51 protein-coding genes and 3 tRNA genes (2 of these 54 cut by a window edge) are annotated in these 57,671 nt (G+C 45.8%); 35 read left to right on the forward strand and 19 right to left on the reverse strand.

Annotated features, from left to right (window positions below):
- Positions 1-535, reverse strand: the 5' portion of a protein-coding gene (locus tag CD05_RS0100335) for a hypothetical protein (RefSeq protein ID WP_028508822.1). It extends 398 nt beyond the left edge of the window; 535 of the gene's 933 nt are visible here — the first part of the coding sequence; its start codon is at positions 533-535; its stop codon lies beyond the left edge, outside the window.
- Positions 528-1,055 (reverse strand): sigma-70 family RNA polymerase sigma factor, encoded by a 528-nt coding sequence (locus CD05_RS0100340; protein WP_028508823.1) that lies wholly within the window; start codon positions 1,053-1,055, stop codon positions 528-530. Before CD05_RS0100340 ends, CD05_RS0100335 begins: the two co-directional genes overlap by 8 nt.
- A 273-nt stretch (positions 1,056-1,328) precedes the next feature.
- Between CD05_RS0100340 and CD05_RS0100345 the strand changes: the two genes are divergently transcribed.
- From CD05_RS0100345 to CD05_RS0100395, 10 genes are all read left to right on the forward strand, one after another.
- Positions 1,329-1,404: transfer RNA gene (locus tag CD05_RS0100345), tRNA-Thr, on the forward strand.
- 19 nt (positions 1,405-1,423) lie between these two features.
- A tRNA-Tyr gene (locus tag CD05_RS0100350) sits at positions 1,424-1,508 on the forward strand.
- Positions 1,509-1,657: 149 nt separating this feature from the next.
- Positions 1,658-2,008, forward strand: coding sequence for a four helix bundle protein (locus CD05_RS0100355; RefSeq protein ID WP_028508824.1), 351 nt, complete (start codon positions 1,658-1,660; stop codon positions 2,006-2,008).
- 342 nt (positions 2,009-2,350) lie between these two features.
- Positions 2,351-2,662 (forward strand): hypothetical protein, encoded by a 312-nt coding sequence (locus CD05_RS16775; RefSeq protein WP_037322700.1) that lies wholly within the window; start codon positions 2,351-2,353, stop codon positions 2,660-2,662.
- Positions 2,663-2,690: 28 nt separating this feature from the next.
- Positions 2,691-3,923: an FAD-dependent oxidoreductase gene (locus CD05_RS0100370; RefSeq protein ID WP_028508825.1), complete on the forward strand. Its 1,233-nt coding sequence runs from the start codon at positions 2,691-2,693 to the stop codon at positions 3,921-3,923.
- A gap of 208 nt (positions 3,924-4,131) precedes the next feature.
- Positions 4,132-4,341, forward strand: a complete 210-nt coding sequence (locus tag CD05_RS0100375; protein WP_028508826.1) for a hypothetical protein — start codon at positions 4,132-4,134, stop codon at positions 4,339-4,341.
- An 86-nt stretch (positions 4,342-4,427) separates the two neighbouring features.
- Positions 4,428-4,610 (forward strand): HTH domain-containing protein, encoded by a 183-nt coding sequence (locus tag CD05_RS0100380; RefSeq protein ID WP_028508827.1) that lies wholly within the window; start codon positions 4,428-4,430, stop codon positions 4,608-4,610.
- A 254-nt stretch (positions 4,611-4,864) separates the two neighbouring features.
- On the forward strand, positions 4,865-5,359 hold the full coding sequence (locus CD05_RS19285; protein WP_051588730.1) for a MarR family transcriptional regulator: 495 nt from the start codon (positions 4,865-4,867) through the stop codon (positions 5,357-5,359).
- Complete coding sequence (locus CD05_RS0100390) at positions 5,356-7,086, forward strand: ABC transporter ATP-binding protein (RefSeq protein ID WP_028508828.1); 1,731 nt, start codon at positions 5,356-5,358, stop codon at positions 7,084-7,086. Before CD05_RS19285 ends, CD05_RS0100390 begins: the two co-directional genes overlap by 4 nt.
- Complete coding sequence (locus CD05_RS0100395) at positions 7,086-9,017, forward strand: ABC transporter ATP-binding protein (RefSeq protein WP_028508829.1); 1,932 nt, start codon at positions 7,086-7,088, stop codon at positions 9,015-9,017. The genes CD05_RS0100390 and CD05_RS0100395 overlap by 1 nt, the downstream gene beginning before the upstream one ends.
- A gap of 64 nt (positions 9,018-9,081) precedes the next feature.
- On the opposite strand, the gene CD05_RS0100400 is transcribed toward CD05_RS0100395, so the two are convergent.
- The gene (locus CD05_RS0100400) at positions 9,082-10,140 is read right to left on the reverse strand and encodes an endo-1,4-beta-xylanase (protein WP_028508830.1); all 1,059 of its coding nucleotides are present in this window, start codon (positions 10,138-10,140) and stop codon (positions 9,082-9,084) included.
- A gap of 418 nt (positions 10,141-10,558) precedes the next feature.
- Here CD05_RS0100400 and CD05_RS0100405 point away from each other — a divergent pair, with 418 nt between their 5' ends.
- Genes CD05_RS0100405 through CD05_RS19295 form a run of 3 tightly spaced genes read left to right on the forward strand, consistent with a single transcriptional unit; the run spans position 10,559 to position 14,379 of the window.
- Positions 10,559-11,572 carry a GGDEF domain-containing protein gene (locus CD05_RS0100405; protein ID WP_028508831.1) on the forward strand — a complete coding sequence of 338 codons (1,014 nt, stop codon included), beginning with the start codon at positions 10,559-10,561 and terminating at the stop codon, positions 11,570-11,572.
- A gap of 10 nt (positions 11,573-11,582) precedes the next feature.
- Positions 11,583-13,541 carry an AAA family ATPase gene (locus CD05_RS19290; protein WP_051588731.1) on the forward strand — a complete coding sequence of 653 codons (1,959 nt, stop codon included), beginning with the start codon at positions 11,583-11,585 and terminating at the stop codon, positions 13,539-13,541.
- A gap of 43 nt (positions 13,542-13,584) precedes the next feature.
- Positions 13,585-14,379, forward strand: a complete 795-nt coding sequence (locus CD05_RS19295; RefSeq protein WP_028508832.1) for a hypothetical protein — start codon at positions 13,585-13,587, stop codon at positions 14,377-14,379.
- Positions 14,380-14,429: 50 nt separating this feature from the next.
- On the opposite strand, the gene CD05_RS0100420 is transcribed toward CD05_RS19295, so the two are convergent.
- The 4 genes from CD05_RS0100420 to CD05_RS0100435 all read right to left on the reverse strand — a co-directional run bounded on the left by CD05_RS0100420 (position 14,430) and on the right by CD05_RS0100435 (position 24,834).
- Positions 14,430-17,765, reverse strand: a complete 3,336-nt coding sequence (locus tag CD05_RS0100420) for a CotH kinase family protein (protein WP_028508833.1) — start codon at positions 17,763-17,765, stop codon at positions 14,430-14,432.
- 172 nt (positions 17,766-17,937) lie between these two features.
- A complete protein-coding gene (locus CD05_RS0100425) occupies positions 17,938-20,595 on the reverse strand; it encodes a right-handed parallel beta-helix repeat-containing protein (RefSeq protein ID WP_028508834.1) in 2,658 nt (885 codons plus the stop codon).
- Between the two features lie 269 nt (positions 20,596-20,864).
- Positions 20,865-22,943: an EAL domain-containing protein gene (locus CD05_RS16795; RefSeq protein WP_051588732.1), complete on the reverse strand. Its 2,079-nt coding sequence runs from the start codon at positions 22,941-22,943 to the stop codon at positions 20,865-20,867.
- A gap of 169 nt (positions 22,944-23,112) precedes the next feature.
- Positions 23,113-24,834, reverse strand: coding sequence for a phospho-sugar mutase (locus CD05_RS0100435; protein WP_028508835.1), 1,722 nt, complete (start codon positions 24,832-24,834; stop codon positions 23,113-23,115).
- 292 nt (positions 24,835-25,126) lie between these two features.
- Here CD05_RS0100435 and CD05_RS16800 point away from each other — a divergent pair, with 292 nt between their 5' ends.
- From CD05_RS16800 to CD05_RS0100450, 3 genes are read left to right on the forward strand one after another with little or no spacing between them, the layout of a single operon-like run.
- Complete coding sequence (locus CD05_RS16800) at positions 25,127-25,966, forward strand: YwqG family protein (RefSeq protein ID WP_051588733.1); 840 nt, start codon at positions 25,127-25,129, stop codon at positions 25,964-25,966.
- Positions 25,967-26,000: 34 nt separating this feature from the next.
- A complete protein-coding gene (locus CD05_RS16805) occupies positions 26,001-27,008 on the forward strand; it encodes an alpha/beta hydrolase (protein WP_051588734.1) in 1,008 nt (335 codons plus the stop codon).
- 9 nt (positions 27,009-27,017) lie between these two features.
- The gene (locus CD05_RS0100450; RefSeq protein WP_028508836.1) at positions 27,018-28,547 is read left to right on the forward strand and encodes a YifB family Mg chelatase-like AAA ATPase; all 1,530 of its coding nucleotides are present in this window, start codon (positions 27,018-27,020) and stop codon (positions 28,545-28,547) included.
- A gap of 111 nt (positions 28,548-28,658) precedes the next feature.
- Here CD05_RS0100450 and CD05_RS0100455 read toward each other — a convergent pair whose 3' ends face one another.
- The 4 genes from CD05_RS0100455 to CD05_RS0100470 form a co-directional block, all read right to left on the reverse strand.
- A complete protein-coding gene (locus CD05_RS0100455; RefSeq protein ID WP_028508837.1) occupies positions 28,659-29,489 on the reverse strand; it encodes a DUF3592 domain-containing protein in 831 nt (276 codons plus the stop codon).
- 7 nt (positions 29,490-29,496) lie between these two features.
- The gene (locus CD05_RS0100460) at positions 29,497-29,943 is read right to left on the reverse strand and encodes a hypothetical protein (protein ID WP_028508838.1); all 447 of its coding nucleotides are present in this window, start codon (positions 29,941-29,943) and stop codon (positions 29,497-29,499) included.
- A gap of 37 nt (positions 29,944-29,980) precedes the next feature.
- The gene (locus CD05_RS16810; protein WP_051588735.1) at positions 29,981-30,292 is read right to left on the reverse strand and encodes a hypothetical protein; all 312 of its coding nucleotides are present in this window, start codon (positions 30,290-30,292) and stop codon (positions 29,981-29,983) included.
- 87 nt (positions 30,293-30,379) lie between these two features.
- Positions 30,380-30,775: a hypothetical protein gene (locus CD05_RS0100470; protein ID WP_028508839.1), complete on the reverse strand. Its 396-nt coding sequence runs from the start codon at positions 30,773-30,775 to the stop codon at positions 30,380-30,382.
- 174 nt (positions 30,776-30,949) lie between these two features.
- On the opposite strand from CD05_RS0100470, the gene CD05_RS0100475 reads away from it, so the two are divergent.
- Positions 30,950-31,025, forward strand: a tRNA-Pro gene (locus tag CD05_RS0100475).
- Between the two features lie 76 nt (positions 31,026-31,101).
- Here CD05_RS0100475 and CD05_RS16815 read toward each other — a convergent pair.
- The 4 genes from CD05_RS16815 to CD05_RS0100495 form a co-directional block, all read right to left on the reverse strand.
- Positions 31,102-32,358, reverse strand: a complete 1,257-nt coding sequence (locus CD05_RS16815; RefSeq protein ID WP_084262056.1) for a site-specific integrase — start codon at positions 32,356-32,358, stop codon at positions 31,102-31,104.
- Positions 32,359-32,511: 153 nt separating this feature from the next.
- A complete protein-coding gene (mobC, locus tag CD05_RS0100485; protein ID WP_028508840.1) occupies positions 32,512-32,853 on the reverse strand; it encodes a plasmid mobilization relaxosome protein MobC in 342 nt (113 codons plus the stop codon).
- A 240-nt stretch (positions 32,854-33,093) separates the two neighbouring features.
- Positions 33,094-33,381, reverse strand: coding sequence for a helix-turn-helix domain-containing protein (locus CD05_RS16820; RefSeq protein WP_037322704.1), 288 nt, complete (start codon positions 33,379-33,381; stop codon positions 33,094-33,096).
- Complete coding sequence (locus CD05_RS0100495; protein WP_028508841.1) at positions 33,359-33,565, reverse strand: hypothetical protein; 207 nt, start codon at positions 33,563-33,565, stop codon at positions 33,359-33,361. The genes CD05_RS16820 and CD05_RS0100495 overlap by 23 nt, the downstream gene beginning before the upstream one ends.
- A 323-nt stretch (positions 33,566-33,888) precedes the next feature.
- On the opposite strand from CD05_RS0100495, the gene CD05_RS19300 reads away from it, so the two are divergent.
- The 10 genes from CD05_RS19300 to CD05_RS0100545 all read left to right on the forward strand — a co-directional run bounded on the left by CD05_RS19300 (position 33,889) and on the right by CD05_RS0100545 (position 47,057).
- Positions 33,889-34,671, forward strand: a complete 783-nt coding sequence (locus CD05_RS19300) for a helix-turn-helix transcriptional regulator (protein WP_051588736.1) — start codon at positions 33,889-33,891, stop codon at positions 34,669-34,671.
- Between the two features lie 105 nt (positions 34,672-34,776).
- Positions 34,777-36,264: an ATP-binding protein gene (locus CD05_RS16830; RefSeq protein WP_051588737.1), complete on the forward strand. Its 1,488-nt coding sequence runs from the start codon at positions 34,777-34,779 to the stop codon at positions 36,262-36,264.
- Positions 36,251-39,019, forward strand: a complete 2,769-nt coding sequence (locus CD05_RS0100510) for a Z1 domain-containing protein (RefSeq protein WP_037322705.1) — start codon at positions 36,251-36,253, stop codon at positions 39,017-39,019. The genes CD05_RS16830 and CD05_RS0100510 overlap by 14 nt, the downstream gene beginning before the upstream one ends.
- Positions 39,016-40,050: a PD-(D/E)XK motif protein gene (locus tag CD05_RS0100515; protein ID WP_028508843.1), complete on the forward strand. Its 1,035-nt coding sequence runs from the start codon at positions 39,016-39,018 to the stop codon at positions 40,048-40,050. The genes CD05_RS0100510 and CD05_RS0100515 overlap by 4 nt, the downstream gene beginning before the upstream one ends.
- Positions 40,037-41,803, forward strand: a complete 1,767-nt coding sequence (locus tag CD05_RS0100520; protein ID WP_028508844.1) for an AIPR family protein — start codon at positions 40,037-40,039, stop codon at positions 41,801-41,803. The genes CD05_RS0100515 and CD05_RS0100520 overlap by 14 nt, the downstream gene beginning before the upstream one ends.
- Before the next feature lie 29 nt (positions 41,804-41,832).
- Positions 41,833-43,416 (forward strand): DNA cytosine methyltransferase, encoded by a 1,584-nt coding sequence (locus CD05_RS0100525; protein ID WP_028508845.1) that lies wholly within the window; start codon positions 41,833-41,835, stop codon positions 43,414-43,416.
- A complete protein-coding gene (vsr, locus tag CD05_RS0100530; protein ID WP_028508846.1) occupies positions 43,409-43,828 on the forward strand; it encodes a DNA mismatch endonuclease Vsr in 420 nt (139 codons plus the stop codon). The genes CD05_RS0100525 and vsr overlap by 8 nt, the downstream gene beginning before the upstream one ends.
- Positions 43,812-44,417 (forward strand): hypothetical protein, encoded by a 606-nt coding sequence (locus CD05_RS0100535; RefSeq protein ID WP_198021555.1) that lies wholly within the window; start codon positions 43,812-43,814, stop codon positions 44,415-44,417. The genes vsr and CD05_RS0100535 overlap by 17 nt, the downstream gene beginning before the upstream one ends.
- An 86-nt stretch (positions 44,418-44,503) precedes the next feature.
- Entirely contained in the window at positions 44,504-45,571 is a 1,068-nt protein-coding gene (locus CD05_RS0100540; protein ID WP_028508848.1) for a Fic family protein, read from the forward strand.
- A 205-nt stretch (positions 45,572-45,776) separates the two neighbouring features.
- The gene (locus CD05_RS0100545) at positions 45,777-47,057 is read left to right on the forward strand and encodes a DUF4357 domain-containing protein (protein WP_028508849.1); all 1,281 of its coding nucleotides are present in this window, start codon (positions 45,777-45,779) and stop codon (positions 47,055-47,057) included.
- 71 nt (positions 47,058-47,128) lie between these two features.
- On the opposite strand, the gene CD05_RS0100550 is transcribed toward CD05_RS0100545, so the two are convergent.
- The 4 genes from CD05_RS0100550 to CD05_RS0100565 all read right to left on the reverse strand — a co-directional run bounded on the left by CD05_RS0100550 (position 47,129) and on the right by CD05_RS0100565 (position 50,367).
- Positions 47,129-47,395, reverse strand: coding sequence for a DUF6809 family protein (locus CD05_RS0100550; RefSeq protein WP_037322707.1), 267 nt, complete (start codon positions 47,393-47,395; stop codon positions 47,129-47,131).
- Positions 47,396-47,895: 500 nt separating this feature from the next.
- Positions 47,896-49,542: a recombinase family protein gene (locus tag CD05_RS0100555; RefSeq protein ID WP_028508851.1), complete on the reverse strand. Its 1,647-nt coding sequence runs from the start codon at positions 49,540-49,542 to the stop codon at positions 47,896-47,898.
- Positions 49,543-49,630: 88 nt separating this feature from the next.
- Positions 49,631-49,843: a hypothetical protein gene (locus tag CD05_RS0100560; RefSeq protein WP_028508852.1), complete on the reverse strand. Its 213-nt coding sequence runs from the start codon at positions 49,841-49,843 to the stop codon at positions 49,631-49,633.
- A 149-nt stretch (positions 49,844-49,992) separates the two neighbouring features.
- Positions 49,993-50,367, reverse strand: coding sequence for a hypothetical protein (locus CD05_RS0100565; protein WP_028508853.1), 375 nt, complete (start codon positions 50,365-50,367; stop codon positions 49,993-49,995).
- Positions 50,368-50,873: 506 nt separating this feature from the next.
- Between CD05_RS0100565 and mobC (CD05_RS0100575) the strand changes: the two genes are divergently transcribed.
- The 8 genes from mobC (CD05_RS0100575) to CD05_RS0100610 all read left to right on the forward strand — a co-directional run.
- On the forward strand, positions 50,874-51,218 hold the full coding sequence (gene mobC / locus CD05_RS0100575; RefSeq protein ID WP_028508854.1) for a plasmid mobilization relaxosome protein MobC: 345 nt from the start codon (positions 50,874-50,876) through the stop codon (positions 51,216-51,218).
- Positions 51,219-51,409: 191 nt separating this feature from the next.
- Positions 51,410-51,622, forward strand: coding sequence for a hypothetical protein (locus CD05_RS0100580; RefSeq protein ID WP_028508855.1), 213 nt, complete (start codon positions 51,410-51,412; stop codon positions 51,620-51,622).
- A gap of 208 nt (positions 51,623-51,830) precedes the next feature.
- Entirely contained in the window at positions 51,831-52,466 is a 636-nt protein-coding gene (locus tag CD05_RS0100585; protein WP_028508856.1) for a TetR/AcrR family transcriptional regulator, read from the forward strand.
- Entirely contained in the window at positions 52,450-54,201 is a 1,752-nt protein-coding gene (locus CD05_RS0100590) for an ABC transporter ATP-binding protein (protein WP_347494829.1), read from the forward strand. Before CD05_RS0100585 ends, CD05_RS0100590 begins: the two co-directional genes overlap by 17 nt.
- On the forward strand, positions 54,198-55,934 hold the full coding sequence (locus CD05_RS0100595; protein WP_028508858.1) for an ABC transporter ATP-binding protein: 1,737 nt from the start codon (positions 54,198-54,200) through the stop codon (positions 55,932-55,934). The genes CD05_RS0100590 and CD05_RS0100595 overlap by 4 nt, the downstream gene beginning before the upstream one ends.
- A gap of 81 nt (positions 55,935-56,015) precedes the next feature.
- Positions 56,016-56,606: an MptD family putative ECF transporter S component gene (locus tag CD05_RS0100600; protein ID WP_028508859.1), complete on the forward strand. Its 591-nt coding sequence runs from the start codon at positions 56,016-56,018 to the stop codon at positions 56,604-56,606.
- Positions 56,603-57,307, forward strand: coding sequence for an energy-coupling factor transporter transmembrane component T (locus CD05_RS0100605; protein ID WP_009985242.1), 705 nt, complete (start codon positions 56,603-56,605; stop codon positions 57,305-57,307). Before CD05_RS0100600 ends, CD05_RS0100605 begins: the two co-directional genes overlap by 4 nt.
- Before the next feature lie 6 nt (positions 57,308-57,313).
- A protein-coding gene (locus CD05_RS0100610) for an energy-coupling factor ABC transporter ATP-binding protein (protein WP_028508860.1) crosses the window boundary here: on the forward strand, positions 57,314-57,671 show its 5' end (the start). The gene runs 1,124 nt beyond the window's last position; 358 of the gene's 1,482 nt are visible here — the first part of the coding sequence; its start codon is at positions 57,314-57,316; its stop codon lies beyond the right edge, outside the window.

Raw genomic sequence — 57,671 nt, forward strand, 5'->3', positions numbered from 1 at the left:
TCAGCTCGTGCTTTCTCACCTCGCCGTCGTCTTTGATATTTACTATCAGCAATGCATCGCTTTTGCATCTGCCGTCGGAGATGTGCGCAGCCCGTACCGACATACTGTTCGGTGAAGGCTCGGGGTGTATCTTGCCCGTAAGGTCGGGGGAAGCATTATAGAAAAACGGCCCGTGCTTGGTATGGAAGCTCTGAGCGTATTCTATGTACATTCCGTAGATGTCATAGTCGCCTTGCATTTCGACATAGCCCTGCGGCGGCGGATCATCCTCGCTCATTGGTGTGAAAACGCCGATAAAGCCACGGTAAACAAAGGGCGACAGAATAGCAATTGCCAGCAGCGCAGCATATACACAGGTGCGCCTTCTGTGCTGCACGGCAAAAACCGCCGCTCTGCTCGGAAAAGCATTGATAAGGCGTGACATCTTTTTATTGAATTTGTGTGAAAAGATATGCTCTGTCTCTGCTTTCGGCAGGGCAAGCTCACCTTCAAACACCGCCGTCAGTTCGGCGGCAAGTATATCTCTTTTATCCATTGTTATTTCCTTCCTCCAGACAGGTCTTAAAGCGTGCTCTTGCATACTGGGCACGCTTTCTTGCGGCTGATGCCGTGATCCCGAGCGCTTTGCCGACTGCCTTATAATCAAGGCGCATCACATAGTGCAGATACAGAACCGCTCTGTCATCAAAGGCAAGTTCCTCCAGCGCTGCACGGATATCCGCACGCTCATAGTCGCCAAGACTGCTGTTGTCAAGTATCTCTTCGCTCACAGGCTCGCAGGCAAGGTGCTTTTTCTCGCTTCTGCGGTTATTCAGGGCAGTATGCTTTGCAGTCATAAGAATATACAGCTCACGCTGGGGCGGCTTTAGTGTCTTTAGCAGAGCAAAGCTTTTTGCCAGCAGAAAGAAAGTATCCTGTGCGGCTTCTTCGGCAAGTGTTTCGCTTGACAGCACACGGTAAGCTGTCAGATAGACCCGGCTTTTATACTTTTCAAACATCTGCCCAAACAGCTCCCTGTCAGCATCGTTGTCTATCAGCGCCATCACAGCCAGCATATGCACATTCCTCCTCTTTATTTCAGTATAGCATTATTTATAAGATGCTGCAAGTCTCTGTATATAAAGACACCTCCCGTGAGCATAATGTGACAGCCAAAGAAATTCTTTGTAAATAATGACAAGATATGAGCCGATTGTTTGTTAAATGCGACAATGGCTACAAAGAAAACAGCTGTATATGAACAATTTGTAAAGATTATAAATAACGCTTGACATCCGGACAATATTGTGCTAAAATAGATATGTTGCCAAACACGAATAGCGAATAACGCTGGTGTAGCTCAGTTGGTAGAGCAGCTGATTTGTAATCAGCAGGTCGGGGGTTCGAGTCCGTCCACCAGCTCCATTTTTTCTAATTTAATATTGGGAGAGTTCCCGAGTGGCCAAAGGGGGCAGACTGTAAATCTGTTGCTTCTAGCTTCGATGGTTCGAATCCATCCTCTCCCACCAGAAACGCCCTCGTCGCTAATGCGCCGGGGGCTTAATGAATAGTGAATAATGAATAATGAAGAATGCAGAATGCTGAATTGGGCGTTTCTGTATTATTCACTATTCATTATTCATTTTTCATTATTCACTAAATTATTGGGGCTGATATTATGGAATACAATCCGCTTCTTGATAAATCACTGAAATTTGCTGCTCGGATAGTTAAGCTATATCAATATCTAACCAAAGAGAAAAAGGAAAGTATTATTTCAAAACAAATAATAAGGAGCGGCACCTCCATTGGTGCAAATGCTAATGAAGCAGCTTATGGAGTAAGCACAAACGATTTTATATCTAAAATGCAGATAGCATTGAAAGAGACAGCCGAGACGGAGTATTGGCTCAGACTTCTTATACTGTCAGAATACATTGAAAAAGAACACGGCGAGTCTATGCTTTGCGATTGTCTTGAAATAAAGAAAATACTTATCGCTTCACTAAAAACAGTAAAAAACAAATAATAAGAATGTCATCTTTTCCGTTCGCCACTCACATATACGCCCTCGTCGCTAATGCGCCGGGGGCTTGGTTTATAGCCAAAAGTGAATAGTGAATAGTTCAGAATACCTTTCAGGGCGTTTTTGTACTGTTCACTATTCACTTTTTTTAACTACAGAGGAATGAAGTATTATGGATAGCCCGGTTTCAGACAGATTTCTTAAATCCGCCGCAAATGAAGGTTTAATGGAGCCTAACCATATAGAGCAGATGGGAAAGATCCAATGCAATAGGCTGTTGACTTTTTTGTGAATTATGTTATAATATTCTCGGAGTATGTTACAGTTCATTGGGAGAATATGAGTATGATTGAGTATAAGCGTTATGTAAGCTCATATGAAGCTGAGGTATTAAAGGTCTTCACAGAGTCTTTTGTTGGATATCCTCTTTTTTGGGGAGCTTTTGAAGACCGGTTCAAGTCAGAGATAAAGGATCTCGTTATCCCGTTGGTAAGATCAAGTGGCGGAAATCTGATAACCGTTACTACCAATTCTGAGAAAAATGTGGACTTTTATACTAATAACGGGTTCACGCTGATAAAAGAAGAAACGCTTGAATACAAAGCAAAAACTATCAAAAACTGGTCTTTCAGAATGGATCTGGAGGATAAAGAATGAAATATAGCTTTTTGGGGAGGAATAATCTATGTCGTCGATAAAACAGGAAGCGGAAAGATGTCTGAAATGCAAAAAACCATTGTGCTCAGCAAATTGCCCTGCTGCAACGGACGTTCCACGGGTAGTTGATCTGTTTCTTGAGGGTAAGATCAGAGAAGCGGGTGAAGTGCTTTTTTACAACAATCCGCTTTCCGCCATTACTTCAATAATCTGTCCGCATGAAAGGAACTGCTTGGGTCACTGTGTGCGTGGGATAAAAGGCGAACCTGTAATGTTTTACCGTATCGAAGAATTCGTTTCAAGGTTTTATCTTGAAACATTCGATATTCCCAAGATAAAAAAGAACGGGATCAAGGTCGCCGTTGCCGGCTCAGGTCCTGCAGGGATAACGATGTCTCTTTTGCTGCTTCGCAGCGGTTATGATGTTACGCTTTTCGAGGCGGAGGACAGTATCGGAGGCGTATTGAAATACGGTATCCCTCCGTTCAGACTTCCGAGAGAGATACTGGATATGTATAAGGATATCATGCTTAAAATGGGTCTGCACTTCCGGCCGAACACAAGAATAGGCACCAACATAATGATAGAAGACCTTTTCCCGGACGGATATAAAGCGGTATTTGTTGCAACAGGCACCGGCAGACCCAACAAGTTAGGCCTTTTAGGAGAAACGCTCGGACACGTCCACTTTGCAGTAGACTATCTGAAATCGCCGTCAGCATTTGACCTTGGAAACACAGTCGCAGTCGTCGGTGCAGGCAATGTTGCTATCGATGCTGCGAGAACTGCTATCAGGCGGTCACATTCTCACGTTACTATACTTCATTTTATGGGGGAAGAAAACATGACGGCAAACCATGAAGAAGTCGAAATGGCGCAGCTTGAAGGGGTGGAATTTATCCACTTTGCGCAGGCTGTCCGTATAAATGAGGACTCCGTCAGATGCGTCCGTGTAAATAGGATAGAGAATGCTGATGGCAGCGTCAGCTTTGAAGAAGATTATTCAGACGTTTTCGATGTGCCGGCTGATTCGGTTATAATCGCTATCGGTCAGGGACCCGGCGCAGATATGAGAGCCGCAGGTGTAAAGCTGACACAGAGAGGACTTCTTGATGTAAATGAATACGGGGAAACGACACGTCCCGGAGTATTTGCCGCAGGAGACATTGTATCCGGCCCGAAAACGGTCATTGAAGCTGTCGCATTCACCAAAAAGGTATTCAGCAAAATGGATGAATACATGAAAAGCGAAAACGTTTAAGGCAACACCGCAAGACCACCGGCTAATGCCTTTGTATGCCATCTACTTGCAAATTTTTATGTCATATCACCCAAATACTCCTTGTCTTGCGTCAGCAAAACTGCGTCGCATTTGGGCAATCTGACGAAAAATCTGACGTTTCAGCTTTGCTGAAACAACGTATACTGACATACAATGGTCGTGCGGTATTGCCTTAAGAGAAAACGCAATGAAAAGAAAAACCACAAAGGATATTCTTGCCGAGTCCTTTCTGGAGCTTGCTATGAGTAAGCGTATCGACAAGATCACAATAACCGATATAACAAGCAACTGCGGTATGTCGCAGCCGACTTTTTATAATCATTTCAAAGTATCATTAAGGTGTATTATCAGGACGAGGAAGAAGATATGTACTGGGCTGAGCAGCAGCTTGAACTGATAGAAAAGATAGGTCTCCGGAACTGGCTGAATATGCAGGTGTGATACAGCAAAGAAGAAATATCCATATAAACGGAGGTGCTTAAAGTGGCAGAAAAGGAACAGATACTCGAAGCTATGAAAAAAGCAGGCGAGCCGCTGAACGCAGGCAAGATAGCCGAGCTTACAGGTCTTGACCGCAAGGTCGTTGACAGGGCTATGGCTGCTATGAAGAAAGACGGCTCTATCGTTTCTCCCGTAAGATGTAAGTGGGAGCCGGCTGAGAAGTGATAAAAAATGCTGCCGGTCACACCGGAAGGGTCTTGTAAAACGAGGTCGGGCCTTGCAGTAACAGCCTTTTCCATAACACCCATACACCGCCCCATGGCATACGCTGTGGGGCGGTTTTTATCATGTTGTCATTATGCACAAAATAATAATTCGATATCAAACTATTTTTCGTCGGGCGGGGTATTGACCTTTTTTTGAAAAAGGAGTATAATGTAAATAGTTAGATATCGAATTATTGCGCAGGAGGTGTTTTTTTGGAGGATAAGAAAAGAGCCGATGAGATGTCTGAGGCGGATTTTATCAGACAAAAGCCGGTGCTGCTCGACTTTATAGCGCACAGGCTCGATGTGATAAACAACCGGCAGCTCATGGCAGAGTATGATGTGACGCATTCGCAGGCAAAGCTGCTTGTGAGGATATCCCATTCCCCGGGGCACAGGATAGCGCAGAGCGAGCTCAAAGCCTTCGGCAGGCGTGGCTCGACGATAACCTCGGTGCTTGCCCACCTTGAAAAGAACGGCCTGATAAGCCGCAGCGCAAGCGATGCTGATGCAAGGGCAAAATATGTCGAGCTCACACCGCACGGCCTTGATGTGGCGCTTGCAGAGCAAAAGATAATATCAGAGCTCGGCGAGCTCATAGACCATACGCTCACCAAAAAAGAGACAGAGAGCCTGCAGATACTTCTTGAAAAGATAGCTAAAGCTCTTGATGATAAAAAAACAAACGAAAGGACTGATAACACTTGATAAAAAAGCTGTTTGGGTGTATCAAGGGGTATGAAAAATACACGATACTCACACCGCTCGTTATGATAGGCGAGGTCGGTATGGAGGTTCTTATCCCCCTTGTTATGGCAAAGATAGTCGATGTCGGCATCGAAGGCGACGGCGGAACATCATATACCGTGAAAATGGGTCTGCTTATGGTGTTCATGGCGTGCGTGTCTATGATGTTCGGTTCACTCGGTGCTTATTTCGGCGCAAAGGCCAGCATGGGCTTTTCAAAGAACCTGAGAAACAAGCTCTTTAATAAGGTGCAGGATTTCTCGTTTAAGAATATCGACAAATTCTCGACCGCATCGCTCGTTACACGTCTTACCACAGACGTGAATATGGTGCAGAACTCATTCCTGATGTTCATCAAAATGGCATTCAGAGCGCCTGTAATGCTCGTGGGCGCACTTATCATGGCAGTAAAGGTAAAGCCTGACCTGTCAATGGTATTCCTTGTGTCGGTGCCGATACTTGCACTTGCAATGGTGCTTATAATGACTAATGCGCACCCCCGTTTCAAGCTGATGCTCGAACGTTACGACAAGATGAACTCTGACGTTCAGGAAAACCTTATAGGTATCCGTGCTGTCAAGGCATTCGTAAGAGAAGACTATGAGAACAAGAAGTTCACCACCAGCGCAGACCTTGTAAGGAAAGCTCAGCTCGCAGCTGAAAAGATAGTTATCCTCACACAGCCGATAATGCAGATAACGATGTATGCAACTATCGTCGCTGTGCTCTGGTTCGGCGGAAACATGGTAGTTGACGGCGATATGCAGATAGGTGAGCTCTCTACTTTCATCACCTATATTAACCAGATACTCGGCTCGCTGATGATGGTGTCTATGATATTTATGATGCTTGTTATTTCAAGAGCATCTATCACGAGAATAGTCGAGGTGCTTGAAGAAGACCCCGACATCACAGACGATGATGCATCTGATGTCAAGGTCGAGAACGGCTCTATCGAATTCAGAAACGTTTGCTTCAGCTATAATGAATCGGCAGAGGAAGCGGTGCTCAGAAATGTTGACCTGAGCATACACTCGGGCGAGACGATAGGTATCATTGGTGCTACCGGCTCTGCCAAGACGACGCTTGTTTCTCTTATCCCGAGACTTTATGATGTGTCCTCCGGTGAGGTGCTGGTAGGCGGCAGAAATGTCAAGGAATACAAGCTCGCAAACCTGCGTGAGGAAGTTTCAGTGGTGCTCCAGAAAAACGTTCTTTTCTCAGGCACTATCAGAGAGAACCTGCGCTGGGGCAACTTTGAGGCTACTGACGAGGAGATAGAAAAGGCCTGCGAGGCGGCCTGTGCTGATGAGTTTATCAACAGCTTCCCCGACGGCTATGAAACTGACCTCGGCCAGGGCGGCGTAAATGTATCCGGCGGCCAGAAGCAGAGGCTGTGTATTGCAAGAGCGCTTCTCAAAAAGCCTAAGATACTGATACTTGACGACTCGACAAGTGCAGTCGATACTGCAACTGACGCAAAGATAAGAAAGGCTTTCAAGGAACAGCTTGACGACACCACGACTATCATTATCGCACAGCGTATATCCTCGGTAAAGGATGCTGACAGGATAATCGTATTAGAGGACGGCGAGATAGACGGCATAGGCACTCACGACGAGCTGCTCAAAACAAACGCTGTTTATAAGGAAGTCTATGACTCACAGCAGAAGGGAGATGATGACTGATGGCAGGACCGAGAGGCGGAGGCCCCGGCGGCAGAGGACAAAGGCCGCTTGAAAAACCAAAGAACGTCGGCGTGACTATCAGGCGCATATTCTCCTATATGAGAGAGTTCAAGCCGCTTATCATGCTCGTTGTCGTGTTTATCATAATATCGGCGCTTGCATCTGTTATCGGCACATCTTTCCTGCAAAAGGTGATAGATGACTGCATCAAGCCTATGCTCGAAGGCAAGACAGACGAGGGCATAAGCAAGCTCGTCAAGACGCTTACTATAATGAGTGTTATCTATGTAATTGGCGCACTTTCCACCTTCTGCTATGCAAGGATTATGCTCAATGTTTCCACCAAGGCGCTCTATAAGATAAGGGTAGACCTTTTCACGAAAATGGAAGCGCTGCCGATACGCTTTTTTGACACGCACACCCACGGCGAGGTAATGAGCCGCTATACAAACGATGTTGATACATTAAGAGAAATGCTCTCAAACTCTCTTGCGAGCTTTATCTCGGCGGCTATCACAGTCACCGGCGTGTTTGTCATGATGATATACTACAGCTGGCAGCTCACACTTATCGTTATACTGCTTTTCTTCGTGATAGTTAAGCTCACAGCCTTCATCGGCTCACGCTCGGGCGCATATTTCAAGGAGCAGCAGAAAAACGTAGGCCGTGCAAACGGCTATATCGAGGAAATGATAGAGGGCGTCAAGGTAGTAAAGGTATTCTGCCACGAGGACAAGGCAAAAAGAGAGTTCGACGGCATCAACGACGACCTGCGAAAGGCAGCCACAAGAGCTAACACCTTTGCGAGCATCATGGGGCCGCTCATGAACAACCTTTCCTATATCCACTATGCGATAACTGCTATCATCGGAGGTATCATGGCTATCAAGGGCGTTCATACATTCAGCGGCGTGTTCACTGTCGGCACGGTAATAGCATTTTTGCAGTACACAAGAAACTTCGCTATGCCTATCCAGCAGATATCCCAGCAGTTCAACTCGGTGCTCTCTGCACTTGCAGGCGCTGAGAGAGTGTTCACGATAATCGACGAGACACCCGAGACTGACGAGGGCTACGTTACCCTTGTCAATGCAAAGGAAGACGAGAACGGCAACATTGTCGAGGCTGACCACAGAACAGGTATGTGGGCATGGAAGCACCCCCACCAGGCTACAGGCGATATAACCTACACCAGGCTCGAAGGCAGGGTGGAATTTGACGACGTGACCTTCGGCTATGAGCCTGACAAGACGGTCCTAAACGGCATAACCCTCTATGCAAAGGCCGGGCAGAAGATAGCCTTTGTTGGCTCGACAGGTGCAGGCAAGACGACTATCACAAACCTCATAAACCGTTTCTACGATGTGCCTGACGGCAAGATACGCTACGACGGCATAAACATCAACAAGATAAAGAAAGCAGACCTGCGGCGCTCGCTTTCGATGGTTTTACAGGATACCCACCTTTTCACAGGAACGGTAATGGACAACATACGCTTCGGCAAGCTCGATGCGTCAGATGATGACTGCATTAAGGCCGCAAAGCTCGCAAATGCGCACAGCTTCATAAAGCATCTGCCTGAGGGATATAATACCGTCATCACAGGCGACGGCGCAAACCTCTCGCAGGGTCAGAGACAGCTTCTTGCCATAGCAAGAGCCGCTGTTGCCGACCCGCCGGTGCTCATTCTCGATGAGGCTACATCTTCTATCGACACGAGAACAGAGGCGCTTATCGAAAAGGGCATGGATCAGCTCATGGCAGGCAGAACGGTATTCGTTATCGCACACCGTTTATCGACTGTAAGAAACTCGAACGCTATCATGGTGCTCGAGCACGGCAAGATAATCGAGCGTGGCGACCATGACGACCTTATCGCACAGCGAGGCAAATACTACCAGCTCTACACAGGTATGTTTGAGCTCAGCTGAATCATATAGAAAAACAAACCTGCTCACGGGGATCATCCCGTGGGCAGGCTTTTGTATATATACACTATTTTACCGCCTCGCAGAGAGCTGCGACGCAGGGCTTGGGGCTATGCTCTGTGTCAAACAGCAGCGGGAACTGCTTTACCTTCGGTATGCCCTCGCCAAGCCCGAAGCCATCAAGCCATGTGAAGTCATCAGCCACACCCCAAGTGGTCACGCAGTCGATAACGTCACGGTAGCTGCGGTATATCTCAAAGAGCCTGAGATAGATGTCGTTTATCCCGGCAAGGCGTTCGGGGGTGGGGCGCATCGCTTCCTTTATGTAGTCGGAGAAGCCGGGGTCGCCGGGCTTTAAGCGCTCCTTGCCCATATTGAGCGTCGCCATGAGCGAAACGTCGAGCTCGGTTATGTGCAGTCTCAGCCCGAGGGAAGCATACACCTCTATCGAGCGCTTTATCTCGTCATAATCGGGCGCTGCGAAGTGGTGCTGCTGCATACCCATGCCGTCAATGCGGCAGCCCTTGTCCTGGAGTGTTCTTATTATCCTGACTATCCTCTCACGCTTTTCGGGAATGCATTCGCTGTAGTCGTTATAGAAAAGCTGCGCATCTGGCGAGTATTTATCCATAGCCTTGAAGGCCTTTTCAATAAAGCTCTCGCCGCACAGCCCGAAATATCTGCTGTCACGGTAAATATGGCTTAGCTCGTTTTCCTTGTCGCAGGCCGCCTCGTTGACAACGTCCCACGCATAGACATCATTGTTGTATCTCTCGCAGAGAGCCTTTGTGTGGGCTTCTATGCGCTCGTAGATAAGCTCGGGGGCGGCAGGCTTGTCGCCGTCAAGATACATCCAGTCTGGGGTCTGTGTGTGCCATACCGGAGCGTGAGCACGCACCTTTATGCCAAGAGCCCTTGCCGTGTCAAATATCTTGTCAGCCTCCTCAAAGGTAAAGCGCCCCTCCTCAGGCTCGGTCTCGGAATATTTCAGCTCATTCTCCGGGGTGATGCTGTTGAAATGCTGCCCGAGAATGTCTTTAAACACCCCGGCAGTGTAGGAGGATACGGCTGCGCCTATCTTGAAATAGTCATTATATGCTGCGGCAAGAGATAAAGAGTCGTTCATTTTCATTTCCTCGCTTTTATAGGTCGTTGTTTTTAAGGCAACACCGCACGACCATTGTGTGTCAGATGCGCCGTCCGAATTTTCGTCAGAATGCCCATTTTTGCCGCAGTTTTACTGGCGTAAAACAAGGGGAAATTGGGTATTATGACGGAAATTCGGCAAGCAGATGGCACACAAATGCCAGAGCCGGTGGTCGTGCGGTGTTGCCTTAATCATTATAGCATATTGAAGCGTTATAGTCAATACAGGGAAAGGCGATTGAAGACGATAACGCAGATACGCTGGTTTTCTACATATTCCACAAAAAAAGCCGCCTGCTTTTGTCGGGGGCGATAAACTGTTTTTGTTGCAAATTTGTCCGGAATGTGTTATAATATTATAAATACAACTATTTTTCGGTAAAGGAGGCGTATGCTTTTTGGAAATATCGAGCGCTAAGAAGATAGCCTATGCTGTCACCGGTATTATTCTTGCTACAGTTTTTGCACTTATGACGTTTTTTATATTGATAGATGTTCCGTTTCTCGTTTATTTCAGTATACCGACAGCGCTTGTTTATGTAGCGTGCTTTTATCTTATCTATAAAGAAAAGCTGGAGATATATCTGTGGCTCGTTTACGGCTGGATGACTTTGTATATGGGGGTGGCGACGGTCTGTCTCGGCACAGGCTACGGCTTCCACTTCTACTGTTTCTCGATGATACCGGTCGTCTATGTCGTCGAGTATATGTCCTTCAAGCTCGGGCGCAATGGCGTTAAATCGCTGTTTATCGCCATTGGCATAGCGCTTTTCTATTTCCTGTTCATGGGCTATGTCTCAGAGCACGGGCCGGTGTTTGACAGAGGGAATAAGTATGCGACAGGCTTTATGTTATTTAATTCCTTCACGGTGTTCGGCTACCTTGTGGGATATAGCAACTACCTTATCCGCTCTATCATCAAGTCGGAGATAAAGCTCAGCAAAATGGCGCACAGAGACCGCCTGACAGAGCTTTACAACAGACACTATATGCTTGAAAAGCTCTCGGTGCTGCCGGAGGACGCATCAGCCGGCATACTTGCTATGGCGGATATAGATGATTTCAAGAAGATAAACGACACCTACGGCCATAACGCCGGTGACGATGTGCTCAGAACTATAAGCTCAAAGATGAAAAACGCCTGCCCGGGCTGCGATATAGCAAGATGGGGCGGCGAGGAGTTCCTTATATATATCCGTGCAGACGAGGAATATGCTATGGCGATACTTGAACGTATGCGCTATGACATAGGCTGTGAGCCTGTAGTCACTGAGGGCGAGACCATAAACGTCACGGTGACGGTGGGCATGGCTCCGAGGCAGAGCGGAGAATCGCTCGACGAATGGATAAACAAGATAGATAAAAAGCTCTACACCGGCAAGAAGACCGGCAAGAACAGAGTAGTAGCATAAGGAGAATATCATGGGGAAGTATATAGCAAGGATATCTGTGGATAACGAATTTGCATCAGAGCGTCTGTCGGAGCTCGGCGGATACAGCATGGCTCTGCTCGACAAGCTGCCTGAGGAGTGCGCTGCGGAAAGAGTGATGTACCGCTTCAGCTTTGCGAGCTTTATTCTGACAGCCCGGACAAAGGCCGAGTGCGAGAGCCTTCTGAGAAAGGCCTGGGCAGAGGTGCATGAGAGCGAGGCAGGAATACGCTCTGTATACATAAGCGAGCTCGCTGAAGATGACGATGACGAGATAAACGAGGTCGTAAAGACTATATACAACAACACCTACGGCGCTGACGAGTATATAAGCCTTATAACAGAGCTAGGCAGCACCATACCCCTGCTTGCACAGCACAATGCTCTTGACGTGATGAGAAAGCGCAACTACCTTATAGCTGCCGACGGCGGCTGCGGCTTTTCGACGCTTTTTATATCCCTCGGCGACTATCTGCATAAGAAAAGGATATACCCCGAGGAGCAGTATGACAGCAGGACCTACTACATCGAGATGACGCTCGGCGAGGAGGACAAGGACGGCTGCGCATCTCCCGATGATGTGCTTGACACGCTGCGCGGCGACTCGGACAGCAATCAGTATAACATAATAGGCCTTGATATATCCTATTTCCTTGACGGGCGCAAGTATGACCAGCTGAGGACGTTTTTAAGACGTCTCGAACCCTATCAGGACAGCTATGTGTTCGCTTTCAGGATACCCTTCCTTGAAAAGAAGGTGCTTGACGAGGTGGCAGGCATACTTTCTGATATGATGCTTTTAAAGGTAGTACAGATACCCCCTCTGCATGACTGCGTGCTTATGGAAACGGTGTGGAATATCATGTCAGACCGTGGCTTCACGCCTGACGTTTCGATATTTGACCTTGTCAGGGAAAAGATATACCGTGAGAAGATGGACGGGCGCTTTTACGGCTTCAAGACGGCTGTGAAGATAGCGCAGGAGATAATACTCCAGAAATCCGCCTTTGTCGCAGGGCTTGAATACAAGGGCGAGGAGGCAGAGTCGGACACTGTTTCAGCTGCTGACCTTGAAGGCTTCCTTGATAAGCTCAAGAACAAGGCGACAGGCTATGATGCACTTGCCGAGCTTATCGGCATGGAGGAGATAACGAACCGTGTCAGGGAGATTGTGGCTCAGGTCAAGGTATCCCTTAAGAATGAAAAGCTCGACAGGCCGTGTATACATATGCGCTTTACAGGCGCTCCCGGTACGGGCAAGACCACCGTTGCGAGAATAATAGGCCAGATACTCCGTGAGGAAGGCGTGCTGCGCAAGGGCGGCTTCTTTGAATACGGCGCAAGAGACCTTGTCGCTGAATACGAGGGGCAGACTGCCGTCAAGACCGCCTCTATCTGCCGTGATGCTTACGGCTCGGTGCTGTTTATAGACGAGGCATATGCGCTCGATGAGGGCAAATACAACGGCTCGAACTTCGGCAAGGAGGCGCTCGCAACGCTCGTTGCTGAAATGGAGAACCACCGTGACGATATGCTGGTGGTCATGGCAGGCTACACCGAGGAAATGGACAGCCTGATGAAGGTAAACCCCGGTCTTCGCAGCAGAATGCCTTATCTGCTCGAATTCAAGAGCTACACCAAGCAGCAGCTCTTTGAGATATTCATGCAGATGGTCAAAAAGCACTTTGAATATGAGCCTGAGCTTGAAGAGCAGGCAAAGGGATACTTCCTCTCTCTAAGCGACGGGTATGTTGAGTCCAAGGAATTTGCCAATGCAAGGTTTTCAAGAAACCTTTATGAGAGAACATGGTCAAAGGGCGCTCTGCGCTGCTCGCTCGCCGGAAAGACGGATATCATTCTGACAAGGGACGATTTCGTTTCGGCAAGCTCGGAGAAGGAGTTCAGCGAGAAGATAGATTCCGTAAAGAGGCTCGGCTTCGGCAAGCAGTAAGGACGGCAGATGACCTCTTACTTCTTTCGGGAGGAACAGATCTATGGCACAAAGAACGATACGATATAAAAACGGTGACTTCTACAAGGGCGATATCAACCGGCATTTCCTCGCTCACGGCAAGGGCGTTATGCAGTATAACAACGGCTCTGTCTATGAGGGGGATTTCCGCAACGGCATACGCTTCGGCGCAGGCACCTATGAGACTGCCGAGGGAGATAAGTATATCGGCAGTTTCAGAAACGATATCCCCGAGGGCTACGGCGAGGTGAGCTACCGTGACGGCAGCTGCTACGAGGGCGAGTGGAAGCACGGCATAATACACGGCAGGGGAGTGTTCACATATCCCTGCGGCGACAAATACAAGGGCTATTTCAAAAACGGCATAAAGGACGGCGAGGGCGTGTATGTCTGCGCCGACGGCAGCGTTATAAACCAGCGCTACATAGAGGGCAGGCTCGCATACGAGGAGGCCGATGGCCTTCCGGTGCTCACGATAGTAGATGACTGCAAGAAGTACGGCTATTTTTATCATGTTGTATGCCGGTTTGTTGCCAAGGTGGGGGAGTTTTCCTACAACGATATGCAGATACTCGAATACGACCCGTGGGACGCTGAGGATATTTTCTCACGCCGCTTCCGCATAACCGAGGTGACTGAGGACAGCGTGACATTTGTATACAAGCGCCTTTTCTCCGATACTGACGAGGAGCAGGAGGAGAAGGTCTACCGTGGCAAGGCAGGCAGGTTTGAAAACACCGAGACAAAGATAGGCGGCGTGAGCTTTATGGATTTTAATTACCGCCAGGAGGCGACGCTGTCAGTCGATATCGAATAACATAAATGACCGGGCTGTGAAATGACATCACAGCCCGGCTTTTTGTGCCTTTATTTCTTTATCTTTATTTTTGTGACCTTTGTGTAGGGCGAGTAGTATTTTACTCCGCCTACTGTCTTGTAGGTGCGCATCTTCACATAGTAGGTCGTGCCCTTTTTGAGCCCCTTTATCAGCTTGGAGGTGGTCTTTGAGCTTGCCGTCTTTGTGGTCGCCTTTGTAAACTTAGAAGAAGTCGAGTAAGCGATCTGATAGCCTGTTACATTTGACACCTTGCTGCAGGTGACTTTGAGCTGTGCCTTCTTGGGCGATGTTACCTTCTTTACAGTCGGCTTTTTGGGTACTATCTTGAAGGTTAGGCTCTTTGTGCCTGTGTATTTGCCAAGACCCTTTATAGTAATTGTTGCCTTGCCTATCTTGGTGTTGTTTTTATAGACTATGCTGTAGTCTGTGCCGGCTTTGAGCTTTGTCTTGCCGTCGTAGATAGTCACAGCAGGCGTTATCTTTTTGCCTGAATAGTAGTAGCTGCTGCTTGCGATAGAGATGTCAGTAAAGGATATCTTCTTTCTCCACGCAGCGTAGAGGTTGATAGTCTTGCCCTGCTTGTCGCTTAAGTTCCTGACTGTCTGCTTGTCCTTGTATTCTGCAACAGATGCGCCGTATTTGGTCGCCCAGCCTACGAACTCATAGCCGTTTCTTGTAAACTTGTTGGCGCTGAGCGCTGCTGCCTTGTCGTAGGTGAACGTCTGCTTTACGCTGCTGCCAAGGCCGCCGCCGGCGTTTAGCTGCACCGTGTAGGTGATAGGGGTCTGAGTTACCTTGACGCTCATATCCTTTGTCACCTTGCCTGAGGGGAGAGCCGATGTATAGCCCTTCTTCTCAAAAAGCCCTGTGGGTACATACATCTCACCGCCGGCTGCTGCATAGGTGACTATGCTGTTTGTGCCGTCTGTGATGCTTACAGAGTATACCTTTTCACCGTCCTTGACAAACACTGCCTGCAAGCCTGCTGCCTCCCTGGGGGATATGGTTATCGTTTGCTTGCTGCTCTGATATGTTCCTGCCCAGCCCTTGAAGGTATAGCCCTCCCTGGGTGAGGCTGTGAGGGTGATCTTGTATTCGTTAAAGTAATTGCCGCTGAACTGCTTGCTCAGATCGAGTGCCGAGCCGTCAAGAGTCACCTCGCCGCCGTCGGGATTGACAGCGCTTATGCTTACAGCCACAGCGTCAGAGAGCCCGAGGTTTTTCCGGAGCATCGTGGCAGCGTATGCCGGCCTGTTTTTGAGGAATGTCTTCATTCTCGAAATGCACGGGTCGGAAGCATTTGAAGTGTTTGCCCACGACGGGAAGCGTGCGAAGTATTTCTTAAGCTCGGGATAATATGCCGCCATGAACGGTTCGAGCTTTGTCTTTGTCGTCTCGTAGTTGAAGTTTATGTTTGTGATATCCATAAACGTGGTCACAAACAGCTCCTTGAAGCTCTTGTTTTTGAGCAGAGCGTTGAGTATAACAGGCATATCGTCCCAGTTATTTTTGAGTATGTTTTTGAGGTTGTCGGAATTGTAATGCGTCCAGCCGTTGCCGTAGTGGTCAACGCCCATCTCGGTGTCGTAGAAAAGCATTCTCCACCTGCCGTCGGCATAGGGGTTAGCTTCATCTACAGTTCTTGTGCGCCACATAGCGTAGTTGTTGCCCGGCCAGTCTTCGTTGAGAATGTATATCTCGGTTGCCATGTAGTCTGCAAAGCTCTGAACGTCTATCATCTTGCATATCTTGTCGTAGTTCTCTTTCTTTGATAGGTCGTTCTTCTCTGCGAAGCTGCGCAGCTCATTGAAAAGCTCGATGTCTTCCTCGTTGCCCTCGTCTATCTCGCCCTTTTTGTATACTACCACCTCGTCGGAGTTTACGTCGTAGTTCTCCTCGAAGTAGTGGTCGTCATAGTCCTCCTGGAGAGTGTAAAGACCCCAGTATTCGCCGTCTATGTACATTACACAAGGCCTGCCCTCCTGCGTGTCAAACGCCCTGTCAGACACGAGCGACTGGAGATAGCTGTCCTTGAACTTGGTGTAGGTGGTGTCGTTGCCGCCGTTTCGCATAACGAGCTTCTTGAACTTTTTGAGCTGCTTGCCCGAGCCGTTCTCCTGATATGCGTTGTCAAAGAAGGTGTATTTGAAGTTCTTCTCGCCGTATTCCTCTCTTGCATAGAAGCGCAGGGATTTCTGATAGTCGCCTCTTGAATATGCGCCCTGAGTTCTCATGCCGCAGTCCTGCGAGAGGGCAAGAGTGCCGTCGGATTCAAAGAAGTCGATATGGCAGGTGCGTTCCCACTCCTTGCCCCTGCGGTTGTAGTTGGCATCGGGGTTGTTCTGGTCACGGCTCTGCTTGCCTATATCGTCATAGACCTTGCCGAGCCTGTAGATGCCTGTCTCGTAGTCGTAGAGCGAGTCGGGGTCGGTAGTTACGGAGAGTATGGGAAGGCCGTTGTGATCCTTGTTGCTCACACCGACAAAGTATGTGTTTGTGAGCACCTCGCTGTATTCGTCAGCCTTGCTCAGTGTCACCGCACGGATAACTGTTCCCTTGTCGATAGCGCTGTTGTCAGGCACCTGCCAGTCAGATGCCCAGGGAGACACCTGCGAGGGCTTAAGGAATGTCGAAAGCACGGCCTTTTCGGAGCTTCTGTTCTTTATTGTCAGTGCGCCTGTGTATTCTATCCTTGTGTCGCTCGTTGTGGGGTCTGTGCCGTCGAGGGTGTAGTATATCTTATTGCCCTCATCTGTCGAGAGGGTCAGCTCGAAGCTGTCGGCATACATTCCGCTTGCCTTGCTGAATTCAGGCGCATTGCAGGGAACAGCCGACTTGGCATTGTTGTTGGTCGCACCGGGGGTGGGCAGCAGATATGTGAAATCCCCGCCGTCGGTCTTTCTGCCCCAGACGGTGTCGTCTGCTAAAGCAGGAACATCTGCCGTGTCGATATCTTCGTCACCGTTTTTCAGGGTGAGCTTCACGCCGTCGCCTGAGAGGTTGAATGCCGCATGAGGAACGTTCTCATCGCCGTTGTAGGTCTTGCAGCAGTAGACTATCTTGTGCTCGCCGGCTGCTATCGTCACATCGCCGAAGGCGTAGCTGTCCTTTCCGTCCTTTACGAGTGTGAAGCCCTTAAGGTTCACCGGCTCGCTGCCTGCGTTGTAGAGCTCTGCCCAGTCGCAGTATTCGCCCTTTTTGTCAACAGCGCCCGTAAGGTTGCCGTTTGCGCCCGAGTTGCCTGTGCACACCTCGTTGATATAGAGCTTTACATCACTCTTTGCTAATGAGGGCACAGAGCACATTCCCGACATCAGCGCTGCCGCCGAGAGCAGGCTCACGGCCTTTCTGACTGTATCGTTCAAAACTATCACTCACTTTCGTTAAATTATATTACTACCAATAATGATTATATCATTAAATATGACAAAAGTCAATCACAAAAGCGCTTGCGTTTTTGATATATCCTAATATGAAGGATCAAAATGAACAGGCGGAGCATCATTGCACCCGCCTGCACAAAAAGGTATTTTCCTGTTATTTTTTGATATCTGTTTTCTTGCCTTTTATCTTGTCAAACTCGTTTGACTTTAGCTTGCCCTTGACCTTTGAGCTCTTGTCGGCGTAGATGCCTGTGCCGGCGGAGGTTATCCTGTTTTTGTTGATGCCGCCTGTGGCTGATGATTTATCAAGCAGGCTTATGCCTGACACCTTGCTCGAAGTCACGGTGTTTGATGATATGGTCTTGACGGTGCTCTTGCTGCCGAGGGCTATGCCGGTCCTGCTGGAGCTCTTGACGGTGTTGTCGGATATGCCGTTTATCCTGCTCGATGAGTAGAGGTATATGCCGTTCTTTCCGCTTGAGCTTATCTTGTTGGATGTTAACTTGGCTGACTTGCTGTTGCGGTCAAGAGCGATGCCGCTCTGCTTTGAATCCTTTATGGTGTTGCCCGAGATATCGCCGCCGAGTGAGCTCTTGTTATAGAGGTAAATGCCGTTCTGGCCGCTTTTGCTTACCTTGTTTGAGATGATAGACTCGGCGCTGCTTGCCTTGTCTATCAGAATGCCGTTTCGCTTTGTGCCGCTCACGGTGTTTTTCGTTATGCCCTTATCGACCTTGCTTGATGAGTATACGAATATACCGTTCTTGCCGTTTGTACTCACCTTGTTAGAGGCTATCTTCTCAGCCTTGCTGCCCGAGGTCAGGCTTATGCCGTTTTGCACTGTCTTCTGGACCGTGTTGCCGGATATGCTGCCCTTGACGGTGCTCTTGCCGTTTAGGTATATGCCATTGCTGCCCGATGAGCTCACGGTGTTGGAGGTTATCGAAGCAGCAGTTGATGCCTTGTCGAGCATGACACCGCTCGTGCCTGTGCCGGAAATGGAATTGGAGGTTATCTTGCCGCCGTTTGTGCTCTTGCCGTAAAGATATATGCCGCTCGAGCCGCTTGTCACGACAGTGTTGTGGTCGATGCCTGATGACTTGCTGCCGCTGAGTGCTATGCCGTATTCGCCCGACTTCTCAGCGATGTTGCTGTTTATTCCTCCCGTTACCACAGAGCCGCCCGAGACGGATATGCCCGAGCCTGCGTTCGAGCTTACGGTGTTTGAGACTATCGCCCTTACCGAGCTCTTTGAAGCGAGGGCTATGCCGTTTGCACCGCAGCCTGTGACCTTGTTGAATCTTATATCAGAAGATGATGTGCTGCCTGTGAAGTATATGCCGTTCTTGCCGCAGGCCGACACCTCGTTGCTTAAGATATTGCCTGTCACGCTGTCGCTGCATACCAGTATGCCGTGCCTTGTAAAGCCTGACACGTTGTTGTTAAGCACCGAAATATTCTGGCAGCCGGTGGTTATGTATATGCCGTCGTATGCGTCAGCTCTCTTGTCGAGCTGGTTGACGCCTGTCTGAACTACAGAGTTTGACTGGCAGATGATATCTCTTGCATCGTCAAGGAGTATACCGCCGCCCTCTGTCGTTATCCTGTTGTTTGAGATATTTACACCGCTTATGTAGTAGTTGGTGATAGGCAGAGGCATATCATCGCCGCCGACATACTGCTCGTCAAGCTCCAGCCCGTGTACTCTGATGCCTATCATTCTGGAGCAGAGCGGCGAGTATGTGATGTCGATATCATTGTCGAATATCGTGCTGTGCATATCGTAGAGAATGTCGCTTACATACTCCTGCTGCCCGTCGAACACGGTGGTGTGCATGGAGGATATCTTGTTGTCGCCCGAGCTCGGCTTGAACTTGGCGCTCTCAAAGATTATGCCGCCGCCGCATTTTACTATCTTGTTGCCGCTGATACGGCAGTCAAGGTAATTGAGGGCGACTATCGCTTCCTCCTGAACGTTTATAAAGGTGTTGTCTGTTATCTTGATGTTTGAGTGATAAGCCCCGACAAGCATCGAGTGCGTGCCCACACCTCTTGAAACATTCGAGAAGGTGCAGCCGGTTATCTCAACATTCTTGTTGGGCGTGCCGTCGAGATAGCTGCTGTTGTAGACAGCCGTGTTTATAGGCACATCGAGCTGTATCGCTTCAAAATGGCCGCTCTTGTAGCTCAGCGGCGTAAAGTCGCAGAAGGTGCAGTTTCTCACATAGAAGCCGTCGATGCCTGCTGCCTCGACCTGGTGTGTGCTCATATTAGAGCCACGCACGGTCATATTTTCAAAGGTGACGTTGGTTGCGTGCGCAAGCCTTATGGGGGTGTTGGTGTTCTTGTCGTTGCCCTCCCACACGCCGCCTTTAACAGTGACGTTTCTTACAGAGGTATAGCCCTTTGACTGCTCGCTGGAGTTATACCGGTTGATGCCCATATAGCTGCTGTTCGTGCCGAGGATAAAGAGGTTGTGCTTGCTCTCATCGCTTATGAGCGTGCAGCCTGTTGCATCGAGTGTCGTGTTGCTGTAGATGTGCAGAGCGCTGTCGAGAAAATATGTCCCGGCAGGCAGCCTGACGGTAACTGTCTTGTTGTCATCAGCCATTTCGGCCGCACTGAGGAGCGCTTCGTTGAGCTTGTCGCTTATTGCCTCTCCCGGGCGAACATCAGGCACGATGACGTTCTGTGAAGTGACTTGTGCAAAGAGCGAAGCCGATGCCGTTAACGACAGACTGCCGACCGGTGCGGTCATGATAGCCGCTGCTGCGAGAAGGCTCGTGACGCTTCTGGCTATGTTCCTTTTCAACTCTGCGACCTCCTTTGCACGAAAAGTTTCGCTGTTAAGCTCTACAGCGACTATCCCAATTATAGCATATCCTTAACAAACTGTCAAATAAAAATAGAACAAATTAAAACATTTTGTTTATGGTGCATAAATCACAAGCGAAAATTTTTATATCAAAAGGGGTTGACAAAAAAGCGGCAGAAGACTTGCTTCTGCCGCTTGTAAATATTTAGGGCAACACCGCACAAAGACCGCCTGAAGGCTTCGTGCGGTGTTGCCTTAGTATTGGCTCAATGATTGATGATAGAGTTGTAGGTACTGCCATTGAGGTTGAGCGTGATGCTGCCGCCGTTTATAGAGATATCCTCATCACTTGCATAGGTGCATACATTGCGCTGTGTCGAAAGCTCGAAGTCTACATCTGCGTTGGTTATCGAAAGCCTGCTCCTGCCCTTGAAACCGCCTATCGACAGTGCGTCTATTCCGTCACCGAAGGTGTGGAACGAGCAGTTCTCTATCCTTACTGACGAGTCATTGTTGAGCGAGCCGCAGCAGGTCATTTCGGTGCCGTTTGCGTGGATAGTAATGCTTGCGTTCTCAAACCTGACATCTGAAGGGCCGTTTACCGAGCCGATACAGGTGAGTAACCGGCTGTAGCCATAAGCCCTGATGCTCGACCTGGTTATGCTTACCGTGGCATCGCCGCCCAGCGCTCCGATTATCGCATTGCAGCCGCCTGCTGCTCTTGCCTCATAGTCGCAGTTGTCGATATTCAAAACCGTGCTGCCGTCGAGCGAGCCCAAGCATACACCGCCTGCGCCGTGACATTCAAGCTCGTATTCGCCGCTGCATATCTGTATGTTTCCGCCGAGCCCCGAGCCTATGCATACGCCCGAATGGCTGGTGGATTTGATCCTGATAAGTGCATTGTGTTTGAATATAATGTCGCCGTGCCGTGAGTTTACATCGTTGCCGATGCCGTAGTAATCGGCATTGCCAAGGAATATCTCCAGCAGACCCTTGCCCTCTACGCACAGTGAAGCGCCCACCGGCACCTTGATGCCGCTGTTGTCGAGCCTGTTGTCACCTGCGATGACAAGCGTGCTGCGGCATTTGTCACTGAAGCTGATGCACGGCCTGTGAACGTCGTTTGAAAGGTGTGCGTGGTGAAGCACTATCCTGCCCTCGTAGCCGTCTGCCACGTCAATGTGTATGTCGGTGTCAAGATAAGGCGTTCCGGTGACTGTTATCTCGCCGGTGCTGTAGCCGCTTCCGATAAGTATGCAGCTGTAGCCCTCTCTGGTGAGCTTTTCAAGCGACACACGCTCGTCCTGTGCGGCGGTGTAGACCTTTGTCCTTCTTCCGTGTTCGTGCTCGTCTCTGCACTGCTTTATCTGTGACCTTATCTTGTAGGGGATAGCGCTCAGCACTTCGGGTGAAGGCCTTGCAGTATAGAAGCCCTGTATAAGGTCAACGCCGAGAAGAATCACCGTGCGAAGCTCCTGCTCGTTCTCTATGCCCTCGGCAAGTGCCATTATCTGGTTTGAATGGCAGAAGTCGATTATCTCCCTGACAAAGTGCTTTTTGTTGGGGTTGTCCTGTATGCCGCTCAGCAGCGAGCGGTCTATCTTGACAAAGTTTGGGGTGTATCTGAGCAGATTGCTGATATTGGAATAGCCTGTGCCGTAGTCGTCGATCGCTATCCTGACACCCAGGCGGGTGTATTTCTCCTTGATGATGTTGAGCTCCTTGTCGGTGTATTCCGACTGCTCGGTCATCTCCACCACCACTATATCAGACAGCTCTTCAAGCATATGCTCTATCTCACGCTCTGTCTCAGGGTGCATACGCACGCTCGGCATACTGTTTATGAATACAGGCCGCTCTGCGAAAAGTGCTCTGTGATCGCTTATATAGTTGAGCATATTAGTGAAGGTATACTGCTCTATCTCGCCGAGCCTGTCCATAAAGGCTGCGTATTTTAAGATATGGAAAGGGGTTATGCCCTGGATATCGCCCGAGCGCATAAGTGCCTCGTATGAGTATATCTCGCCGTTGTCTGCCCTGACGATAGGCTGAAAATGGTATGTGAAGAGGTTGTCGTCTATCAGCCCCTTGACCTTTGCAAGCTCCTGCCGCTCCTGGTCGGAGAGCTTTTCCTCCTGCTCGGCAAGTGCAGCATTGACTTTTATCCTCAGCTCGTCAAGCTCTGAAACGAGGGTGAGAATGCTGTCCTTGAGCCGCAAAGACTCACGGCTGCCGTAGTTGTACAGCATATCGGAATATTTCTTGCACAGCTCTTTTATATCGCCGCCGTCATTTATCTGCTCTATGAACTCTGTCAGCAGCAACAGCTCGGTGCTTTCCATTTTCACGCCCTCTTTCATACAGGCAAAGGCCTGACCATAATATGTTATAATGAGTTTCATATATTATAACATATTATTTTGAAGATTGCAATAGATATTGTGTAAATACACCAAAAAATCCCCCGACAGATGTCAGGGGATATATGGATATCAGTTTGTTATTTTTTTATCAGAAACCGAGTATCTTGGCAAAATCAGCCGATATAGTTTCCTCCAAAGCCTTTGCAGCATCTCTGCTGTCGCCGATAGTTGTGTAGTAAGCCTTTATCTTGGGCTCTGTGCCGGAGGGGCGTATGATAACGCTTGCGCCCTGTTCGAGCCTGAATGCCAGAACGTCGCTCTTGGGCAGCTCGATAGCAGTCTTTGCACCTGTAGCGAGGTCTGTCTCCTCAGATGCGATGTAGTCGCCTACCTTTTCGACCTTAAGGCCGCCGATAGTCTTGGGCGGGTCAGAACGCAGGGAGGACATTATCTCCTTCATTCTCTCCATACCGCTTGCGCCCTCGCACTGGAAGGAACTCTGTGTATGAACGTAGTTGCCGTACTGCTGATACATAGCCTCTCTTGCATCGAGGAGGGATATGCCCTTTGTGCGGTAGAATGCAGCCATCTCGCAGATGAGCATGGAAGCATTTACAGCGTCCTTGTCTCTTACATAGCCGCCGGAGAGGTAGCCGTAGCTCTCCTCAAAGCCGAATATATATCTGTTGTCCTCGCCCTTCTGCTCTAAGAAGCCTATCTGCTCGCCTATGAACTTGAAGCCTGTGAGGACTTCTCTGAGCTCAACGTTATACTCAGCAGCTATCTTCTTGCATATATCAGTTGTAACGATAGTCTTTACTGCTACAGGGTCCTTGGGCATTGTGCCGAGAGCTGTTCTCTCCTGACAAATATACTTAAGGAGCATAGCGCCGACTTCGTTGCCGCTGAAAAGCACATAGCCGCCGTTTTTGTTGTCGGGAACTGCGATACCTACTCTGTCGCAGTCAGGGTCAGTAGCAAGGAGCAGGTCAGGCTTGACCTTCTCGCAGAGCTCTAAGCCCTTTGCGAGAGCTTCCTTTATCTCAGGGTTCGGGAACGGGCAGGTGGGGAAGTTGCCGTCAGGCATCTCCTGCTCGGGAACGACTGTTACGTCCTTTATGCCTATTCTCTTAAGTATCTCTCTTACCGGCTTGTTGCCTGTGCCGTTAAGAGGAGTGTAAACTACCTTAAGGCCGCTGTCAGCCACGAGGTCAGTGTGAATGCCCTCTTCAAGCACTCTCTTGTAGTATGCCTCGATGATGTCGTCACCTATATAGCTTATCATGCCGCTTGCAACAGCAGCCTCATAGTCAGTTACCTTAGCGCCGCCAAACATATCAACAGCATTTATCTTGCCTATCACAGTGTTTGCAACGTCAAGAGTTATTTGACAGCCGTCCTCACCGTATACCTTGTAGCCGTTGTACTTAGCAGGGTTGTGGGAAGCGGTTATCATGATACCTGCCTGAGCCTTGCAGGCTCTTACTGCCCAGGAAAGGCAGGGGGTAGGCATAAGCTCCTTATAGATGTATACCTTTATGCCGTTTGCTGCCAGAACTGCTGCTGCCTCCTGTGCAAACTTTGTGGATTTTATTCTTGAATCATAGGATATAGCAACTGCGCCGTTTTCAAATGTGCCGTTTACATAATCTGCAAGACCCTGTGTAGCTCGTCTTATAGTATATATATTGAGCCTGTAAGCGCCTGCGCCTATAACACCTCTTAAGCCGCCTGTGCCGAATTCAAGGTCACGGTAGAAGCGGTCGATTATAGCCTCCTCATCGCCCTCTATGCTCTTAAGCTCAGTTACGAGGTCGGGGTCATCTACTGCTTTTTCACACCAAAGGCTGTAAAGCTCCATTTCTTTCATATCAATTATCCGTCCTTTCAATAAGATTACCGGGTACGTTACTATTATACCATAATTTCGGTAAGTTGCAATAGATTTACAAAAAAGTTTACTTTTTAAACATTGAAAACGTATGCAATTTCGGGGAAAGATATAACAAATCACAAACAAAAACGTTTTCGGACGCACAAAACAGGCCGTCGTTTTTTGTGACCTTTGACGAAAGGAAAGGGTTTCTCTTGAAAGAATAGCAAAATAGTGCTATAATTATATTGTATTATTGAAGCATTTTAACTGAAAAGGAGAAATGATCATGGAGCTTGAACAGATGATCAGCAGAGTAGATGAACTGCTGCCGCCGCAGCCTGCGGTAAGGCTGACGATAAGCAATGGTGAATGCACGGTTTTTGACAGCAAGTTAGGCGGAACGCCCTATTTCCCGAAGGATATGGAATACCCGAGGGGTAAGAAAAATAAATTTGAGGGGCAGCCGCTGCTGCTGCTCGCACAGCTCAATTTTGAGCAGATCCCGAACATTCCCGACTTTCCGACTAAGGGGATACTCCAGTTTTTCATAGCGGCTGATGACCTTTACGGAATGTCGCCCGATTACGGCGAGGAAATGGCACACCAGCATAATTTCAGGGTGATATATCACGAGAATATCATCACAGATACATCGCTCCTTCTCTCGGAAGATGAGATACCTGCACCCGAGGTCGATGATATGTATATGCCGTTTACAGGCGAATTCAAGCTCACAGCAGGCGAGCCTGAGAAAATGCAGGCAAATATATTTGATTTCCGCTTCGGAGATGCTTTTGTCAAGGCATATAATGAGTTTGCAGACGAGCCTGTCGAGGAATTGTGGGATATCGATGACAGCATTACCGATCCGCTTTATGACAAGGCAGATGATTTCCCGAATGCCGTGATAGGCGGCTACCCGATCTTTACGCAGGACGACCCACGCTGCGTGGAAGATGTGGCTGACTGTGACGTGCTGCTCTTTGAGCTTGACAGCTATTATAACACGGAAATAGGCATTGACATAATGTGGGGCGACTCGGGCACCGGCTCGTTCATGATACCCCGTGACAGATTAAAGGCACTTGATTTTTCAAGGGTGCTTTACAATTATGATTGCTGCTGATAAAATACTTATATACAGAAAGGAAAGATAAACTATGACCTACAAAAACGGCTTTTTTAAATCATCAGACGGTGAGCACAACATCGCTTACTATGTATTCATGCCCAAGGGCGAGATAAGGGGTGCTGTGCAGATAGTTCACGGAATGTGCGAGTATTTCCTCAGATACAGAGGCTTTGCTGAATTCCTTGCCGAAAACGGCATCGCTGTGTGCGGCAACGACCACTTAGGCCACGGCAGTTCTGTTTCCTCACCTGAGGATCTTGGCTATTTCTCACCTGAAAAGGGCTGGCAGAATGCTGTTGAGGATATGTACAAGCTGACAAAGATAATGAAGGCAAAGGTCGGTGATGTGCCTTTTATCATGTTTGGTCACAGCATGGGCTCTTTCCTTGCAAGAGTGTATATGATAAAGCACGCAAGCGCACTTGACGGTGCTATAGTATGCGGCACGGGCGACGGCGTTCCCGGCCTTTCGGCACTTGCTACTGTATGCGATGCAGTTAAGCTCGCAAAGGGTGACCGCTACAGGAGCGAAAAGATAAACAACATAGCATTCGGCAAATACAACGAGCGCTTCCCTGATGCTGAGCATCCTACAGCATGGCTCACCCGTGATGTGGAAATACAGAAGTCATACATCGACGATGAGAAGTGCGATTTCATATTCACGGTAAACGGCTTTGAGAACCTTGCAAAGATGCTTGCATATATATCTGACCCACGCTGGTTCGCAGCTTTGAGGAAGGATCTTCCGGTGCTTATCGTTTCGGGCTCTGATGACCCTGTAGGCAACTACGGCAAGGGCGTTCAGTCGGTTTACGACAAGCTCAGGGCAAAGGACTGCAATGTAGAGCTCAAGATATACGAGGGCGCACGTCACGAGCTTCTCAACGAGACAAACAGAGACGAGGTAATGGCTGATCTGCTCGGCTTTATCAATGATGTGATAAACGGCGACTGCAATGCTGCCGCTGAGCCTGATGAAGAAGACGAGCTCTCCTACACCGAGGAAACAGAAGACACCACCGAAACGGAGTAATGTAAGGCTATGTATGCACAGGTACACACAGCAGGGCTTTTCGGGCTCAATGCCTTTCCTGTCGATGTTGAGATAGAGGCGAGCGCAGGGCTCGAGAGCTTTGATATAGTAGGCCTTGCCGATGCCTCGGTAAGAGAGTCAAGAGACAGGATAAAGAGCGCATTCAGGGTCACGGGGGTGCAGTTTCCGAAGGCCAAGGTGCTCATAAACCTTGCCCCTGCCGACACGAGGAAGACAGGCTCGGGCTTTGACCTTGCCATAACCATGGCGCTTTTCCGTGTGCTCGGAGTGATAAAGGACGAGCCGCTCGGCGACAGTGCTTTCTTCGGCGAGGTGGCATTAAACGGCGATATCCGCCCGATAAACGGCATACTGCCTCTTACCATACTTGCCAAAAAGCAGGGCTGCAAGCGTGTCTTCGTGCCTTTTGACAATGCAAAGGAGGCCTCATGCATAAAGGGTATAGAGGTATACGGCGCCAAGCACATACGAAACATGGTGCTGCACTTTAACGACAGGGAGAGAATGCTCCCTGCCAAGCCCTACGAGCCGACAGATGACAGCTTTTTCTCGACACTTGATTTCAGAGATGTCAAGGGTCAGCAGTCGGCCAAGTTCGCACTGGAGATAGCCGCAGCCGGCGGCCACAACGTGCTGATGATAGGCGCACCCGGCTCGGGCAAGAGTATGCTTGCAAAGCGCATACCCTCGATACTGCCCAGGATGACATTTGACGAGTCGATAGAGGCTACGAATATCCACTCGGTGGCCGGGCTTGTTGACAAGGACGAGCCGCTGATAATCAGGCGGCCTTTTCGCAGCCCTCACCACACCGTGTCTACAGCAGGCCTTGCAGGCGGCGGCAGTGTGCCAAGGCCGGGCGAGGTATCGCTTGCGCACGGCGGCGTGCTGTTTTTAGACGAGCTGCCGGAGTTTTCAAGGCAGGCACTGGAGCTTTTGCGCCAGCCGCTTGAAGACAAGAAGGTGACTATCGCAAGAGCCGCAGGAAGTGTGACATACCCCTGCTCTTTCATGCTCATAGCAGCTATGAACCCCTGCCCCTGCGGATATTTCGGACACCCGTCGGGCAGATGCAAATGCAATATGAAGCAGATACATAATTATCTTTCGAGGATAAGCGGGCCGATGCTTGACAGGTTCGACCTGCACGTTGATGTGCCGAGCGTTGATTACAGCGAGCTCTCATCAGACACAAAAGAAGAGCCGAGCGAGGCCATAAGAGAGCGTGTGCAGAAAGCCCGTGACATTCAGAACAAGCGCTTTGAGGGCACATCTGTCACCTGCAATGCGAACATCACCTCAGACCTTATGAGCGAGGTCTGTGTGCTCAACGACAAGGCCAAGGATATGCTCGGCAAGGTGTTTGACAAGCTGGGGCTGTCTGCAAGAGCGTATGACAAGATACTGAAGGTCGCACGCACGCTTGCCGACATGGCCGGCAGAGAGGTCATAGACTCAAAGGACATAGGGAGTGCCGTGCAATTCAGAAGCCTTGACAGAAAATACTGGAGTGTATAAGCGCCCTTCGCCCTAAAAGAATATAGAATAGAGAATAATGAATAAAGAATAATAGAGGTATCGCTTATAATAACGATACCTCTATTGTTTTTTGTTCTTTGGCTTGATTTGTTACATCACAAAAAATGTCGTCAGGCTGATCGTCAGGAATATAGCGCCTGCTATCATCTCTGATATCTCTTGATTGATATTGGGGCGGTAGATGTATGAGGGGTCGTTCGGGTCATAGCGAATTTCACAGATATCGCCTATGGCAGGGGCGTTGCGCCCGAAAACACCCTCTCGTGTTACGAAGATGAAATCCCCGAGCTCATACTGCCAGGTGGGGCAGTAGATGTTGTAGTGATGAGTTCTGCCCATGCCGTCCTTATGGCTGGCAAAGTGTATATCCTCATAGATGCACTTTGCCATGATCGTCTGCGAGCAGCGTGACATTTTAGCACAGTGCCTTGTAAGCGGCACGGTGAGCATCAGCAGACCTATCACCGCAAAGCATATAACTATCAGCCTTATTATATCCCGCTGGGAGATCGACACACCGCCGCCCGTTTCACGGTTATATACTATCATTGCGGGTATGGCTATCATCAGCGCCCCTCCCACCGGCATGATAAGGATAGGCAGTGAGTCTAACGATATGCCGTCCTTCAACACTGCAATGGTGCCTATCACAAAGAACACCAGACCCAGCGTTGCTATGCACAGCACCTTATCTATCTGAGCGAACACCGCCATTGATATTATAGCGCCGATAAAGAACGCTATGATCAAAAACGCCTTTAAGCCTGCGTGGGGGTCTTCACGCTCGGCTTCTGCCTTTTTTCGCTCCTCCTCGGTAGCACCGTTGATTATCGTCTGCTTGCCCTGCGGGTTTTCGATAGAGTCTACCATATCCTGATAGCTGAAAGTCTTCAGCCGCTCGCCGTTTTTGTTTGTACGCATTGTTGTTTTACTCCTTGTCTGTAATATTTTCGGGTGGTTCGCTGTCCGGCTGTTCGTCTTGCTCGGTCGTCTGTTCACCGTTCCTTGCCTTGCGGCACTCTTGCAGCTTTCTGTCGGCATTATATCCCAAAGCACAGCCGATACTCTCTGAAACAAAAATAATAAAAAGCAGCATTATCGCCGCCAAACCGTCAAGCCCTCTTAATGACAGGGGTGGTAATTCAAGATATACATCAAAAAACATCAGTGCAAATGATGACATCCAGTGAATAGCCAGTGTGGGCTTTGCAAATGTGACCGCAAATGAGATAATAAAGAATATCGCTCCAAAGCCGATCAGGCTTGATATCCTGCTGTTAAGAGCAAGCTTCAGCATACCGAAGATAAACAGTATGTTGGCTATGTAGGTCAGTATTATGATGAGAATGCGGTAACGCTTTGGGAGGGCTTTCATTTTTTTGCTCCTTTATGTGTGTTTGCGGGGAGCGGTATTATTGCTCCCACTCGTGCAAAAACAGTTCGAATTCATCAAAAAACGCATCAAATGCAGCCGCATCATCAGAGAATCTGTCTGTGAGAATAGTATCATATGAGACTACCGACATCACCTGATATTTTGTTCGCAGCCACTCGGCAAACGCATAGTAAGTATCTAAATCAAAGTCTATCCCTGCATACTCTGTGGCAAGGCAATAGCCGTCCATAAAATGCTTTAAACGAAGGATGGACTTTTCGCCAAGATACGCTCCGGGTTTGTTTTTTATGCTTTGCAGCAGCTCTGTAACATTTTCGGGCATGTTCATCTGATGCTCCTTGAATACTTGTCTCTATGACTGGTGAACACTTGCGTATGTTTTTATAATGTGGGGTTCAACGACGTCACAGATCATTTACATCTTTAACGGCTCTCCCCATGGGCAGGGTGTTTTGATATTGACATTATATGATCTTGAAGCGTGCAGATCAATAAACGCTATCTTGACACCGTTTATGATTATATACACCGAGCAGCCGTCATCAGACCATTTGAAACCAACGTCTTTGACCTCCTGAAACACTATCGGGTCATCGACCAAGAATTTTTCAGGCATAAGCGGCGGGACATCTTTTCTTTGCTCGCCTGACGGGTCATTATATCCCAAAACATTATATATCCAGCAATCAGCAATAATACTGTCGTTTTCGTTATCGCAAAGATAAGCCCAGCCGGTCATTCCGTTATCTTCAAAAACCGCATAGATATTTGATGTAGTATTAAGCTCGGATTCAAAAATGCCGTTATCCATTAAGATTTCTCCCTTGGTGGTGCTCTTTTTGCCTTTTGGTGTTGCCAAATTGCTGTATTTATTATATCACACCCGTCTAAAACTGTCAACAAATCATAAAAACGAGATTTTTTTCGATTTTTTTCCAAAAAGGCTTGACAATTATCTGAATATGGTGTATAATAGTATAGCAATCGGGGTGTGGCGCAGATGGTAGCGCGCTACCTTGGGGTGGTAGAGGCCGTGGGTTCAAGTCCCGTCACTCCGACCAGCATAGAAGTCCGTAAACGCGCAGTTTACGGGCTTTTTTCTTTGTCCGAAAACTGCGGCTGTCCATTACCTGTCCATTATTGCCCCGAGGACGCCTTTTGCCCGTAACTTGTCTTTATCAAACGTATCTTCCTCTCTCTTCCGTCAGGGTCGGGCGGGGGAGTTTCTTTTTTGGAAAAATCAAGGACGTTTGCTATCGCCTCGCTTGCCCTTGCGTTTGCGTCCTGAAAGGCGTGCAAATATATGCTCGTTGTTGTACTTATGGCAGAGTGGCCTAAAGCACTCGATACCGTCGCAACATCTATGCCCTCGTTGATGAGAGCCGAAGCATAAAAATGACGTAGGGAGTGAATATCCCTAAACGGGAAATCATTTTTCTTGCAAAACTTTCGCAGCCAGTTGTAGGTCGTGTTGTTGTGCATCGGATGTCCGTCAGCCGTAACGAAAAGCCTGTCGCATTCAAACCACTTTGTTCCGAGCTTTTGCCTTTCGTTGTCCTGCTCCGCCTTGTGTTCTTTCAGAATATCAAGCACAAGCTGCGGCAGTTTCATAGACCTCTGCGAGCTTTTTGTCTTGGTGGTGTCGGTGTATATGCCGGTCTTTACGGTGTAATTTGATGTGCGTCTGACGCTTACAACACCGCTTTCAAAGTCGATGTCCTTCCACTCCAAGCCCATTAACTCGCCCCGGCGAAAGCCCGTATAGACCGCCAGCGTGAAAAACGTGCGGTACTTTAGCGGTGCGTCCTCTAAGAGCCTGAAAAGCTGCTCGATCTCCTCGATTGAATAGATCTCCTTTTCTTTCTTGCCGCCTTTCGGCACATAGACCTTTCTGCAAGGATTATCTGAAACTATGTCCATTCTTACCGCATAGCTGAAAACATCACTTATGAAACTAAGATGATGTACCGCAGTTTTTCTTGATAGAGGTTTGCCCGTCTGCATATTTTTGCCGTTGAGCACAAGATTGTTAATGAACTGCTGTATCTGCCGCCCCGTTATCCTGTCGAGCCGCAAGTGCCCTAATGCCGGATAAACCCGCTGTGTCACCTGACGCATTCTTTCAAATGACGATCTCCGCAAGTTAAGCCTCGCATACTCCTCAAACCACTGCTCTGCGAATTCCTCAAACTTAACATTTGCCGTTACCTGCCCTTTAAGGCACTTGTCCTCGAACAGTATCGCTTGCTTTTGAAATTCCTTTTCTGCCTGCTTGGGTGTCATGCCTTCCGGCGGTTTCCAGCTCATTGTCTGCACGACTTGCTCGCCGTTCAGCTTGTACCCGCACGACACTCGAATTTGATATGTATTTCCTCTTTTTCTTATATTCGCCAATGTCTGATCCCTCCTATAATCAGACCCTTGACATCTCTGTAATTATCATTATACATCGTTTCACGTTGTAAAGCAATAAAGCGAATTGAAAACTTTTTATTACAAAGATGCCGGGTCTGAATTCTTTTGTTCTTTTATATCTAATGATTTCCCCTACACATCATTCCATTCGCAATTGCAAATGAATTTAGCGAGGATACGGCTAAGCTCATCTTGTGTCGCCTTTATCTTTCTCATATCCTCCGCATAAATGCTATTCGTTTCATTTGCCTTTCTCGCTATCTGATTGATGTTATTGGAAATGGTACGCATACCGTTTATCAGCGGAGCCACGCCTTTCAGGTCAAATGTCTTGACGCTGCCCGTCAGAGCGATATGCCTTAGATATGTGCCGGTTTTCATTCCGCAAGCAGCAGCCCTGCGCTCGACCTTTGCCCAATCTTCAAGCGAAAAATCTATCTCCTTGCGGTGGACTTGTTTGTATTTTCTTGCCATGTTTCATTTCTCCTTTTTGTTTTGTCTGTTTGTTTATTACCCTCAAATGGGGGTGCCATGTGTTAAGGGTATAGGGTTCCCTTAACAGCAAAATCGGAGAGGGTGACGCTCCGATTTGGAGGAAAGAGTCAAGGAATACGGCTCTTTCTATACTTGCTAGTATAATGTGAAATATACTTTTATAATAATCACATTTACACGAATTATCTCTGCTTGCTCAATAGGGCTATCAATTCTTTGTCAGCCTATTTCACCCGGATATTTGAGCAGGCTCGACTTATACACAAGTATCTTCCCACGCTCGCCTGCACCGCTGCGCATATATGCGACCTCGCCACGTTTCACAAGCTGCCTGACTGTATGCTCCGAAAGTCCGGGGATAAGTGCTGCACACTCCTTGATTGTCAACAGTTCTGGCATTAAAGGCTTGTTCTCGACCTTTGCAGGTGCAACATCTTCGACCGGTATCATCTGCCGCAGCAGCTCTGCCACCTGCAAAATAAGCTCATTCTTTTCGTTCAGTTTCAAATGATCTCTCCTTACGTTTTGCGATCTCCTCAATTTTCATCAGCATCTCAAGCTGACGGTCCTCGCTAAGCTCAAAACGCAGCCAACGCACAAGTGTCTGCTCGGAAACACCGAGCTCGTGAGCAAGCTCCCAGTGTCGGACACCCCTCGTTTTGAGTTCATCTCTAATGATTTTGTTTGCCATGTTTCATCTCTCCTTTGTTTTTCTATTGAGGGCTAATGACGATAATGCTGCCCTCTGTTAATAATAATAGCATGAAAAATATGTCTGTGCCGTATGTTCCATAATCCGAAAAAATTTCTTTTTGGAGCAACAAAATTTCATATATGAAATGATGATAATGACTGCTTTGCAATATCAATAAAATGCTGCTTTGGCATCAGCTGTACGATTTTTAGTATAGTTAAGCGCAATGTCACAACTGTCCGAAAAATGTCACCGATATTTCCGTAAAGTGTGGTATAATGTAAACAGAAGAGTTACACCATACCGACAGGAGGGATACTATGAAAACTACTATGGGCGAAAAGATCAAAGATCTGCGTGTGGAGCGTCACATGACCACAAAGCAGCTTGCACAGGCAACGGGCATATCAGAGGCGGTCATCAACGGTCTGGAGAATGACAACGGACGTGATGTCGGGTACAGCCGTATCGTTGAGCTTGCTAAGTTTTTCGACGTGCCGACGGATTTTCTGCTGGGCTTTACCGAGAGCCGTATAACGAAGAATATTGAACTTAAACAGCTTGGTCTGACCGACAAGGCTATTGAGGTGCTGCTTGTCAAGCATCAGGATAACGAGCTTGTGAGCAAGCTGATCGAGCACACCGAGTTTGTTAGTTTGATAAACGCTATTGATATTTATGTCCGTCAGCTTGCCGCAAAGTCGATCAACACAATAAATAACCTCACTGCGGTGGTGCAGCGAGGTGTGGAGAATTATACGGCAGCAGGCCAGCCCGAAGGCTATGACGATGCGATGAAGTATATAAACGAGACTAAGGTCGATGAGGACGAGTTCCTGCGGTATCGCATAACCGAGCGTTTCAATCAGATACTGCGTGACTTGCACAGCGAGTTTAATGCCGATGAGCAGATGCCGTCCGTCATCACCGATGCAAATGAGATGTCGGCAAATATGATCGACCTGCTTGATATGGTGAAGGCGGGCGAGGTGGAGCTTGATAGTCCTATGGATGCAGTTGAGTTGTTGATGGAGAGGATGGGGGTGAGTGAGAGAGACATGAAAGCGGCGTTAGAGATGTTTGCGGGTAAGGAGGAGAGTTAAACTGAAGATAATAACAAACAGCACTATTATTTCATAATAATATTGAAAAAGTTGTTAGAATGTGATATAATATAATAAAAATCGATTAAAAAAGGAGTATTCTCTATGATTGAGCCAGTTGAATCTATACCGAGCGCAAATATCTTGCTTTCTTCGCTGCGCTCTGTGGGATATACTCCTGAAACAGCAATAGCAGATATTGTTGATAACAGCCTGTCTGCTAACGCTTCAGCTATTGCCATAGAGTTTGACTGGCAAGAGCAAGTCATTATCATTTCAGATAACGGCGATGGTATGTCAGAGCAAGAATTATTGAAATCTATGAATATAGGTTCCTCTGATCCGCTTGATTCTAGGAGCATTCATGACCTTGGCCGATTTGGTATGGGAATGAAAACTGCATCCTTTTCTCTTGGAAAGAAACTGACTGTTCTTGCAAAGACCGGCGGCATCATTAATAATGCCAGCTGGGATTTAGACTATGTCAGAAAAGAGGATAAATGGCAGATACTTGTTGAAGACAGTTCTTCGACGTTTATTCGGCAATTGTCAGATAGGCTTTCAGAGTATGACAATGGAACAGTTGTATGCATTTCCAACATTGATAAGGTTATATCATCAGATTCTGCTAATGAAAAGAAGAAATTCTATAAGATGATAGAAAATGTAAAAAATCATCTTTCTCTTGTGTTCCATAGGTTTATGGAATCTGAAAAAATATCTATTATTGTAAACGGAACGCCATTAACTCCATGGAACCCCTTTATACCCGACAATAATGCTCGTCAGGAATTAGAGCCTGAAGAAGTAAACGAAAATGGGCATAAGGTTGTTATACGTCCTTATATTCTTCCGCATAAAACTAAGTTTGCAAATGATGATGAAGTTAAGGCTGCCGGAGGATATAAAGGCTGGCTTCACCATCAGGGATTCTATGTTTATCGAAATGAACGTCTAATCATATATGGAACCTGGTTCGGCTTATTCAAGAAAGAAATGTCATTCAACCTGGCAAGAATTCAGTTGGACATATATTCAGACAGCGACTTTGACTGGCAGATAGACATTAAAAAATCAAAAGCCGTTCCACCTGCTTATACAGATGATATTATTCGGCTTGCTGCTGAGAAGGCAACAAAGCAGTCGGTAAAGGTATATAATTCACGAGGTACATATTCCGACCGCAAAGGAAATGCAAATGCTCCTCAGCTTAGTTATGTATGGGAACAGCGGAAGGATTCAAGAGGATCATATTCTTTTGTCCTTAATAAGAAGCACACTTTGCTGAATAAACTTAAAACAACACTTGCTCCTGAGCAAAAAGAGTTATTGAATGCTTATCTGAATCTCGTAGAAAAATGTTCTCCCATGGAGCTTTCAGGTGTTAATGATATGTCAGTAAGCAAGGGCAGTCTGCCTGAAAACGAATATAATGAACTTGCATATCAAGCTAAGCGGCTAATTTCAACCTTAATAAACAACGGCAGCTCAAAAGAAGAAATACGAAGTCTTTTACAGCAGCTGCCAGACTATATCGTCTTGATGGATGATTTTGATAATATATATACGGAGGCCTGCAATGAAACAAGATGAACTTAGATTTTACGAAGCAGCTTTTACTTTATGCCTTGGCGATAAAGAAAAAGGTCTTGAAACAATCGATGCCATTAATAATGCTGTTAAGACAATGGGGTCTCTTGTTTCTGATGCCGACGATTTAAGAGAATACCTTTACAGAGAGGTTAGTTTTTCGAGCAATGACATAGCGTCAATGCTTAGCGCCGATGATCGTAAAGGCAAGGATAAAGAATGGTGGAATAATTTAAGGCAAACTTCCGGTTTTAAAGGAACTTACTGGAACCGGTATAAGGCATATTTATCCGGCACAAAGAAGTGGAGCCAAAAAACCATCGAAAAAAGTATTAACGAACCTACTGACTTTGTCATGAACTGTATCTCAAATCCAAACTCCGGCGTTCCTGAAAAATCATACGGTGCTGTATTCGGATATGTTCAGTCAGGTAAAACGGCTAACTATATCGGACTTATAAACAAAGCTGTTGACGCAGGATATAAAATTATAATCGTTCTCGCTGGAATGCATAATAATCTGAGAAGTCAGACACAGATGCGTATCGATGAGGAAGTCCTTGGATTTGAAACCAGCATTGAATATTTGCGTCAGAAAGCTGGACTGGTTCCTTCAATAATAGGTGTTGGAACCTTAAACTTCAAAATGGATAAGTCAATTGAAGCACTTACATCAAGAGACGAAAAAGGTGATTTTACTAAAGGCAGAGCCGGTGTCAGCAGACAATATGATCAGCCTAAAATATTCATTGTAAAGAAGCAGAGCAAGGTATTGCAGTATGTCTATGATAATTTATCAAAAAATCACGCTGCTGTTCAAAATCCTGACGGCACAAGTCTGTTTCCTTGCGAATATTCACTGCTTGTAATAGATGATGAGGCGGATCAGGCATCAGTTAATACAAAATATAAGACTGACCGTAGCGGAGAAATCAGTGATGATTCAGAAGTATCCAAGATCAACGAGCTGATACGACGGATATTATCCTTGTTCTCATGCCGTTCCTATGTTGGCTATACTGCCACACCGTATGCTAATGTCTTTATTCCCCCACAGATCAGCGATGATGAACTGGAAGATGATTTATTTCCTAAAGATTTTATAGTATGCCTTCCAAAGCCGGCAGGTTATGTTGGAGCTATGGAATTCTTTGGAGAAGATGAGAACAGTGAAACAATGCCTCTCCGCAGAAGAATTACCACCGAACTCGATAATTTCATTGATTCTAAGACCAAGCAGATTATCTCACCGCTTCCTGACGAATTGAAGAAAGCAATTCTTTGCTTTATAATAATAACAGCTGCGAGAAATGTTAGAGGTCAGGTATTGGAGCCTAACTCTATGCTGATTCATGTAAACAGGCTGAATGACGTTCAGAATTCACTGAAATCAATGGTTGACGATTATTTCAGCGAAGTACAGTCATATATTAACGGCGGTGACACAGAAATAATTGATACCCTGCATGAATTGTGGGACGAAGACTTTGTTCCTACAACAAAGAAAATGCAACAGGACTTTTCTGCTTACATGGAGGGCGTAGACTGCTCTGATTGGAGCGATGTTGAAAAAGAGATTAAGCGTCTTATCGGCAATCACCAGATTAGAGTGTTTGAAATTAACGGAAAAAGCGATGATGTTCTCTGCTATAAGGAATTCAAAGATGAAGGCCGTCAGCTGAATGTTATTGCGATTGGCGGAGACAAGCTTTCACGAGGATTAACGCTTGAGGGATTGACAGTAAGCTTCTTTATGCGTTCTTCTCAGATGTATGATACCCTTATGCAGATGGGCAGATGGTTTGGCTTCAGGCCTAAATACACTGACCTTTGCCGGCTTTTTGTTTCTGATGAACTGTTCCGCTGGTTCATGGTCGTTTCTTTTGCAACAGAAAACCTGCGCAACCAGATTCATTATATGAACGAATATAACCGTACACCTATGGATTTCGGTTTAAGAATTGCATCTTACCCTGATATGCTGATCTCAGCAAGAAATAAACTTAAAACAGGACAAGAGTGCACCCTTACATTCAGCAATACAGTAAGTCAAACAAGATCAATGGACAGAAATGCGGACACATATAATCTGAACTTTGAAGCGGTGGAAAGATTTATTTCCAATCTTGGAGATATTAGTTCAGATCACTGGGATAAACTTGATAGAAAATCCGGCACCGACCATATTTTTTGGGATGATGTTGATGGAAGTCTTGTGGCTGATTTCTTGTCCGAATACAGAACATCTTCAAACGCAAGCAAAGTCAAGTCACTGTTTTTAGCCGACTATATCCGTGACCAAATTTTGTTAGGCGGACTTACGAAATGGACAGTTTGCCTGAAAAATACTGGACGCAAAAATCCCCCTTTAACCATTGGCGGCTACAGTATAGGACAAGGTTTGAAAAGAAGCGAAGGTCAATATGAGGCTGATGCTTCTATATGCTCCATAAAATCGCTAAAGTCTAAGGATGAAGAGTACCTTGACTTCTCAAAAGAGCAGTTTGAAGAAATGAAACAGATGAAAGCAAAGGGAGACAGTGACGATAAGATAAGAAAACAACTGAGAACGAGAGACCGTGGTTTGCTTATTCTTTGTCCTCTTGATACAGAAGAAATAGCCGGATTAAAAATAGACGGACAGACAAACAAGACACCTTTCGGATTTATTGCTGTATTTCCGGATAATGAAGGAAAAGGAAATGGCAGGACATACCGATTGAATCCTATCGCAATTGAAAATGGTGATGAATTTTGAGTAATGCTATAAAAATATATCAGGAGATCATTGCTGACTTTAAAAAAGCAGAGAATTCCAGTTTAGCTGTATTGAATAGAAGTATTCTCCTGAAAAATAAAATACGAATAGTCTATATTGTTGCTGCAAAGGATCACCAGAGAATTATTGCAGTAATGCTGCCCAAAGACTGTACTAAGGAGCCGCTGAACCGTTTTCCCAAGTGGCATGGAATAGAATTTGCATATGATCATATCACCGAATATCAAAATCCGAACAGTGAGAACGAGTACATAATCATTTCTCAGTCAAAGGACTACGACAGCGGCATTTTTGAAATAATAGCCAACGACATCACCGATCAGCTTGAAAAAATAAGCACTCAAAAGAAAATGATAAGCTGCTTGTCAGACACGTTAAGCAAGTGGAAAAAGTTCTTTGCGCTCAATTCCGATGTTATTATGTCAGAGCAATTGCAGGAAGGCCTTTACGGGGAATTGCTTGTCCTAAAAAAGCTAATATTCAATTTTGGTGATGAAGCTGTATCATATTGGAGCGGAGCTGATAAGGAAACTCACGATTTTTATGTGAATGGATCTGCGATTGAAGTAAAGACAACATCTGCAAAATCAAATGAAAAGATAAGAATCAGCAGTGAGCATCAGCTTAATCCTAAAGATGTGGAGAACACATTGTTTCTGTATGTCAATATGGTAAGAAAGAGCCGCAGCGATGGCACTACTTTGCCGGAGATTATTAAATCTATCCATGGCAGCCTTTCAGAACCATACAGATCTCTCTTTGAGGATAAATTGTTTAAATATGGCTATATATCTTCATGTGAAGAACGATACACGCTGGGATTTCATCTGAGATCGCACCAAACATACAAAGTTGAGGAAACTTTTCCAAGTATTGTACCGGATAACCTCGATAACGGTATATCAGAGGTAACATACTCACTTGATCTAAACGCCTGCTCAGATTTTATGACTGAGTGGAGTGATATAATTAATGCTTTGAAGGGAGGCATACTAATTGGAGAATCGTGAATTAGATGATTTTAACCAGGAGCTAATAGAAGAAGTCAAAGAATATGCCTCGGAGCATTCTGAAAATACAGAAAGCGCCTTCACCAGCGTTTTTCTATCTTATCTCGCTGATTTTGGAGAATCAAAAACCGCCGATGCAGAAGTAAGCTACTGCATGAAAGAATCAGAAAAGTTTAAAGTTAATGCGTATGCTTTCAGCGAATATTTTCAAAGCCTCACTCTCATAGTCAGCTGCTATGAAAAGAACGGCAAAATTGAAAAGCTAAACAAATCGGAAACAGCCAAGATATGCAGACAAGCGTCTAAATTCTATAAATTATGCTGTTCAAGCACGAGTGTTCTTGATGAAATGGAAGAATCATCAAACGAATATATGCTTTATGAGTTCATAAAGGAGAATAAAGATAAAATAGAAAATCTTTATGTTGTTCTCCTTACTAATAAGCTTATTAACAGCGATTTGCCGGAAGATGCCATGATAAATAAAACCACCGTAAAATATGATGTGTGGGATATTGAACGTCTTGTTCAGGCTGTCTACCAGAGGAAAGAAGCAGAAAAACTTGTAATACGTTTTAAAAACAAATACAAGTATAGACTGAAACTCATCAAGATACCGCAGGAGAGCGATGTTTATGACTGTTATGTTGGCTACATATCAGGAGAATGCTTAGCGGAAATATACCGTGATGAAGGCCAGCGGCTTATTGAGAAGAATGTCAGATCGTTCCTGCAAGCGACAGGAAAGGTCAACAAGGGCATCAGAGATACATTGAGGAGCAATCCGGCAATGTTCATGGCGTATAACAACGGTATTTCTACGATTGCCGAGCAAGTTGTCATAGATGAAAACGAAAGCACCGATGATTTTATTCTCATAAAAGAGCTTGTCGGCTGGCAAATTGTTAACGGCGGTCAAACAACAGCATCAATATATGCTGCCTTTCAAAACAAAGTGGATCTATCCAATGTTAATGTTCAGATGAAGCTTACAGTAATTAAAGCTGACGAGCAAATGGATACCGTAATAAGCAACATATCAAGATATGCTAACAGTCAGAATAAAATCACCATGTCTGATTTCAGTGCAAATGATGATTTCCATATTAAGCTTGAGCAGCTGTCAAGACGTGTGTTCATTCCTGTTGAAAAAGGAAAGCCTTCTCAGCGATGGTTTTATGAACGCGCAAGAGGACAGTACAGTGTGGAAGTTAACAGACAGCTTACTGCTGCATCAAAGAGAAAATATAAAGAGCAAAATCCTAAAAATAAATGCATCTCAAAGACAGTGGCAGCTAAGTGTGTGATGTGTTGGCTGAGACACCCTGATATTGTCAGCAAGGGACTTGAAACAAACTTCATTAGGTATTCAGAAATGATACAAGCCGGCGAAATCGGAGAGCCAGATGAAAAGTTTTACTGCAATCTTATCGCTCAGGTTATTCTTTTTCAGCAGTGTGATAGAATAGTAGATGCTCAGAATTTCGGCGGATATAAAGCCCAGATCAATTACTACACGATTGCTCTGCTTTCGGAGTATTATAGCGACAAGGTTGATCTCGGCTATATATGGCAGCACCAGAACATATCTCCTGAAGTATCACAGCTTATAGAAGATATCTGCTATAAAGTTTGGAATCATTTTATGAATCCAAATACCAATAACGCAAAGGGCGTTAATGTAACTCAATGGTGTAAGAAAGAAGACTGCTGGATAATGCTTAAAGAGCGTTTCCAGAATGATTCTATATAATATGCCGTCAGAATAGGAGAATTAGTGAAATGCATAAGGTAATTGATTTGTTTGCCGGTGCCGGAGGCCTGAGTCTGGGCTTTAAGAAAACAGGCAAATATGAAATTGCTGCCGCATTTGAAATAAATCAAAATGCACAGAAAACTTATAAAAAGAATCATCCTGGAACGGAAGTGTTCTCAGATGTATGTTCAGCTGACTTCGCAAAACTCAGGAAGAAGCTTGGAAAGATAGATGTGGTTATAGGAGGCCCACCCTGCCAGGGATTTTCAATGGCTAACAGGCAAAAGAATCATGTTATAAGTCAAAACAATATGCTTGTAAAGCAATATGTTAGAGCTGTAAAGGAACTAAAGCCTAAAGCATTTGTCATGGAAAATGTTGAAATGCTAAAATCTGACGTTCATAGATTTTACCTGCGTACCGACGAGACAGAGCTGATTGATGAATATAACATTGAAACTACTCCATCAGAGATTCTGCTCTTGGAAGAAGAATACTTCTCAGAAGAAATAGCCGAGGATATTCACAGTCTGCATGAAGTCGAAGCGAGACTTTGGCCTGAGGAAGATTACAAGCTGCTTAACATTGCATATCGTCAGCGAAATAATCTGAAAAAATGCAAAGAAGCTTTATTCCGCTATCAGAAAAAGTATCTCAAACTTGCGAAAAAAATAAAACAGGCTGATAATAATGGAGTATATGAATGTTTCGACGCAGCAGCAGATGCCATTTTTGATTTCTTTGATGAAAAAATAGATGCAGATCAGGTAGTAAAACGCATTGAGAAAACAATTATGATTCAAAGATGTCTCTCACGAATAAAAGAAATCTATGATAATGAACTGCAAATAGATGAGATTATTTGCCAGAGCGGTATTACAGCTGTTATTCAGTCATATTCTGTTCTTGAATATATCACTAAGATGCTTGGAAACTACACTTTTAACATGGGAGTCTTGAATGCATTAGAATTTGGTGCACCGCAGAGAAGAAACCGTTTTGTATTTATCGGAATAAAGAATACGATAGCAGAAACAATCGAAATGCCCATAGGAACATTTACAGAAGATAATTATAGGACAGTGAAAGATGCCATAAAGGATATTGAAAACGTACAGACAGTGTTTGAAGCCTCTAAAGACATAGGTACCGATCTAACAGACGATTTTGAGCATACCGCGCTCACTCCTCTTCTTAGAGATAGTAAAAGGCTGTATAATCATATCATTACTAAAACAAGAGATGTGGCAAAAGCTCGATTTGAAGCTCTTAGTCAAGGGGAGAATTTTCATTCCCTTGATGCAACATTAAAAGAAAACACATATACAGACGTTAGCCGTACGCAGAACACGATCTATCAGCGCTTGAACTATGAAAAGCCGTCAGGCACAGTTCTTAACGTCCGTAAGTCTATGTGGATTCACCCCACAATAAACCGAGCAGTTAGCGTAAGAGAAGCAGCCAGACTTCAAACATTCCCTGATTCTTTTGTTTTCTGCGGAACAAAGGATTCACAGTATCAGCAGGTTGGAAATGCTGTACCGCCAATACTTGCTGAAGCTATCGCTGAACATCTTGCATTATACTTGGATAAAAAGAAAAATGGCTGATAATCATAGTAAAGAAGTTCGCAGTATGAATATGTCTCATATTCGGAGCAAGGATACCAAACCTGAGATTATAGTTAGAAGTTTTCTTCATCGCAATGGCTTCCGTTTTAGAAAAAATGATAAACGGTATCCGGGTAAACCAGATATTATACTGCCAAAATATAAAACAGCAGTCTATATAAATGGCTGTTTTTGGCATATGCACGATTGTGAAAGCTTTGTATGGCCTAAATCGAACACGGAGTATTGGACTAACAAGCTCATTAATAACAAGAACCGTGACAAAAAATATCATGACCAAATGAAAGAGAAAGGCTGGAAAGTCATTGTTGTTTGGGAATGTGAGATTAACGATAATAGGCTTGAATATCTTATAAAAGAAATAAGGGATGACTATGCCGATTCCTCATAAATACATAAAAAATGCTGATGAGGCGAATGAACAAGAAACAAATTATTACTTGCATTTTCATTTAGTAAGTGCTTTGATTTCACTTGATTATATCTATAATTGCAAATACTCTGATAGTGACATGTTTGAAAGTAAGGAACAGTATTATCATTATTATACTGATCATCTGCTTTATTCTCTCGGACAAATAGCTGAACGTTTCAGAGAGAGCTCTAATCCAACCAGCACAAACGACTACTTCGTAAGACGGGCTGCAAATCGAAATAATTATGGATTTGATAAGAATACCTATCCTATTTTGAGTAATAAGGTATTCAGAAACACTATTGAACATATCGATGAACATAATATAGAAGTGATAAAAAAGCATAGAGGAGTTGGTGGTTTTAATATAATTGATGAGAACACTTCTAAAGAATTAATCAATACGCTGCGAAATAGAAGATATACTCATCCATATACATTGGATTTACTTTTAAAACAATTGTATATTGAGAGATATGAGACACCATTAACTATGCAACTTGATGGGTTAAAAAAGGAATTGCATGAATTAAAGAAAAAAGTAGACGACTTTTGGGGATTTTGATTATATAGTAGCAATCCTTGTCAAAAGTTGCTCTTTAGATGCTATATTATTCAAATAAGCATAAAGAAATACCAAGAGGTGACAAAATGTCAAACGAATACAACTGGCAATATGACCTTGAAGAATATATCAAACAGGGCGAGCCTGAGCGTGCTGAAAAAAGCTGTGCCTGGCAGACAGCCATCGGCTTGCAGGACGTTGACGGCTTAAAGACCTCGGATTATCTTCTCGATACTGCGAAAGAGCACATTGAGGGAAAGATAACTATTGAAGCTGCCAAGAACAGAATACAGTCCTATTATGAGCAGCGTGACAAGCGTGCAGAGATCGAGAGTCCAAGCGAGGAAGCGGATAAGGTTTCTGTAAGAATTGCTGAGCTGCTTTCCGAGAAGACATTTCAGTTCTCTCCTGCCGGGCTTTGCTCGATCCACCGCAGACTTTTCGAGGGTATAATAAAGAAAGCGGGTCAGTTCCGCACATATAACATCACAAAAAAGGAATGGGTGCTGAACGGCAATACGGTCTTTTATGCCTCATTTGATAGCATAAAGGAAACACTTGACTATGATTTTGAGCAGGAGAAGCAGTTTACTTATCAAGGCATTTCCGCCGAACAAGCTGTGAAACATATCGCAAAATTTACCTCCGGGATATGGCAGATACACCCATTCTGTGAGGGCAATACGAGGACTACTGCGGTATTTGTCATAAAGTATCTGAAAACGTTTGGATATAATATCAGCAACGAGGTATTTGCCGCAAATTCCTGGTATTTCAGGAACGCTCTTGTGCGTGCCAATTATAACGATCTGAAGAATAATATTCATTCCACCACAGAATATCTTGACAGATTATTTGAAAATCTCATAATGAACGGAACGAATGAATTAAAGAACCGCCGGCTTCACGTTGACTATGAAAAAGTTCAAAGTGCAGATCCCAAGCTTCCAAAGTGCAAAAATTGCACTTTGGAAGAAATGGCTATCATAAGCATTATGAAAGATGATCCGAACGTCACCCAAAAGAAAATCGCTGAGCTGACAGGCAAATCTGAGCGCTGGGTAAAGACAAGAACCGTCGAAATGCAGGAGAAAGGATTGATCTCCAGAGAAAACGGAAAGCGAAACGGAAGATGGGTCGTGTTTATTGATTGAATGGTTTTCTGTAATTGGATAATGAATACACTTATCCAGAATGCTTATATACCAACTATATTTGCGACTAATAAGAACTATTAATTAATCTAAAAGAAGAAGCATTCCAAAATTGACAATGTATAAAAAAAGAGCCTTAAAAATCTAGATTTTTGAAGTCATAATAAGAGTATTTAACATATAGCGATCCAACAAAGGTGATAAGATGTCAAAAGATAAGAACAATAATAATTTCGTTGATCAAATACTATTAAAGGCCTTCTTTGATAATGAACAACAAAAATGGGATGAACTACGAAACAGAGAAAGTGAAATCTTGAGTATTGTACAAAGAGAATATTCGGAATACTTTAGTGCATTGTTTAAAACCGAACTTCCTACATATACAATAAAACAAGGTACTTCATTGTTTCGTGCAAGATGTATTAAAAGTACTGATGAATCAAAGTTAGGCGTCAATATATCTGATGTAATTGAATCTTTTTATAGGGTGATTCTATCCGATGAAGAGATTAGCTTATTAACTCAAGAAGAGAACACAGGACCATTGAAGTTTTCCCTTGAGCATTTATTTTTGTTAAAAGCACAGAATATGAAAGCATATAGTGCAGATGAGCAAGAAAGAATTGATGCATTAATTAGTGAGAATAGCATTCCTAAAGCATATGGATTTCAAGAAAAAGATAGTCGAGTTCCACCTCAAATGTTCAGAAAAGCCGGAAGACTCAATACAGTTTCAGATGCGTTTTTATACGTCGCGTTCGATAAAGACACAGCTATACACGAAATGCGGCCTTCAATCGGTCAAAGATATAGTGTTGCTGAATTTCAATTGAATAAAGAACTTGTTCTTGCATGTTTTACAGATAAGATTTATTCTGATGTCAAATATACACCACTGTGGTCACTAATTGATAAAATTAGTGAGCCTAACACAGATAATACTGAAGTGTTCTATCATATCACTCAGACAATGGCACATGTTATTAAGGAACAAGGTTATGATGGCATTGTTTATAATAGTGCTTTGTGTAAAGGAAAAAACAATGTTCTTCTGTTTGATGAATCACATGTAGATTTTATATCATCAGAGATAACAGAAATACAGGATGTGAGAATTACATATACTACAATTCTACCGTTTTCAAAAGATTACAATAATCCAATCGAACTATCATTAGTGCATAAGAGAAAAGATATAGACTTTATAGTTCATGCATTTGCTGCAATTACTCCGGAAGGAATCCGAGTGTTAAAAGGAAGCACAATAGCTCCTATCAATGACTTGATATATTCACTATTAACCAATGATAATAAAAAGAAACGATTAGAATGTAAAGTTGAAAATAATATACTACAAGAAGATGTTTTGTTTGAATCAGCATCTGGTGCTGCTCAATTTGTAATCGGCAAATCATTAAATGGTAAAACATCCTGGAAGACAAAAGATGGAAAAACAATAAGAGATCTTGAAAACAAAATATAGGATATATAGAGCTTTAAGATATTACATATGATAATAGCCGACCCGTCACCGGATCGGCTATCGCAATTAATTCATTCAATCGGTCTCAACATCTCCATCACCATCTGTCCCCCTATCCTAAAACCATTCACAAACTCCTGCCTGTTGTTAATGCTAATAAGCTCGATCTGAGCGCTCTGGTACTTGTCAAACAACTCCCTGATCTGCGGATAGGTGTTCAGCAGCTCCGTCTCAGCAGCCACAAGGGAGTCCATTGCTTTCTTATATTCCTTGTTGGAATTGCAGTATGTCCCGACGGGGAACAGATCTCCATTATACATTTCTTCAATGATATTCATGGTTATTCTCCTTTAAAAGTATTCAGAGATGCCAGAGGTCTGTCCATTATTTGTCCATTATTCTTACGAAAACTTATGATTTTTTACATCAAGCTGCAAAAGATACATCAACGCAAAGTGCGTAAAATAGGGCTTTTGCGAAAGGTGTGCTAAATTGCGATCATCAAATCTTTCAATTCAAGTCCCGTCACTCCGACCAGCAGAAAAGTCCGTAAACACGCAGTTTACGGGCTTTTTTCTATGCCCTAAACTAACGCCTGTCCATTATTGCCCCGAGGACGCCTTTTGCCCGCAGCTTGTCTTTATCAAACGTATCTTCTTCTCTCTTCCGTCCGGGTCGGGCGGAGGAGTTTCTTTTTTGGAAAAGTCAAGGACGTTTGCTATGGCTTCGCTTGCCCAGGCGTTTGCGTCTTGAAAAGCGTGCAAATATATGCTCGTTGTTGTCCTCTTGCCAAATGGTAACACACTTTCGTATGGTTGATAAATAACGTAAATACGCCTTATAACAGGCTTCTTTTGTCTTTCAGTGGTTCATCGAGCAGCTTGTAGTAGATGTAGATCTCACGGGGTTGCCCCTCGACATAGGCATCAAGGGTGATATACTCGATCAGTTCAAGGCACATCTCACGGGTAAGCTCCTGCACATCGGTGTACTTTTTCAGGCGCTCCATGAACATAGCCACATCTTCCTCGTCCTGCCTGATCGTGGAGAACTTTTCTTCAAGCTCAGCAACTTCTGCCGACAGCTCTTTCTGCTCAGATTCATATTTCGCTATCAGCTTCATCGCAACGTCCTCTGACACCTTGCCAAGGACTTTGTCCTCATAGATGTTCTGGATCAGTGTATCAAGCTCCTGCAAACGAAATTTGCCATCTGACAGCTTCTTGGTGTCAACGGAATACTGCTCCTCGTGGTGCTTCGCCTTGCGTGCGAGGAATTCCGCTTTTGCCTTTTCTTCGTCTTCTACCACAAGCTGTGCAAGGCTGCGAATATCTTCAAGCACAATAGCGTCCATATCCTGCATTTTGATGTAATGGCTCGGACAGTAACGCTTGCCGAACTTCATGTAAGAGGTGCAGTTGTAATTGTGGCGAAGATACTTTCTCGGCTTTTTCTTACTCCCATTCGTGGTGTTGTTCCACGCAAGACGGACTTTGTTTCCGCAGTCCTGACAGTAGATCAAACCGCTGAGATTTGCAACATATCCGCTGCTGTTGCGCTTGCCCTGCGACACCGACTGCTCCATCTCACGCACCCTGTCCCAAAGCTCCTGAGAAACAATAGGCTCGTGCGTATTCTTCACAACGATCATATCGTCCTCATCGTTCTTAATGACCTTGTGATTTTTGTAGGATACAGTTCTTGTGCGGAGCTGAACAAGGTGTCCGAGGTAGGTGTAATTGTGAAGTATTTGCCTTACCGTTTCGGGACTCCACATATGCCTTGTGCGGCGAGGATTAGGCTTGCCGAGCTTTGCATAGTAGTAATCCGAGGGAATCGGTACGCCGTCCGCATTGAGCTTATCAGCAATGTGGTGCGGACTAATACCGCTTGCTCTCATCTCAAATATGTTGCGGACAATAGGCGCGGCATCGGGATCGATCACAGGCAGATGATTCGGATCATCGCCTTTCGTGTAACCGAACGGGGCGCAGGTCGAGCGATACTTGCCAGCCTTTGCGTTTGCTTCGATGACCGCCTTGATCTTCTTGGAAGTAGAAGCGGCGTGCCATTCGTTGAACAAGTTGACGATCGGCATCATGTCAAGTGCTGAGGTATCCTTGCTTGCGGTATCCACATTATCGTTGAGAGCGATGAAGCGGATATTGTAACTCGGAAAAATGTAATCCACATATCTGCCGACTTCGATATAGTTTCTTCCGAAACGGCTGAGGTCTTTGCAGATGATAAGGTTGATCTTTCCTGACTGAGCATCGGACAGCAATCTCTGCACCGCAGGTCTGTCGAAATCAGTACCGCTCCAACCGTCATCGACGTAGGTATCCACAAGATTCCAACCTTGCTCCTTGACATACTTGGTGAGGATAAGTTTCTGGTTTTCTATTGACAGGGATTCGCCGGCTCTCATATCCTCCTGCGAGAGGCGGACGTAAATTCCTGCATTGTAAATGGTCTGCTTTGCCATTATAACTCCTTTCAAATCAAAGCAGTACCATACCGACATCTTCAGTATAGCGCAAAATTTCGGTATAGTCAATGCCTTGCCGACAAAATTACGCCAGTGTTTCTTTTACGGCTCTTTCAAAAGCGAGCCTGCCAATCACTTCGTCGATATTTTTCTCTCCGACGAAACGGCTGTGAACGATGTACTTTTTCCCGTTGATCTCATATTCGGAAATCCTCTCGGGGAAGTCCTTGTACTTCTCGTTCAGCTCAAACATCTTTCCGGCCTTCTCTCTGTCTACGGCAGTATCATTTTTATTCATAGCGATCTTTCTCCTTTAGCTTGTCTATCTCTATGCATTTAGAGTGAGGGCATCGCTTTATCTCTCTTACCCTCATGATTGTTGTCTTATGATAGCTGTGCGGAACGGCAAGTGCCGTCCCATTGCATAGCTATTTTTATCGGATAGTTTTAATCCTCATAGGGATTCGTTTTATCCGAAAAGCTCATTTGCTGTCCGAAGTCAGCGACGAGATCGGTGGTATTGCTTTTCTCATTCTCAGCATTTTCACTACCGACCAGTTTCAGCAGCTCGTCATCGGACAGACCGCTGGCTCTCAGTTTCTCCAGAAGCTGATGCTCCGAGGTGATGATCTCATCAAGCTCACGAGGCTTGCAGTTGTATTCCTCCGCCATAGCCAGACGGAAAACTTCTTTCAGCTTATCCTCCAGCGTTTTCTTTTTCGCCGTATCGCCGGCGATACGCTTTTCCAAACCTTTGATCTTCTCGATGAGCTGATCTCTCTTTTCTGTATAGATGCCCATAGAAAAATCACAACCTTTCATTTTTTGTTCTCAGCAGGCAGAGCCGAGTGACCATAGCTCACCTGCCATGATCCAATTATAGCGCGCTCTACATTTGAAATACAAGCCGCATTGCGCACAAACTTTTGTTCATATTTTGTTAACAAGAGTCCGGGGAATTTTGCGATTCAAAAAACTGAAAGTACGCTATTTCGCCGTTTACGCTATCCGGTTATTTTGACGAATCGATTTTGAGCGATCATAAAAAATCTGAAATTTATTATTGACGTGATCGGGAAAGTGCGCTATATTGATAATGGGGAGCGACGATAAAGAGAAAGTCGCACAGCTCCAATTCTCGGAATCGCGAAAAAAAGACCGAACCGAAAGGCTCGGAAATGACATTCGCCCCACAGGGGCGAAACTCTACCAGCAAGCACGGTGAAGTGTGGGCGCAAAATGCGACTACACACACTTCACAAGGCTTGGCAGAGGGCGCTGCCCCTACGACCCCGAATTAAGAAAAATAAAAAAGGAGAACAAGAAAAATGAAAGATGAAAAGAAGCGTACATTGTACCTGAAAGTCCGTGTCAGCCCCGACGAAATGGCGGCTATCAAGAAGAAGTTTGCTAACAGCGGTATGAGCAGTCTCAGTACATTTGTGAGAGCCATGATCTTCGAGGGTTACATCGTCCATATCGACGAGAACGAGCTAAAACGGCTCACTGTACTTGCGAATAATATCGCCAACAATATCAACCAAATTGCCCACCGAGCAAATGTCACGAACAAAGTTTACAAGGAAGATATTGAGGAGATCAAGGAGCTTGGCGATAAGCTCTGGCGGCCGCTGATGTTTCTGCAAACAAAGGTGGCTCAGCTAAAGCATTGAGCAGAATATGACAATCGCCGTCAGGATAATTCCCGACGGCGATGAAATACAATATGTGCGCTATGAACTGGACTGGCTTTTGAAATTGCTGCGCACTTCACAAAAATGGTTACAATCACTCCGCAGAGCTGGACTCCGGAAGAATTATGGTATATACTGTATCTACAATATTGATTTGGAGGTACACAGCTATGTTGAAAACACCTGAATTGTCAATGCCGAGAACAAACAAGGTCACTACCGTACGCAATGGCAAACGTAAGGTCTGGACCGACTATGAAGAAGCAAAAGCATATTTCCTTGAACTCATGATATCTACGGACGGCGAGGAGCATGAACGTGTGGAGTGTGTTTATATTCAGCTTCTGCACGGACTGGAGGAGTGTTCGGATGAAGATGAATAATCAGCGAAAAGGCTTTGCAGGGATGCAGAGCCTTTTGCTTTAATAATATTGTGTAAATCAACTGAACCTCACACTTCACAAAATAAATTATAGTCATTCTGCCTATTTTGCAAAAAGTTCGACCGCAGCACTTGACAAATCGGTTAGTATATGCTAATATGATAAACGGATTATCGGTAATACAGATTTCAATGAGAGGAGGATACCTATGTCAGTTCCCGATAAAAGTATCGACCCACGACTGCTTGCCAGTGCGGAAGCGGAATTTCTTGACAAGGGATTCATCAAGGCAGAACTGAAAACGATCTGCGAGAATGCCGGTATCACCACGGGCGCAGTTTACAAGCGTTATAAGGGCAAAGAGGACTTATTCTGTGCCGTTGTTGACGATATAGCCGAACAGCTTGATTTATTTTTAAAGAAACGCTCAGGGTTAGACTTTTCTGGGCTTTCGGATAAGGAGATATACGATTCATGGCAAATGACCTATGATTCGATGTTACCGCTGTTCAGCTTGCTGTATCAGCATCGTGATACATTCACTCTGCTGATAGATAAGGCAGCAGGGACACGATACGAGAATTTCAACCATGAATATGTCACGAAAATGAGCTATGCCTATGAGCAGTTCTACGCCGAAGCAAAAAAACGACGACTTGCCAAAGCAGAAGTCTCAAGAGAGGAATTTCATGTTCTGATCTCATCCTTCTGGACGTGCGTCTGTGAGCCGATCATCCATGATATGTCATGGGAGCAGATCGAAGAACATTGCAGGATTGTCTGCCGCTTCTTCAACTGGCAGGAAGTGATTATGCTAAAGAAAGGCGATGAAAACTTTGTTTAACAAGATCAAGCCCTATATGGGCAGATACATCAGATATACCTATGCGGCTCTGGGAGCGATGTTCGCAGGACTGATCGCTTCCGCTGTGCCGTTTTTTATGGTATATCGTATCATAAAACCACTGATAAGCGGAGAAACACTTTCCGCAGGCTATTATGCAATGCATATAGCCATTATTTTTGCGTGCGAGTTAGTCTACGCTATCTTATATGTATGGGGACTTAAATTCTCTCACATCTCCGCATACAACACGCTGAAAAATATCCGTATTTCCTTGCAGAAAAAGCTGGAGCGTCAGCCCCTCGGTACAATTCAGGATATGGGCAACGGCAGGATCAAAAAGCTGTTCACCGATGATATAGATCAAGTCGAACTGCTTCTTGCACACGCTATCCCCGAGGGCATCGCAAATCTTTCTATGGCGCTGATAGCGATCATCTGTATGTTCTTTGCAGACTGGAAATTAGCCCTGTTGTCGCTCTGTTCTCTTCCTTTGGGACTGTTCGCTATGGGCATGATGTTCAAGGCGGGTATGGAGCGAATGAACGCTTATTACGCCGCCTCTGCCAAAATGAACGCAACGATAATCGAATACGTCAACGGTATGGAAGTCGTCAAGGTTTTCGGAAGGGACGGCGAATCCTATCAGCGATATGAATGCGACATCAAAAGCTACCGCGACTTCACACTTGCGTGGTACAAGGTCTGCTGGCCGTGGATGGCACTTTACAATGCGATCATTCCCTGTGTGGCGCTCGTGATGCTTCCGGTGGGAACGCTCTTTGTACTGAACGGCATATCAACGCTTGCGGATCTGGTGCTTGTGTTCTGCCTGTCGCTGTCAGTTGGAATGCCGCTTCTGAAAGCACTTGCATTTGCAGGAAAGATACCTCAGCTGGGCTACAAGATAGATGAGATCGAAAAGGCTATGGATCATGAGCCTTTAAAAAGTAAAGATAATCAATTTATCGGTAATTCACATATCGTCAGATTCGATGATGTCCGTTTTGCTTATCAAGAACAGGAAGTCCTGCACGGCGTTTCACTCGAACTCGGAGAAGGGACGCTTACGGCGCTGGTCGGCGAATCGGGCAGCGGCAAATCAACTCTTGCAAAGCTGCTTGTCCATTACTATGATCTGAACGGCGGACATATCACCCTCGGCGGTCAGGACATCACCGATATGAGCATTGAAGCGCTGAACGACAACATCTCCTATGTATCGCAGGAGCAGTTTCTGTTCAACACCACGCTGTATGAGAATATCCTCATCGGCAAGCCCGATGCAAGCCGTGAAGAAGTAATGGCGGCGGCTGAAAAAGCACAGTGCGGAGTGTTCCTCAAACGTCTGCCGAAGGGTATTGACACTATGGCGGGAGACGGCGGAAAAATGCTTTCGGGCGGAGAGCGTCAGCGCATATCCCTTGCGAGAGCGATACTCAAAAACGCTCCCGTGATCGTTCTTGACGAAGCAACGGCATTTATTGATCCCGAGAACGAGGAGAAGATGAACGCAGCTATTGCCGAGATCATCAAGGGCAAGACAGTCCTTGTCATCGCGCACCGCTTGCAGACGATCGTGAATGCAGATAAGATATGCGTTATGAAGGATGGAAATATCATTGCCGCAGACACACATGAAAAGCTCCTGCAAAGTTGTGCGGAATACCAGAAATTATGGAACAGCAGCGAAGCAAGAGCCAACTGGACTATCGGAAATGAGGTAAGGGCATGATAGGAATGATAAGACGTATCCTCGGCGTTTCGGGGAAATACAAGGGCAGGATATACGGTGCTATGGGCTTTTCATTTCTGAAAGGTCTGCTCATGAAAGTACCGATAATTCTCACATATTTCATCGTTACAACTTACATTGACGGTACACTTACGAAGAAAACCGCTCTTTACGGAGCGATAGCATTAGTCGCAAGTGTGGTATTGCAGGCAATATTCCAGTATCTTGCAGACCGTCTACAAAGCGGCGCGGGCTACCTGATATTCGCCGATATGCGAATGAAGCTGGGCGAGCATCTGCGCCGTCTGCCGATGGGTTACTTCACTGAGGGCAACATTGGTAAGATCAGCTCGGTGCTCTCAACGGATATGGTGTTCATTGAAGAAAACTGCATGATGGTTCTTGCGGATATGATGAGCTACCTGTTCTCGCAGACTATCATGATCGTGTTCATGTTTATTTTTGACTGGCGGTTAGGTGTTGCTTCCCTTGCTGTCACGGGCTGTATGGTACTGCTTGGTAGGAAGATGATGAAAAGCGACCTTGTACACTCGGACGAAAAACAGCAAGCTGCCGAAACGCAGACGCAGGCGGTGCTTGACTTTACCGAAGGCATCGGCATTATCAAGACCTACAATCTGCTTGGCGAAAAATCAAAGGAACTGACCGACAGCTTTGATACCAACTGCCGTGTGAACCTCGATTTTGAGTTCTCACACCATCCGTACAAACGGGGCGTGTTCCTTATCTACGGTATCGGCACGGTGCTGATGCTCGCACTTTCGGCTTTTCTTTATACAAAGGGCTTTATGGAACTGAATTTCTTCATCGGAATGCTCCTGTGCCTGTTTGACCTGTTTGTGCCGATAAAATTGTTCTACGATCAGGAGGCAAGACTCACTGTCATGAGTGCTTGTATGGACAGGATAGAAGCGCTCTTTGCAGAGAAAGAGCTTGATGATAACGGCACACAAACGCTGACAGACAGCAATGCACCGGAGATCGAATATCGGAATGTGACCTTCGCCTACGATAAAAACGACATACTCAAAAACGTATCATTCAAAGCTGACAAGGGTACGATGACCGCACTGGTCGGGCCGTCGGGCGGCGGTAAATCGACAATCGCAAGTCTGCTGACTCGGTTCTGGGATGTGAAAAGCGGCGAGATACTTCTGAGGGGTACGGATATCCGCAAAATTCCGCTTGCCGCACTCATGGACAATATCAGTATGGTGTTCCAGAGGGTGTATCTGTTTCAGGATACAGTCTACAACAATATTGCCCTCGGCAGACCGGATGCAAGCCGTGAGGACGTCATTGAAGCAGCGAAAAAAGCACGCTGCTATGATTTCATTATGGAGCTGCCTGACGGCTTTGATACGGTGATCGGTGAAGGCGGTGCAAGCCTTTCCGGCGGTCAGGCGCAGCGGCTTTCTATTGCAAGGTGTATTCTGAAAGATTCCCCTATCGTTATCCTCGATGAGGCAACAGCAAGCGTTGATGCCGACAATGAGAGCTATATCCAGCAGGCGATATCCGAGCTTTGCAAGGGTAAAACACTGTTAGTTATTGCACACAGACTCAATACGATCGCTCATGCAGATTGCATCTGCGTCATCAAAGACGGACAAATTGCCGAATCGGGCAACCATAAGAGCCTTATGGATATGGGCGGTATCTATCATAATATGGTTACAAAACGTGCAGTCAGCACGGGTTGGAAAAACTAAAAAGGTATTGACACACCAAACAGAAAGTGGTATAATATAATCGGTTTGCATACGCTAACTGAATATTACAGGAGGTTTATCATGAAAGATAACAAGCTGAAAGTAAAGGACTTTATCACGATCGGCATTTTCACGGCGCTGATCTTTGTCGTGGAATTTGCCTGCGGAATGCTGGGCTTTATCCACCCGTACATTGTCGCATCCTATGTGGTGCTGATCCCGCTGGTCGGCTCGATACCGATGATGCTGTTTTACACGAAGGTCGAGAAATTCGGCATGATTACGATCATGTCCATTCTGATCGCAATTATCATGTTTGTGACTGGTATGGGCTGGCTCGGCGCACCGCTTATCATCCTTTCGGGACTGATCGCGGATCTGATTGCCAAAAAGGGCGGCTACAAGAGCTTTAAGATGACGGCGCTCAGTCACGGCGTTTTCTGCCTTTGGATCTGCGCAAACTACTTCCCGGTAATTGTGACTGCAAAGGACTATCGCAAGAGCTTTCTTGATGGCGGTTATTCTGCGGAATACTGTGATGCGCTGTTCCGTGCGATCAACGGCAAAACGATTGCGATTCTGCTGGCACTTTGCTTTGTTTTCGGCGTGATCGGTGCATATGTCGGCAAGGCAGTTGTCAGAAAGCACTTTGAAAAAGCAGGTATCGTATGATAAAGATTCATCTTGATCCCCGCACGAAGCTGTTTATGATATTCGCTGTTTCGTTTATCGTGATGGTCAATGCGGTGTCAGCGATGGAATGGGCAGTCAGGATCATCGTTACGCTGATCCCTGTGTTCCTGCTGGCAAACGAGGGCAGATATGTGTCTGCCCTTCGCTTTTTGCTGTGCTACGGGGCGGCGCTTTTCTTGCTGAAATACTACATTTCTGCGGAATCAACAGGCGTTTTTTCGGCGCTTTTGGTCGGCTACTGCGGGATTGTAGCGCAGTTTATGCCGGCGATGATCATGGCGTGGTATGTGATACACACAACAAAGATCGGTGAATTCATGTCGGCTATGCAAAAGATGCACGTTCCCGACGGCATATCTGTTTCGCTCGCTGTTGTGATGCGCTTCTTCCCGACGATCAAAGAGGAATACCTCAGTATAAACGATGCTATGAAAATGCGGGGCATTTCATTTGCAGGCGGAAGGATCACAAAAATGATCGAATACCGGCTTGTTCCGCTGATGTTTTCCTGCCTGAATATCGGTGAAGAATTATCGGCTGCAGCGGTCACAAGGGGCTTAGGCGCACCGGTCAGACGAACCAGTCCCGTGCAATTAAAACTGAAGGCAGCAGACTGGCTGATGATAGCTGTTTTCGCAGCAAGTATGGTACTGTTTATAATCTCAAAATATTTCAGGTGAGATGATATGATCGAAATCAAAAATGTCAATTTCAGATACAAAGGCACTGATGAGGGCGGACTGCATGACCTGTCGCTGACGATCCATGACGGTGAAGTGGTTCTCCTCTGCGGTGCTTCCGGCTGCGGAAAAACGACAATCGGCAGACTGATCAACGGACTGATTCCGCATTATTACAAAGGAGAGCTGACAGGTAGTGTCATTGTGAATGGTCGGGATATAGCTCAAACAGAGCTATACGATCTTGCCGGTGTTGTGGGAACAGTATTCCAGAATCCGAGAAGTCAGTTCTTTGCGATCGACACGGACGGTGAGATCACATTTGGCGCTGAAAATATCGGGATGCCGCCGGAAGCGATCGTAT

It is taken from the genome of Ruminococcus sp. NK3A76 (assembly GCF_000686125.1).
Lineage (GTDB): Bacteria > Bacillota > Clostridia > Oscillospirales > Ruminococcaceae > NK3A76.

Coding starts and splice junctions, on each gene's coding strand:
- CD05_RS16805 (WP_051588734.1), top strand. CDS start 26,001: ATGACCTACAAAAACGGCTTTTTTAAATCATCAGACGGTGAGCACAAC.
- CD05_RS0100375 (WP_028508826.1), top strand. CDS start 4,132: ATGAAAAGAAAAACCACAAAGGATATTCTTGCCGAGTCCTTTCTGGAG.
- CD05_RS16795 (WP_051588732.1), bottom strand. CDS start 22,943: ATGGAAAGCACCGAGCTGTTGCTGCTGACAGAGTTCATAGAGCAGATA.
- CD05_RS0100510 (WP_037322705.1), top strand. CDS start 36,251: ATGAAACAAGATGAACTTAGATTTTACGAAGCAGCTTTTACTTTATGC.
- CD05_RS16800 (WP_051588733.1), top strand. CDS start 25,127: ATGGAGCTTGAACAGATGATCAGCAGAGTAGATGAACTGCTGCCGCCG.
- CD05_RS16810 (WP_051588735.1), bottom strand. CDS start 30,292: ATGAACATGCCCGAAAATGTTACAGAGCTGCTGCAAAGCATAAAAAAC.
- CD05_RS0100590 (WP_347494829.1), top strand. CDS start 52,450: ATGAAAACTTTGTTTAACAAGATCAAGCCCTATATGGGCAGATACATC.
- CD05_RS0100535 (WP_198021555.1), top strand. CDS start 43,812: ATGCCGATTCCTCATAAATACATAAAAAATGCTGATGAGGCGAATGAA.
- CD05_RS0100540 (WP_028508848.1), top strand. CDS start 44,504: ATGTCAAACGAATACAACTGGCAATATGACCTTGAAGAATATATCAAA.
- CD05_RS0100370 (WP_028508825.1), top strand. CDS start 2,691: ATGTCGTCGATAAAACAGGAAGCGGAAAGATGTCTGAAATGCAAAAAA.
- CD05_RS0100585 (WP_028508856.1), top strand. CDS start 51,831: ATGTCAGTTCCCGATAAAAGTATCGACCCACGACTGCTTGCCAGTGCG.
- CD05_RS16830 (WP_051588737.1), top strand. CDS start 34,777: ATGATTGAGCCAGTTGAATCTATACCGAGCGCAAATATCTTGCTTTCT.
- CD05_RS0100460 (WP_028508838.1), bottom strand. CDS start 29,943: ATGAAAGCCCTCCCAAAGCGTTACCGCATTCTCATCATAATACTGACC.
- CD05_RS0100555 (WP_028508851.1), bottom strand. CDS start 49,542: ATGGCAAAGCAGACCATTTACAATGCAGGAATTTACGTCCGCCTCTCG.
- CD05_RS0100435 (WP_028508835.1), bottom strand. CDS start 24,834: ATGAAAGAAATGGAGCTTTACAGCCTTTGGTGTGAAAAAGCAGTAGAT.
- CD05_RS0100580 (WP_028508855.1), top strand. CDS start 51,410: ATGTTGAAAACACCTGAATTGTCAATGCCGAGAACAAACAAGGTCACT.
- CD05_RS0100525 (WP_028508845.1), top strand. CDS start 41,833: ATGCATAAGGTAATTGATTTGTTTGCCGGTGCCGGAGGCCTGAGTCTG.
- CD05_RS19290 (WP_051588731.1), top strand. CDS start 11,583: ATGGGGAAGTATATAGCAAGGATATCTGTGGATAACGAATTTGCATCA.
- CD05_RS19300 (WP_051588736.1), top strand. CDS start 33,889: ATGAAAACTACTATGGGCGAAAAGATCAAAGATCTGCGTGTGGAGCGT.
- CD05_RS0100595 (WP_028508858.1), top strand. CDS start 54,198: ATGATAGGAATGATAAGACGTATCCTCGGCGTTTCGGGGAAATACAAG.
- mobC (WP_028508854.1), top strand. CDS start 50,874: ATGAAAGATGAAAAGAAGCGTACATTGTACCTGAAAGTCCGTGTCAGC.
- CD05_RS0100455 (WP_028508837.1), bottom strand. CDS start 29,489: ATGCGTACAAACAAAAACGGCGAGCGGCTGAAGACTTTCAGCTATCAG.
- CD05_RS0100400 (WP_028508830.1), bottom strand. CDS start 10,140: ATGAACGACTCTTTATCTCTTGCCGCAGCATATAATGACTATTTCAAG.
- vsr (WP_028508846.1), top strand. CDS start 43,409: ATGGCTGATAATCATAGTAAAGAAGTTCGCAGTATGAATATGTCTCAT.
- CD05_RS0100565 (WP_028508853.1), bottom strand. CDS start 50,367: ATGAAAGGTTGTGATTTTTCTATGGGCATCTATACAGAAAAGAGAGAT.
- CD05_RS0100550 (WP_037322707.1), bottom strand. CDS start 47,395: ATGAATATCATTGAAGAAATGTATAATGGAGATCTGTTCCCCGTCGGG.
- CD05_RS0100470 (WP_028508839.1), bottom strand. CDS start 30,775: ATGGATAACGGCATTTTTGAATCCGAGCTTAATACTACATCAAATATC.
- CD05_RS0100355 (WP_028508824.1), top strand. CDS start 1,658: ATGGAATACAATCCGCTTCTTGATAAATCACTGAAATTTGCTGCTCGG.
- CD05_RS0100560 (WP_028508852.1), bottom strand. CDS start 49,843: ATGAATAAAAATGATACTGCCGTAGACAGAGAGAAGGCCGGAAAGATG.
- CD05_RS0100340 (WP_028508823.1), bottom strand. CDS start 1,055: ATGCTGGCTGTGATGGCGCTGATAGACAACGATGCTGACAGGGAGCTG.
- CD05_RS16775 (WP_037322700.1), top strand. CDS start 2,351: ATGATTGAGTATAAGCGTTATGTAAGCTCATATGAAGCTGAGGTATTA.
- CD05_RS0100600 (WP_028508859.1), top strand. CDS start 56,016: ATGAAAGATAACAAGCTGAAAGTAAAGGACTTTATCACGATCGGCATT.
- mobC (WP_028508840.1), bottom strand. CDS start 32,853: ATGGCAAGAAAATACAAACAAGTCCACCGCAAGGAGATAGATTTTTCG.
- CD05_RS0100495 (WP_028508841.1), bottom strand. CDS start 33,565: ATGGCAAACAAAATCATTAGAGATGAACTCAAAACGAGGGGTGTCCGA.
- CD05_RS0100395 (WP_028508829.1), top strand. CDS start 7,086: ATGGCAGGACCGAGAGGCGGAGGCCCCGGCGGCAGAGGACAAAGGCCG.
- CD05_RS0100545 (WP_028508849.1), top strand. CDS start 45,777: ATGTCAAAAGATAAGAACAATAATAATTTCGTTGATCAAATACTATTA.
- CD05_RS19295 (WP_028508832.1), top strand. CDS start 13,585: ATGGCACAAAGAACGATACGATATAAAAACGGTGACTTCTACAAGGGC.
- CD05_RS0100605 (WP_009985242.1), top strand. CDS start 56,603: ATGATAAAGATTCATCTTGATCCCCGCACGAAGCTGTTTATGATATTC.
- CD05_RS0100450 (WP_028508836.1), top strand. CDS start 27,018: ATGTATGCACAGGTACACACAGCAGGGCTTTTCGGGCTCAATGCCTTT.